Source organism: Micromonospora sp. NPDC049089 (genome assembly GCF_040648775.1).
Taxonomy (GTDB): domain Bacteria; phylum Actinomycetota; class Actinomycetes; order Mycobacteriales; family Micromonosporaceae; genus Micromonospora.
This window is the reverse complement of record NZ_JBEZEH010000013.1, coordinates 1-57671: the sequence shown is the minus strand read 5'-3', so window position 1 is coordinate 57671 and position 57671 is coordinate 1. Positions and strand designations below refer to the sequence as shown.

Annotated in this window: 50 protein-coding genes and 2 pseudogenes (1 of these 52 running past the window's edge); 28 read left to right on the top strand and 24 right to left on the bottom strand. The window is 66.9% G+C overall.

The features are described 5' to 3' along the window. The 3 genes from AB0B48_RS04615 to AB0B48_RS04605 form a co-directional block, all read right to left on the bottom strand. A protein-coding gene (locus AB0B48_RS04615) for a helix-turn-helix domain-containing protein (protein ID WP_357195844.1) crosses the window boundary here: on the bottom strand, positions 1 to 421 show its 5' portion. It extends 11 nt beyond the left edge of the window; only the first 421 of its 432 coding nucleotides appear in the window; the start codon lies at positions 419 to 421; its stop codon lies off the left edge, out of view. Between the two features lie 197 nt (positions 422 to 618). Further along, positions 619 to 906: a hypothetical protein gene (locus tag AB0B48_RS04610; RefSeq protein ID WP_357195841.1), complete on the bottom strand. Its 288-nt coding sequence runs from the start codon at positions 904 to 906 to the stop codon at positions 619 to 621. Continuing rightward, positions 903 to 1769: an oxidoreductase gene (locus tag AB0B48_RS04605; protein WP_357195839.1), complete on the bottom strand. Its 867-nt coding sequence runs from the start codon at positions 1767 to 1769 to the stop codon at positions 903 to 905. The genes AB0B48_RS04610 and AB0B48_RS04605 overlap by 4 nt, the downstream gene beginning before the upstream one ends. A 245-nt stretch (positions 1770 to 2014) precedes the next feature. Between AB0B48_RS04605 and AB0B48_RS04600 the strand changes: the two genes are divergently transcribed. Continuing rightward, the gene (locus AB0B48_RS04600) at positions 2015 to 2350 is read left to right on the top strand and encodes a GNAT family N-acetyltransferase (protein ID WP_357195836.1); all 336 of its coding nucleotides are present in this window, start codon (positions 2015 to 2017) and stop codon (positions 2348 to 2350) included. A gap of 116 nt (positions 2351 to 2466) precedes the next feature. Here the strand turns inward: AB0B48_RS04600 and AB0B48_RS04595 are convergent. Next, positions 2467 to 2745 (bottom strand): annotated as a pseudogene (locus tag AB0B48_RS04595) (hypothetical protein); the annotation flags it as partial. 197 nt (positions 2746 to 2942) lie between these two features. Here AB0B48_RS04595 and AB0B48_RS04590 point away from each other — a divergent pair. Beyond that, positions 2943 to 3176, top strand: a complete 234-nt coding sequence (locus AB0B48_RS04590; RefSeq protein ID WP_088990712.1) for a holin — start codon at positions 2943 to 2945, stop codon at positions 3174 to 3176. A 70-nt stretch (positions 3177 to 3246) separates the two neighbouring features. Here the strand turns inward: AB0B48_RS04590 and AB0B48_RS04585 are convergent, their stop codons facing one another. The 6 genes from AB0B48_RS04585 to AB0B48_RS04560 form a co-directional block, all read right to left on the bottom strand. After that, a complete protein-coding gene (locus AB0B48_RS04585; RefSeq protein WP_357195833.1) occupies positions 3247 to 3951 on the bottom strand; it encodes an HAD-IA family hydrolase in 705 nt (234 codons plus the stop codon). Between the two features lie 65 nt (positions 3952 to 4016). Continuing rightward, complete coding sequence (locus AB0B48_RS04580; protein ID WP_357195830.1) at positions 4017 to 4148, bottom strand: DUF6196 family protein; 132 nt, start codon at positions 4146 to 4148, stop codon at positions 4017 to 4019. Between the two features lie 37 nt (positions 4149 to 4185). Then, positions 4186 to 4791 (bottom strand): hypothetical protein, encoded by a 606-nt coding sequence (locus tag AB0B48_RS04575; protein WP_357195828.1) that lies wholly within the window; start codon positions 4789 to 4791, stop codon positions 4186 to 4188. Positions 4792 to 5073: 282 nt separating this feature from the next. Next, a complete protein-coding gene (locus AB0B48_RS04570; RefSeq protein WP_357195825.1) occupies positions 5074 to 7479 on the bottom strand; it encodes a tetratricopeptide repeat protein in 2406 nt (801 codons plus the stop codon). A 306-nt stretch (positions 7480 to 7785) separates the two neighbouring features. After that, entirely contained in the window at positions 7786 to 8424 is a 639-nt protein-coding gene (locus tag AB0B48_RS04565) for an HAD-IA family hydrolase (protein WP_357195822.1), read from the bottom strand. Further along, a complete protein-coding gene (locus AB0B48_RS04560) occupies positions 8424 to 9428 on the bottom strand; it encodes a nitronate monooxygenase (protein WP_357195819.1) in 1005 nt (334 codons plus the stop codon). The genes AB0B48_RS04565 and AB0B48_RS04560 overlap by 1 nt, the downstream gene beginning before the upstream one ends. Positions 9429 to 9574: 146 nt before the next feature. Here AB0B48_RS04560 and AB0B48_RS04555 point away from each other — a divergent pair, with 146 nt between their 5' ends. From AB0B48_RS04555 to AB0B48_RS04515, 9 genes and pseudogenes are all read left to right on the top strand, one after another. Beyond that, positions 9575 to 9862 carry a helix-turn-helix domain-containing protein gene (locus AB0B48_RS04555; protein ID WP_357195816.1) on the top strand — a complete coding sequence of 96 codons (288 nt, stop codon included), beginning with the start codon at positions 9575 to 9577 and terminating at the stop codon, positions 9860 to 9862. Positions 9863 to 9941: 79 nt separating this feature from the next. Further along, entirely contained in the window at positions 9942 to 10790 is an 849-nt protein-coding gene (locus AB0B48_RS04550; RefSeq protein WP_357195815.1) for a PhzF family phenazine biosynthesis isomerase, read from the top strand. Positions 10791 to 11154: 364 nt separating this feature from the next. Continuing rightward, a complete protein-coding gene (locus tag AB0B48_RS04545; RefSeq protein WP_357195812.1) occupies positions 11155 to 11937 on the top strand; it encodes an aminoglycoside adenylyltransferase domain-containing protein in 783 nt (260 codons plus the stop codon). 200 nt (positions 11938 to 12137) lie between these two features. Further along, complete coding sequence (locus AB0B48_RS04540) at positions 12138 to 12530, top strand: YbaB/EbfC family nucleoid-associated protein (protein WP_357195809.1); 393 nt, start codon at positions 12138 to 12140, stop codon at positions 12528 to 12530. Then, entirely contained in the window at positions 12530 to 12844 is a 315-nt protein-coding gene (locus AB0B48_RS04535) for a type VII secretion target (RefSeq protein ID WP_112585136.1), read from the top strand. Before AB0B48_RS04540 ends, AB0B48_RS04535 begins: the two co-directional genes overlap by 1 nt. A gap of 19 nt (positions 12845 to 12863) precedes the next feature. Further along, positions 12864 to 13589: a hypothetical protein gene (locus AB0B48_RS04530; RefSeq protein WP_357195805.1), complete on the top strand. Its 726-nt coding sequence runs from the start codon at positions 12864 to 12866 to the stop codon at positions 13587 to 13589. A 10-nt stretch (positions 13590 to 13599) separates the two neighbouring features. Beyond that, on the top strand, positions 13600 to 14226 hold the full coding sequence (locus AB0B48_RS04525) for an EndoU domain-containing protein (RefSeq protein ID WP_357195802.1): 627 nt from the start codon (positions 13600 to 13602) through the stop codon (positions 14224 to 14226). A 22-nt stretch (positions 14227 to 14248) separates the two neighbouring features. Continuing rightward, on the top strand, positions 14249 to 14506 hold the full coding sequence (locus AB0B48_RS04520; RefSeq protein WP_357195799.1) for a hypothetical protein: 258 nt from the start codon (positions 14249 to 14251) through the stop codon (positions 14504 to 14506). 182 nt (positions 14507 to 14688) lie between these two features. Next, positions 14689 to 14860: pseudogene (locus AB0B48_RS04515) on the top strand (DNA-binding protein). A 216-nt stretch (positions 14861 to 15076) separates the two neighbouring features. Here the strand turns inward: AB0B48_RS04515 and AB0B48_RS04510 are convergent. Further along, entirely contained in the window at positions 15077 to 15418 is a 342-nt protein-coding gene (locus AB0B48_RS04510) for a hypothetical protein (RefSeq protein ID WP_357195796.1), read from the bottom strand. 491 nt (positions 15419 to 15909) lie between these two features. After that, entirely contained in the window at positions 15910 to 16725 is an 816-nt protein-coding gene (locus AB0B48_RS04505) for an ATP-grasp domain-containing protein (protein ID WP_357195793.1), read from the bottom strand. 138 nt (positions 16726 to 16863) lie between these two features. On the opposite strand from AB0B48_RS04505, the gene AB0B48_RS04500 reads away from it, so the two are divergent. The 5 genes from AB0B48_RS04500 (at position 16864) to AB0B48_RS04480 (ending at position 24976) form a co-directional block, all read left to right on the top strand. Further along, positions 16864 to 17529, top strand: a complete 666-nt coding sequence (locus AB0B48_RS04500) for a hypothetical protein (RefSeq protein ID WP_357195790.1) — start codon at positions 16864 to 16866, stop codon at positions 17527 to 17529. Between the two features lie 503 nt (positions 17530 to 18032). Then, positions 18033 to 21611 (top strand): hypothetical protein, encoded by a 3579-nt coding sequence (locus AB0B48_RS04495; protein WP_357195787.1) that lies wholly within the window; start codon positions 18033 to 18035, stop codon positions 21609 to 21611. Between the two features lie 257 nt (positions 21612 to 21868). Further along, positions 21869 to 22804, top strand: coding sequence for a hypothetical protein (locus AB0B48_RS04490; protein ID WP_357195784.1), 936 nt, complete (start codon positions 21869 to 21871; stop codon positions 22802 to 22804). A 580-nt stretch (positions 22805 to 23384) separates the two neighbouring features. Further along, entirely contained in the window at positions 23385 to 23651 is a 267-nt protein-coding gene (locus AB0B48_RS04485) for a hypothetical protein (RefSeq protein ID WP_357195781.1), read from the top strand. Positions 23652 to 23848: 197 nt separating this feature from the next. Continuing rightward, entirely contained in the window at positions 23849 to 24976 is a 1128-nt protein-coding gene (locus AB0B48_RS04480; protein ID WP_357195778.1) for an EcsC family protein, read from the top strand. A 16-nt stretch (positions 24977 to 24992) separates the two neighbouring features. On the opposite strand, the gene AB0B48_RS04475 is transcribed toward AB0B48_RS04480, so the two are convergent. Further along, positions 24993 to 25130, bottom strand: a complete 138-nt coding sequence (locus tag AB0B48_RS04475) for a PEP-utilizing enzyme (protein ID WP_357195775.1) — start codon at positions 25128 to 25130, stop codon at positions 24993 to 24995. Positions 25131 to 25562: 432 nt separating this feature from the next. Next, the gene (locus AB0B48_RS04470) at positions 25563 to 26150 is read right to left on the bottom strand and encodes a hypothetical protein (protein WP_357195772.1); all 588 of its coding nucleotides are present in this window, start codon (positions 26148 to 26150) and stop codon (positions 25563 to 25565) included. A 760-nt stretch (positions 26151 to 26910) separates the two neighbouring features. On the opposite strand from AB0B48_RS04470, the gene AB0B48_RS04465 reads away from it, so the two are divergent. From AB0B48_RS04465 to AB0B48_RS04450, 4 genes are all read left to right on the top strand, one after another. Next, positions 26911 to 28134: a hypothetical protein gene (locus tag AB0B48_RS04465; protein ID WP_357195769.1), complete on the top strand. Its 1224-nt coding sequence runs from the start codon at positions 26911 to 26913 to the stop codon at positions 28132 to 28134. 185 nt (positions 28135 to 28319) lie between these two features. Further along, a complete protein-coding gene (locus AB0B48_RS04460) occupies positions 28320 to 29006 on the top strand; it encodes a hypothetical protein (RefSeq protein ID WP_357195766.1) in 687 nt (228 codons plus the stop codon). Between the two features lie 1091 nt (positions 29007 to 30097). Next, positions 30098 to 30835 carry a hypothetical protein gene (locus AB0B48_RS04455; protein ID WP_357195763.1) on the top strand — a complete coding sequence of 246 codons (738 nt, stop codon included), beginning with the start codon at positions 30098 to 30100 and terminating at the stop codon, positions 30833 to 30835. A gap of 165 nt (positions 30836 to 31000) precedes the next feature. Continuing rightward, positions 31001 to 31465 carry a barstar family protein gene (locus tag AB0B48_RS04450; protein ID WP_357195760.1) on the top strand — a complete coding sequence of 155 codons (465 nt, stop codon included), beginning with the start codon at positions 31001 to 31003 and terminating at the stop codon, positions 31463 to 31465. 159 nt (positions 31466 to 31624) lie between these two features. On the opposite strand, the gene AB0B48_RS04445 is transcribed toward AB0B48_RS04450, so the two are convergent. Together AB0B48_RS04445 and AB0B48_RS04440 are read right to left on the bottom strand one after the other, a co-directional pair. Beyond that, positions 31625 to 34186, bottom strand: coding sequence for a hypothetical protein (locus tag AB0B48_RS04445; RefSeq protein ID WP_357195757.1), 2562 nt, complete (start codon positions 34184 to 34186; stop codon positions 31625 to 31627). Positions 34187 to 34352: 166 nt separating this feature from the next. Beyond that, positions 34353 to 35771, bottom strand: coding sequence for a hypothetical protein (locus AB0B48_RS04440; RefSeq protein ID WP_357195754.1), 1419 nt, complete (start codon positions 35769 to 35771; stop codon positions 34353 to 34355). Positions 35772 to 36268: 497 nt separating this feature from the next. On the opposite strand from AB0B48_RS04440, the gene AB0B48_RS04435 reads away from it, so the two are divergent. Then, the gene (locus tag AB0B48_RS04435) at positions 36269 to 37300 is read left to right on the top strand and encodes a hypothetical protein (protein ID WP_357195751.1); all 1032 of its coding nucleotides are present in this window, start codon (positions 36269 to 36271) and stop codon (positions 37298 to 37300) included. An 888-nt stretch (positions 37301 to 38188) separates the two neighbouring features. Here the strand turns inward: AB0B48_RS04435 and AB0B48_RS04430 are convergent. Next, entirely contained in the window at positions 38189 to 38377 is a 189-nt protein-coding gene (locus tag AB0B48_RS04430; protein WP_357195748.1) for a hypothetical protein, read from the bottom strand. Between the two features lie 41 nt (positions 38378 to 38418). On the opposite strand from AB0B48_RS04430, the gene AB0B48_RS04425 reads away from it, so the two are divergent. After that, entirely contained in the window at positions 38419 to 38805 is a 387-nt protein-coding gene (locus tag AB0B48_RS04425) for a hypothetical protein (protein WP_357195746.1), read from the top strand. Here the strand turns inward: AB0B48_RS04425 and AB0B48_RS04420 are convergent. Together AB0B48_RS04420 and AB0B48_RS04415 are read right to left on the bottom strand one after the other, a co-directional pair. Further along, complete coding sequence (locus AB0B48_RS04420; protein WP_357195743.1) at positions 38800 to 39114, bottom strand: hypothetical protein; 315 nt, start codon at positions 39112 to 39114, stop codon at positions 38800 to 38802. The genes AB0B48_RS04425 and AB0B48_RS04420 overlap by 6 nt on opposite strands. Before the next feature lie 551 nt (positions 39115 to 39665). Beyond that, complete coding sequence (locus AB0B48_RS04415) at positions 39666 to 39830, bottom strand: hypothetical protein (protein ID WP_357195740.1); 165 nt, start codon at positions 39828 to 39830, stop codon at positions 39666 to 39668. Positions 39831 to 40227: 397 nt separating this feature from the next. Between AB0B48_RS04415 and AB0B48_RS04410 the strand changes: the two genes are divergently transcribed. The 4 genes from AB0B48_RS04410 (at position 40228) to AB0B48_RS04395 (ending at position 47116) form a co-directional block, all read left to right on the top strand. Continuing rightward, a complete protein-coding gene (locus AB0B48_RS04410) occupies positions 40228 to 40683 on the top strand; it encodes a hypothetical protein (RefSeq protein ID WP_357195737.1) in 456 nt (151 codons plus the stop codon). Positions 40684 to 41117: 434 nt separating this feature from the next. Then, positions 41118 to 43109, top strand: a complete 1992-nt coding sequence (locus AB0B48_RS04405; RefSeq protein ID WP_357195734.1) for a hypothetical protein — start codon at positions 41118 to 41120, stop codon at positions 43107 to 43109. 52 nt (positions 43110 to 43161) lie between these two features. Continuing rightward, the gene (locus tag AB0B48_RS04400) at positions 43162 to 45447 is read left to right on the top strand and encodes an NACHT domain-containing protein (RefSeq protein ID WP_357195732.1); all 2286 of its coding nucleotides are present in this window, start codon (positions 43162 to 43164) and stop codon (positions 45445 to 45447) included. 796 nt (positions 45448 to 46243) lie between these two features. Beyond that, the gene (locus AB0B48_RS04395) at positions 46244 to 47116 is read left to right on the top strand and encodes a hypothetical protein (RefSeq protein WP_357195729.1); all 873 of its coding nucleotides are present in this window, start codon (positions 46244 to 46246) and stop codon (positions 47114 to 47116) included. Positions 47117 to 48678: 1562 nt separating this feature from the next. On the opposite strand, the gene AB0B48_RS04390 is transcribed toward AB0B48_RS04395, so the two are convergent. The 4 genes from AB0B48_RS04390 to AB0B48_RS04375 all read right to left on the bottom strand — a co-directional run bounded on the left by AB0B48_RS04390 (position 48679) and on the right by AB0B48_RS04375 (position 52734). After that, positions 48679 to 49635: a hypothetical protein gene (locus tag AB0B48_RS04390; protein ID WP_357195726.1), complete on the bottom strand. Its 957-nt coding sequence runs from the start codon at positions 49633 to 49635 to the stop codon at positions 48679 to 48681. 419 nt (positions 49636 to 50054) lie between these two features. Beyond that, the gene (locus AB0B48_RS04385; RefSeq protein ID WP_357195723.1) at positions 50055 to 50300 is read right to left on the bottom strand and encodes a hypothetical protein; all 246 of its coding nucleotides are present in this window, start codon (positions 50298 to 50300) and stop codon (positions 50055 to 50057) included. 828 nt (positions 50301 to 51128) lie between these two features. Next, positions 51129 to 51272, bottom strand: a complete 144-nt coding sequence (locus AB0B48_RS04380) for a hypothetical protein (protein WP_357195720.1) — start codon at positions 51270 to 51272, stop codon at positions 51129 to 51131. 151 nt (positions 51273 to 51423) lie between these two features. After that, complete coding sequence (locus AB0B48_RS04375) at positions 51424 to 52734, bottom strand: DUF4041 domain-containing protein (protein WP_357195717.1); 1311 nt, start codon at positions 52732 to 52734, stop codon at positions 51424 to 51426. A gap of 657 nt (positions 52735 to 53391) precedes the next feature. Here AB0B48_RS04375 and AB0B48_RS04370 point away from each other — a divergent pair. After that, positions 53392 to 55125, top strand: a complete 1734-nt coding sequence (locus AB0B48_RS04370) for a tyrosine-type recombinase/integrase (RefSeq protein WP_357195715.1) — start codon at positions 53392 to 53394, stop codon at positions 55123 to 55125. A gap of 10 nt (positions 55126 to 55135) precedes the next feature. Here AB0B48_RS04370 and AB0B48_RS04365 read toward each other — a convergent pair whose 3' ends face one another. Beyond that, on the bottom strand, positions 55136 to 55756 hold the full coding sequence (locus AB0B48_RS04365; RefSeq protein WP_357195712.1) for a hypothetical protein: 621 nt from the start codon (positions 55754 to 55756) through the stop codon (positions 55136 to 55138). Positions 55757 to 56533: 777 nt separating this feature from the next. Here AB0B48_RS04365 and AB0B48_RS04360 point away from each other — a divergent pair. Next, positions 56534 to 57671, top strand: a 1138-nt coding sequence (locus AB0B48_RS04360) for a family 16 glycosylhydrolase (protein ID WP_357195708.1), incomplete at its 3' end; no start/stop codon positions are given.

Sequence of the window (57671 nt, the reverse complement as noted above, 5' to 3'; positions counted from 1 at the left end):
GAGTGGCGTGGTCGTACTCGGCGCGATTGGTGGCGACTTCGTCGATGTGCAGTTCGGCCCAGATCTTGAGGCCGCGCATCATCTGGTGCAGGGAGAGGCCCAGCTCGGTCAGCTCGTAGCTGACAGTGACGGGCACGGTCGGTGTCACGGTGCGGCTGACGAGACCGTCGCGTTCCAGGGAGCGCAGGGTCTGGGTAAGCATTTTCTGGCTGACGCCGGCCAGTAGGCGCGACAGCTCCGAGTAGCGCATGGGGGTGGGCTCACCGGTGCAGTCGGGGCCGCTGCCGAGTGCGGAGAGGATCAGCGTGACCCATTTGCCGGAGATGCGTTCCAACATCTTGTGGCTCGGGCAAGCGGCTAGGAAGGCGTTGTAATTGCTCTTGTTTTGGTTCCGCTGCTGGGCCGCTGTCGGCGTTGCCATCATGCCCTCCTCGAACCTCGGGGCATGTTACGTCCCCTTGTAGTGCCTGCTCTCTCCCGGGAAGTTGCGCTCTCATGGTGGACCAGGCATCGGTCAGGTGCCAGTGGGCTTGGTCACAGGACTACTCCGCCTCGCAGCTGTGTGCGGATGAGCGGGCCCCGCCGATGCGGTGCGCCACTCATCCGCACAGTCAGTGTTCAGGAGTGGGCTGCCGCCCATTGGTTGATGAGGTCGGTGGTCTGCGCGGCATTGCCATGCATTGCCAGGTTGTGTGCCGCGCTCTTGATGAGTACGGCGTCGACGCGGGGGGCGTGGATGGTCGCCGAGGACAGCCCGTCGACGCCGACGGCCACGCGCACGCTCATGGAGCTGTGGCGCGGGTCGCCCGCGTGGGCCGCGGCAGGCGAGGGAGCTGAGGCGTTTATCCCGGCGGCGAGGGCGATTGCGGTCGCGACGGTGGTTAGCCAGAGACGCATCTTCTTCATCGGCCAATCCGATCCAGTTCGGCGAGGTCCTCGGCGGACAGGGAAAGGCCCGCGCCCGCGACGTTGTCCCGCAGGTGGGCGACCTTCGAGGTGCCCGCGATCAGGAGAATGTTGGGCGATCTCTGCAGCAGCCAGGCAAGCGCGACGGACATGGGCGTGCTCTGCAGCCGCGCCGCCACCGCTGAGAGCGCCTCGGACTGCAGCGGTGAGAAGCCGCCCAGCGGAAAGAAGGGCACGTACGCGATGTTCTCGGCCGCGAGCCGGTCGATGAGCTTGTCATCGTAGCGGTGAGTGAGGTTGTACATGTTCTGCACGCCCACGATCGGCGCGATGGCCTGCGCCTCGGCGACCTGTTCGGCGGTGACGTTGCTGACGCCCAGGTGACGGATCAGGCCTTCCTGCTGCAGTTCGACGAGGGTGCCGAACGCCTCGGCCAGCGATCCGGGCTGGGGACCTTCGGCATTACCCATACGCATGTTCACCAGGTCGAGGGTCTCGACACCGAGGACCTCGAGGTCCTCGTGGACCTGCTTACGGAGGTCTTCGGGCCGCCGGGCGACGGGCCAACCGCCCTGAGTATCGCGGACAGCTCCGACCTTGGTGGCGATGAACAGCCCCTCCGGGTAGGGCTGCAGCGCCTCTCGGATCAGCTCGTTGGTCACTCGCGGTCCGTAGGCGCCGCTGGTGTCGATGTGGGTGATGCCGAGCTCGACCACCTCGCGCAGTACAGCCACAGCGCCGGCATGGTCGGCGGGGGGTCCCATGACCCAGGGGCCGGCCAGTTGCATGGCGCCGTAACCGAACCGGGTCACCGTCGAGTCCCCCAGCTTCCATCTACCTCCAGGCAGAGAAGCATTCGACATGTCATAGCTCCGTTCTCGTAAAGCCAGGTGATCCTGCTACCTGACCGGGTGCTTCTCCACGATGACAGGGTTGCTCTCTATCAGGAAGTAGGCACCTCAAGGTGCGTAAGTAACCTGCCCTAGCACTGATCGCGGCAGGGAGCGCGGCAGGCCAGGGTCGTGGATTGGTTCGAAAGCCAGTTGCACCTCTGGCCCCGCTGCCGCAGCGCCGAGACGCCGAGCGCGGTCTCGGTCACCCGACACCGGTGAGCGACGACATGGCGGACGCCCTCCTGCGCCGCCTGGCCCGCAATGACGGCATGGAGTTGTGGGTCGCCGGGGCTGGCGGACGGATCGTCAGTGCGGGGCGGTTGGAGCCGGTGCACGGGACCGACTTCGCCGGCATCTGGGGCGGCGCGACCCGTGAGGAGTGGCGTGGCCGTGGGATCTACCGCGCGTTGACCGCAGCGCGGGCCCGCTCAGCCCTCGACATGGGCAAGACACTCATGAACAGCGACTCGACCGAGTACTCATGCCCGATCCTCGAACGCTCCGGTCTGGTCAAGGTGTCGACGACGACGCCCTACAACTGGCAGCGGTGAGCGCCCTTCTCGCGGCCCCATCCGCACCCAAGCACAAAGCTACCGCCCCTCGTCGGAGTGCATTCTCCGCGAGGAGGCCGGGTCGGGCTTGCTGCAAGGTCAACGGCTTGGTGGCTCGGTTCGGCTGGCGCCGTTGCTGTATTTGGCTGCTGTGTTGCTGGCACGGCTTGGTCGGCCTCCCTGGTCCTTCCGAGGAACCGGCGGTGCAGCACGCAGGCCGGTGTCCAGGGCATGCCCTCGATAGCCTGAACGAGGTAGGACCCCAGGTAGAGAGCCAGCGACACGGGAGCATCCGCATACTCCGCTCGCATCTCGCTCTTCCGGGTCAGGCAGGGCCAGGGCAGGCCGCAGCCACCGCAGTTCCAGATAGGCATGACCGGGCCGTGGACGGTCATGCCTATCTGCCAGCAAGCAGACGGTGATCGCCCGTGTCTGCCTGCTGGTCGCGTATTCGACCTGCCAGATCGCGTTCTGGCCGCTGCCGGTGCCGTACCCGCTGGCGGCCCGGGCAGCGCGGCAAGCACTAACCGCCTCTGACCAGGCATTCTTGACATATGGACCGTCCGTTGAACGTACCCCTGGAGGTATCAACATGTTCACCACAAAGTTCTGGAAGGCCACCGCCGAGCGGGCGGTGAAGAGCGCCGCGCAGGGTCTGCTGCTCTACTGGGGCGCTGACGTCGTGTTCAACGCCTGGCAGGCGGACTGGGCAGCGGCCGGCGGGATCGCGTCCGGTGCGGCGGTGCTGTCGGTGCTCACCTCACTGGTGAGTGCGAAGGTGTCGGGAGAGGGCGACTCGCCCAGCCTCGTCGGCGCCGAGCAGTAGCCTCATCCGGCTGCCAACGGTGCGTCCCCGCTGGCTTCGGTCGGCGGGGGCGTCTCACTCTCTGAGGTGGTCACCCGGACCAACCGTCAGGCGTCGAAGCGGAAGACAGCACGGTCGACTCGCACAGCAGGGTCGGCAGGTCGCCAAGGCTGGCGAACGCACGTCCGCCCCAGCTCGGGTCGGTGTCGTTGTGCTCAGTCGTACGAAGCACGGTCATGCCGACCGCTGCCGCGCCGGCCAGTTCGCCGTCCGCGCCGTCACCGACGAAGACGCACTCAGCCGGCGCGACGCCCAGGCGCTCAGCGGCGATGCGGTAGATCGCCGGGTCGGGCTTGGCAAGCCCGACTTCGCACGAGAAGACCGCGACGTCGAAGCGGCGGGCGAGCGGGCTCTGCGGCCATGCCTCGGCGGTCTCGGAGGTGGCGTTGCTGATGAGGGCCAGTGGATGCCCGCCGTCGCGCAGCACGTCGAGCACGTCCAGGGTGGCGGTCGAGACAGCGCCCAACACCCGGCGCGCGAGGGCACGGCGATGTTCACCGGCCCGTTCCACCTGTTCGTCGGTTGGCGTGCCGCCGAGGCGTCCGGCAAGAATGCGGACGGTCTCCTCCACGTCCCACCGGACCAGCCGGTCACGCCAGGTGGCGTGATAGGCGGCGACCAGCGCGGCCGGCGCCACCCCGACCACGAGCGCCATCTCGCCAACGACCCGGTCACGCTCGTCATCGGCACCGTGCACCAGGGTATGGAAGAGGTCGAAGATCACCGGCCGAGACATTTCAGCATCCTACTGAGGCCGTCACCGCCGTCGACCGCCTGCGATCCCGGGTTACGGCCTCTGAATCATGGAACTGAGGGGTAGATGCCACCGCGCTCGCTGTTGTGACCACAGATGACGAACACGCCCGTGCCCAGCCGGCGCCAGCCAACGCAGTCGCCCTCGACACATCGCCGCCGACCAGCCCAATGGCTCACCTGATCTGCGAACTGGCACTGCTGCGGCCCTCAGGTTCTAGAGGCTCGGCGGTCGAGCTGCGACCAGTTCGATGTCCGGGTCGTGATCAACCGGCGAAGGGCCCGCGACGATCAGGGTGGCTCGGAGCCACGGCTGTTCTCGCAGCATGAAGGGCAGTTCCTCCCGCAGCCAACTCGCCACGTGTTCTCGCTGTTCGGAAGAGTCGCCGTCGCGATCGACCAACAGGCGCTCCTGTTCATCAAGATCGCCTTGTAGGTATATCGAGGCGTCCAGCCACGGGGCCACTTCCTCCCGGATGATGCCGGTGCCCTCGACCCAGACGAAGTCGACGTCGGCGGGGACGGTGATCGATCCGGCTCGATCGTGACTGATCCAGGCGTCGGGACGGAAGTCCACCGGTTCCCCCCGGTGCAGGGGTCGCAGGATGTTCTCGGTGAGTACCGCGCCCCAGTCGAAATAGGCGTGGTTCCAGGCCACGTCGTCGGTGTGCACGGTGGCCGAGTTGGGTTCCGCCTGACGCAGCCTCCCAGCCAGGGTCGTCTTGCCTGCACCACCCCGGCCGTCGATGGCGATCACGCGCGGACGCCCGCTGACGTCAGGTGACGCGTCGCGTAACTGCCGGACGGCGTCGAACACGGTCACAACCTGCCAGCCAACGGCTTCGACCTCACCAGGATGTAAGCGCATCGACAGCACGTACCCCCAACGCCTGCCGGTGATGCGACTCGCCGCCGGCCATCCCGATGCTCCTATTGAGGTCAAGTGCCGCCCGCTCCCGTCCGCCGCCGATCCTGCTCGTCGCGATAGCCGGTAGCACGACGACTCTGGTGGCATCGCTCGTGGTGTTGGTTGTCGTAGCGCGGGAGCCCCGCCCCACATCGTCTGACGTCCACGGACGTCCACCACGGTTGCGACGCTTGTCATTCAGTCAGTCATTGAGACGTCGCTCCCGCGACCACCGTTCGGGGTGGGCCTGGTGGTTCCGTCCAGAAGCTCGATCAGTCTGCGGCGGGTGTCGGTGGTGTCGGGATGGTCGGGGCCCAGCACCCGTTCGCGAACCGGCAGCAGCGCGGCGAATTGCGCACGGGCGCCCTCGGCGTCGCCCGCTTTCCCCGTCCAAGAGGCAAGTTCGTGCCGGCTGCCCAGCGTGTCCGGGTGTTTTGGACCTTGAACGTGTTCGCGGACGGGGACGAGCGCGGCGAACATATCTCTTGCGGCGGCGGCGTCGCCGGCGGCACCGATCCAGAGGGCGAGACCATGGCGGGTGGCCAGGGTGTTGGGATGTTCCGGGCCCAGGACGTGCTCGCGGATGGGCAGCAGCGCGGCAAATTGATCGCGAGCAGCGGCGGCATCGCCCGCGTATCCGATCCAGCGCGCCAGGTGATGTTGGGCGTGCAGGCAATCCGGGTGCTCCGCACCGAGTGTCCGGCGGAAACTGTCGGCGACGCCGATGAGCAGGTCGCGGGCCGCCTTGGCGTCGCCCGACCAGCCGGTCCACTGGGCCAGCCGATGCCGGGTGGCCAGCGTGTCCGGGTGTTCGTCGCCCAGTACAAGTTCCCGGACCGGTAGCAGCGCGGCGAACTGATCGCGGGCAGCGGCTGCGTCGCCGGCCCAGCCAGTCCATTGGGCGAGCCCCTGCCACGACGCGAGGGTGGCCGGATGTTCTGGGCCGAGGATGCGCCTCTGGACGGGCAGCAGTGCCGCGTACTGATCACGGGCCGCCACGATGTCGCCGGTCTCTCCGGTCCAGCGGGCCAGCTGGTTGCGGGTGTCGAGGGTGTCCGGGTGGTCGGCGCCCAGCGCCCGTTCCTGAGCGGACAGCAGCGCGGCGAACTGATCGCGGGCGGCCACCGGATCGCCGGCGAATCCGGTTGTGTACGCCAGGCGGTACCGGATGGTGAGGGTGTCGGGATGGTGTGCGCCCTGCTCCCGTTCCCGGATCGACCGCAGGGCGCTCAGGTGGTCGAGGGCTACGGCGTACAGCCCGGTGGCATTGAGGTGACGGGCGGCGTCTTCGGCAATGCGAGCGGCACGGATGATCAGGTCGGTGTCGGTGGTGCGGGCTGCCTGGTTCAGCAGGTGGATGGCATGCGGGGCAGCGGCCTGCCACTGTGGCCACTGCCCGGAATCGTCCGGGTCGCCGTCGGCGAATCCGGCCAGCAGTGTGACCGCCAGGCTCAACTGAGCCACCGGATCAGCGGCGGCGCGGATGAGCGGATGAATGCGCAGGCTCGCCGCGTCCTGCTCGCCATCCTCGACTGTGATCAGGCCAAGTGTGGCCAGGGCGCGCAGCGACTCCTGCGTATCGCGGGGATTCAACGGTGATCCCAGCAGCCCGGTCGGAATCGGCGCGTCGGCGAAGGTTGCGAGGAGCCACATCAGCGACCGGGCTTCAGGCAGGCCACGACTGTCGAGCATGTCCAGCGACATTTCCCAGGTACGGCTGACGGCCTCGCCGATGGTGGACCCGCCGAGCTGATCGATCGCGGCCTGATAGGCCGCGAAGGTGGTCGCGATGCCGGGTAGCCGCAATTGCTGTGCGTCGGCCAGGGCTCGGCCGGCCAGACCGAGAGCCAGCGGCAGGCCGCCGAGACGCTGCGACAGCGCGACGGCCTCCCGTACGCCACCCGCGCGCTTCCCGGCATGTTCGAGCAGTACAGCCGCACCGTCGGTGGCGGACAGCATCGGGATCGGGTGCATTCGGCACCAGGTGGAGTTCCACACCTCGGGGTCGCCGTCGCGAGTTGTAATCAGTACAAAGCCCCGACTATTCGGTACCGGCCGGACCCACCCCCGAGCGGACGTGACCGGCTCACCGTCCAGTCCCAGCAACCGGATGTCGTCGGCGTTGTCGATGACCAGCAGCCAGCGTCCGGGCACGGCGGACAGGAGCCTCCAGAGCAGATCCGGAGCGCCGGTGAGCCCGGACCAGGCTCGCTGAATGTCGTGATCGGAGGCGCCGAGATCGGCGACGAGCTGCCGCATGCCGGTCTGCAGGGCGGTGGCGTTCGCCGCCGAGACCCACCAGACCTTTCCCTTACGATCGGCGAATCGCCTGGCCACCAGCTGAGCCACAGTGCTCTTGCCCGCACCGCCCATGCCGTGCAGCACCCGTACCCGCGCCGCCGGCTGGTACCACCCGCGATTGAGCCTGGCGAGCTCGCCGACCAGTTCGTCACGGCCCCGCGTGAATGCGGCCGGCTCCGGCACGGCAAGCGAGATCATCCCTGGTGTTCCCAGGGGTGCCACGGTCGACGCTACGCCGCGGGCCGGCTGCTGTCGGCGCAGCGCCAAGGCGCCGAGAACAACCTGGGCCATCCCGAACGCCAACCCAGCTACCGCGATGAACCCACCGGTCCAACCCGCCTGCCCGTTGGCCTGAGCCCGGGTTGTGGTGAAGAGCCAGTACCCGCCCGTCGCCAGAAAGACCGCACCACTGACGAGAAAGATCCACCGCATCCATCGACGGGCTCGTGTCACGCGTGGATGGTAGCGGGCAGGCTGCCTGCGGTTCGGCACAGCGCGAGGACCCTTCTGTCGCTGGGCCAACGACTTCCATAACCAGCGACAGCCGGTCTGACGTAGCCGCCTGGACCTGCCCGAGGACCACCAGATCGATCTGTCCGGTCGCCTCGTTCATGGTCGAGGCCCGTTCAGCCAGTCCGCGAGGAGGGGGATCGTGTCCCCGAGGGTGTCGACACGGTGGTGAGCGCCGGTCAGTTCGTCGGCAGGGTGTGTGGTGCGGACGGCGACGACCGTCATGCCAGCGAGCCGGGCTGCTTCGATTCCGGCGGGAGCGTCCTCGATCACAAGGCAGTTCGCTGCTGGGGTGTCGAGAAGATGCGCCGCGCGCAGATAGCCCTCGGGGCTCGGCTTGCCGCGCCGGACCTGGCTGCTGTCGACCAGGACGGGAGGATCCGGCAGGCCGCCAGCGCGCAGCCGCCGCTTCACGGTCGGAGTTCGACCCGACGTGACCACACCCCACGGGTAACCATCGAGCAGGCTCAACACGGCGGCGGCGTCGGGGTAGACGGGGAAGGCGTCGCCTTCGGCGGCCATGATTTCTCGAACGAGCCGGTACTCGGCGTCAACGTCGAGGTGCGGGGCCACCACCGCGATGGTGTCGACGGGCCGGCGGCCGTGGGTATGGGACCAGACCAGGTCCGGGTCGAGGTGGCGCAGCGTCGCCCATCGACTCCAGATCCGCCGGTATGCCGGATAGGAGTCGACCAGCACGCCGTCGACATCGAACAACACCGCAGATGGAATGGACATCACGTCGCCTGGCTCTGCAGCAGGTCGACGGTGGCGGCGGCCTGACCGGCGATGTCGTGAAGCAGGCGGGCAGCGGGCAGGACGTCGTGGACGAGGCTCACGGACTGGCCCGTGTACAGGGCCATGGCTGACAGGTCGCCGGTCATCCCGGGCAACGGAATCAGGTCCTCGTATCGAGGTCGGCTCTTGCCAGACGCGTCGATGGCGACGACATCATCCTCGCCGGGCCGCAGTGGGGCGGGCGGCGAGCCGGCCGCCTGCCAACGCTGAAGGGTCGTGTTGCGTAGCGCGCGGTGCGTGGCGTTCGGCCATCCGCCGTCGAAGCAGAGGGTGTGTACGGTGTCCGCTCCGGTGGCCGCGATCAGGCGCTGCCGGTACACCTCGTGGGTGGCGGCTTCGGCAGCGGCCAGGAAGCGGGTGCCCAACATGGCGCCCTGGGCGCCGAGCGCGAGCACCGCCGCGACGCCACGCCCGTCCGCGATTCCTCCCGCAGCCACCACCCGCACCGGCCCGACCGCGTCGACGATCGCCGGCACCAGGGACATCGTGGTCGTACCGCCGCGGACGTGACCGCCCGCCTCCCAGCCTTGGGCCACGACGACGTCCACCCCCGCCGTCACAGCCTGCACGGCCTCGGCGATGTCGCCGATCGTGTGCAGGTGCAGCGCGCCGGCCCGGTGAATCCGGCCGTGCACCGGCGACGGGTCGCCCCAGAAGGTGGAAATGATCCCCAGCTTCTCCTCCAGGCACACGGTGAGCAGATCGTCCACCGGGAAGTCGAGAACCAGGTTTGCCCCGAACGGCCGGGTGGTGAGCTCCCGGGTACGCCGGATGCTCCGCCGTGCCTGATCGGGGGTCTGCCACGTCAACGCCAGCATGCCAAGACCACCTGCCTCGGACACCGCCGCCGCCAGTTCCGGTACCGCCGCGGAACCCACTGGCGCCTGAATGATTGGCAGATCGATGCCCAACCGGTCACACAAGGCAGTGCGCAATCGCCTCACGAAGCAGCCCCGATCGCTTCGGAAATCGAATCAGTACATCGGACGGTACTGTATCGAATATCGAAGCATCAAGAGGGGCGGCGCAGGCGATGACGGCACCCAGGCCGGGCAAGCCGGTACGCGGATCGAGTACCGGACGACCCCTCATGGCCGCCCTCGACCTGTTCGGGCGTCGCTGGAACCTGCGCATCATCTGGGAGTTGCAGCATGGGCCGGTCGGCTTCCGCGCGCTCCAGCAGCGCTGCGACAACATGTCATCCAGCGTTCTGCGGCAGCGGCTGACCGAACTGATCGACGCCCACCTCGTCGCTCAGCAGGCGGACACGGCCTATGCGCTCACCGACCTCGGCCGCGGCGCCTACCAGGCATTGCGCCCGCTCGTTCGCTGGTCCGACGCATGGGCCTCGACGTTGAGCGTGGACGACAAGGCCTGAACCCGCGAAACGCCTGCCCTGGCGCTTCGGAAGCGAAATCGCTACCGTGCTTCTGAATCCGAAGCATCGGAGTCTGGTCATGGCTCGCATCCCACCAGTGGCGGTGGTGAACGCCTGCACCCGCTACGGGGAAGGCGGTAGCCCCACCACAGTCGTGATCGACGATGCCATGCTCATCGACGACGAACGGCACGCGATCGCCCTGAGGGCCGGCACCTCCCACACCGCGTTCATCGACACCACCACAGCGGACGCACCCAGGGTGCGGTTCTTCACCAGCACCGGGGAGCTCCCGAACTGCGGGCACGGCACCATCGCCGCGCAGGCCGTCCTGCTGGACCGCAGCGGCGCCACGGAGCACCACGGCCGCCAGCGCAGCGGAGGACGCACCTTCGCCACGACCGCCGTCCGGCGCCATGACGGCATTGAGGTCTGGTTCGACCAGGGCGTCATCGCCTTGTCGGACCATGCCGACGCGACTGGCGGTGGCATCATCGCGGCCCTCGGCCTGCAACGGGCAGACATCGCCGCCGACCTACGGGTCGCCTCGCCCGGCATGCCACGACTCCTCGTTGCCGTCCGGGATCGCCGCACACTGCTGTCCATGCAGCCCGACTTCGATCGGCTGGCAACCGAGTGTCGGCTACTTGGGTATCTCGGCTGCTTCACCTACGCGCTGCCCCCGAGCGCAAGAACGGGCGCAGCCCGGATGTTCGCCCCAGCGATCGGCGTCGACGAGGACATCGCGAACGCCAACAGTGTCGGCTGCCTCGTCGCTCATTTGCTCGACACATACGGCAACAGCGCGATCGAAATCCACCAGGGCGACACGCACCAGAGCCCATCGTCGGTCTTCGCCAGCGCGACACACACCGCAGACGGCATCGTCGCGAGAATCGGCGGACTGGTTGACCTCGGCGCGCCGTAGCACCACCGTCCATCTATGCGCACCAGCCGCCTTCACCCACGTCGACCTCCCTGACGGCTCCAGTTGGGCGCTGACAATCTTCACCGTCGACGAGGTCCGCCCCCTGCTGGCGACCTGGAAGGAGACCGGTGAAGGCGGCAGTTACTTCTGGGGCATTGACCAGCTGATCGTGCCGGAACCGGGCGTACCAAACAGAACACGGCTATCCGAGCACTCGTTCGCAGCGGGGAGATAGTCAGCGCCGGTGTCCGATGCGAGGATCTGGACTGAAGTTGCCCGCGCGTACCCACGGCGCGGATCGTGTCAGCGGCTGCCTGTGTTTACCCGGTGGCGTGGCCGGCGGGCGGCAGCGCAGGATGACCGGGTGGCACCAGCGGAGACAGTCCTGTCCGATCTTCGTGATGCGTGGAGTCCTGCGCTGGCCGGCAGGCTTCTGGGCCTTTACCTGCACGGCTCGCTGGTAGTCGGCGACTTCGCTCCGGACCGCAGTGACCTTGATCTACTCGCAGTGCTCGACGCCGACCCGGACGAGAACCTCCTCGACTTGCTCGCCAGACTGCACGCGAACCTTGACCGGCGACACCCGCAGTGGGCCGGCAGGATCGAGGTGGAGTACATGTCACTGGCTGCCGCGCGCGACGCGGCGCACGGCCGCGTCGGCCGCGACCATGTCATTGCCCGGGTCAGCCCCGGTGAATCGCTGCACCTGCTACCCGCCACCACCCACCGCGTCGTGACCTGGGCTGCGGTCCGCGACCACGGCCGCAGACTGCTGGGACCCCCAGCCGACACACTGCTACCCGCCGTCGACCCCGACCTCGTCCGCTCGGCTCTGCTGGACCACGTCCGCGACTGGCCGACCTGGGTGACCCACATGACCACCCCCGGAGCCCAGGCCTACGCGGTGCTCACCCTCTGCCGCGCCTTCCAACGCCTCCAGAACGACAGGCAACTGTCCAAACGGCAAGCCGCCGACGAGACCGTCAGCGCCCGCCCCCGGTGGGCACACCTCATCATCTGGGCACGCGACTGGTGGTACAACTCCGGCCAAGACACCGATCACGGCAGCGCCATCGACGTCCCGGCATTCGTGAACGAACTCAGCGCCACCATCCTGGCCTCGGAACGGGCCCCACACACCGGCTGACGGTCGCCGACGGAACCGTCGACCCAGTTCCTTGACCGCCGCCAGGTCGAGCAGGTCCAAAAGAGACGATCATCAGCATCCACATCGCTGAGATCCAAATCGATCAGATCACGCCGCATTCGCTCGGCAACCTGGTGTGGCGGGCCGTGGCTACACTGACGCCTCTAAATCCCCTGCTCGGCAACGGAAACGGAGGCGCGATGGCTAATCCGCTGTTGGACGCCGAGGATGCGCGGGAACGCCTGGAGGCATGGCAGGCCAATGCCGTGCGTCGGGCCGCCAACACGCAGGCCGCCGCTGCCGGCTTGCGCGCGCTGCGGGTCGCGGCCACCGACGCCCACGGGATCGTCGAGGTCACCGTCGACTCCACGGGGGCGATGGCCGACGTCCGGCTCTCCGCGCGGGTGCAGCGCATGAGCCTGGAGCAGACGCAGCAGGCGATCATGGGCGCCTATCGCAACGCGCGGGTCAAGCTCGCCGAGGCCGCCGCCGAGGTCGTGCGGGAGACGGTCGGCGCCGACTCGGCGACCGGCCGGGCCCTGCTGGCCGGATTCCGGACCGCCGACACCGAGGACGAAGAGGGGCGTTACTGATGCACGGGGGATTCGAGGTCGACGTCGAGGCGCTGCGCGCGCACGCCACGGCCATGTTGGCCATCCACGACCGCTTCGCCGCCGTCAAGGCCGCGAGCGGCACCATCTTCCAGGCCGACGATGCCTACGGGCAGCTCTGCCAGTTCTTACCGCCCATCCTGGAAGGACGCCACCGGGACCAGGACAAGGGCGTAGACATGCTCGCCGAGAACATCGCGCTGCTCGCCGCGGGAATCAAGAAAACCGCCGACGCCTACGAGCGGACCGAGGAGTCGACCACCGACGGCTTCAACTCCTTCCACTCCGCGACCTGAGCCGGCCCGGCGCCCTCTCATGACCAACCCACTGGTCGCCACGACCTCCGACATCCCCTCGACCAGCGCCGCGCACCGCGACGGCTGGACCGGCCTGCCGCTTGCCGACGACTACATGGGCATCAAGGACGCCATCGACTCCGGCAGCTGGATCGACGGCTCAATCGCGGGCTTGGGCGCCGCTCTCGACGGGGCGGCCATCGCCATCGACCCGTTCAGCACGCTCCTGTCGATGGGCATCGAGTGGGCCATCGAGCAGGTCGAGCCACTGAAGCAGGCACTCGACTGGCTCGCCGGTGATCCCCAGACCATCGAGACGCACGCCATGACCTGGGACAACATGGCAAATGAGCTGTTCTCCATCGCCGAGGACCTCAAGGCGCGGCTGGTCGGCGACCTCGACGGATGGCAGGGCACCGCCGCCGACGCCTACCGCGACATCCTGACCATCAACATCGACGTCGCCGGGATCTTCGCAGGCACGGCCGCCGGCATGGGTGCCGCGACCCGTGGCGCGGGAACCGTGGTGCAGATAGTGCGCGAGGTCGTGCGGGCCTTCATCGCCGACTGCATCGCCAAGGTCGTGGTGTGGCTGGCCGAGGTGGTCTTCTCTCTCGGCTTCGCCACACCGCTGGTCGCCTCCCAGCTCGCGGTCGCCGTCGTCCGCTGGACCGGCCGCATCTTCGGCTGGCTGATGGGCCTGATCGCCAGCCTCTCCGCCCTTCGCGCACTCCTCGACGTCTAGGCGGCCCTTGATGCGACAACTCATGGCGGCTCTGCGGACCACCGCCGTCCTGGTGGTCCTGTTCGCTGTGGCGGCTCTCCACAAGCACCCCTCAGGCCCCACCCCACCGCACGGCGGTGGCGGCGATGGCCCCAACCGTCCCAAGTTCAACCCGGGAATGATGCCCAAGCGCGTGGGACCAGCCCAGCAGCACGGCATCAAGCGCGCCGGGGAGGGCCGCCCGAAGGACGCCGACACATCCGAGCCCGAGGTACCCAAGAGGACCAACCCCTGGGACGACCCCGAGTTCGCCGACGCCAGGTACGACATGAAACGCTTCGGTGAGATGGGCGACGGGGCGATGGACAAGATCTGGGACGGCGACGGCATGGGCAGTGGCAACCACAAGCCCTCGTCCACCGAGCCCGGCAAGACGCTCTTCCCGCCCGGCACCACCAAGGAGCAGGTCGAGGGCTGGTTCAAGAGCATCGCCGCCAACCCCGACAGCCGCCCTCAGCAACGTTCCCACGGCGACGGCTGGCTCGTCACCGGCACCCGCGACGGCATCACCTTCGGCGTTACCCTGGACAAGGACGGCAGCATCTCCGGCGGCTTCCCGCTCAGCGGCGAGGGCGTCACCACCAACCCGAAGGCCTAGCCACCGAACCCACGGGAGACCCATGGAAGTCAACGATTTCTACCGGCGCAGCCACCAGATCACCGACCAGCTCGCACCCAGGATCAGCCCGAAGTACCGGCCGATCGTCCTGACCGCCGCCAGCGCCGGGGCCTGGGACCTGGCGATCCCGGAGCTCGTCGGCGCCCTGTCGGAGGAGGACGTCGTGATCACCACGGCGGAGAAGGACGCGCTGCGGGAGCTCATGGAGTTCCGCCGGGAGCCTCTGACCTACCTGGAGCAGATCCGGACCTCGGACTGACGGCCGAAGCGTAGAGCAGGCCCCTCGAACCCTGCACCGTGTCGACCAGCGGGCGTCCCAGACCATTTCGCGCGCCTCATCGATGCCTGCTGGCACCTCGGACGGCCCATGGGCACCGACACCGCCGCAAGTCAGCAACGCGAGAGCAGACGCATCGGTCGAGAAGTACGTGCCCACGAAGCCTGGCTCACCGGGGCCGCCGCACGAACCACGACCTCCGCCCCCGCTGGTACTCCCCCGCCGAGGTCGCCGTCCTGCTCGTCTTCGACATCTCCAAGGTCAAGATGAAGATCGCTACCGGCGAGCTGCGCTCTATCAAGGACGGCAAGTACGCGCCGCGTCCTCCCGAAGTAGGCCGACGACTACATCCGCGAGCAGGTCAAGCGGCAGGAGGCCGCCTGATGCCCGGACGCACCCTGGCCAACGGCGAAGGCCCGATCTTCCCCTACCGCAACGGCTTCGCCGCGTACGTCTGAGTCACCAAGCCGGACGGCAGGCGCACCCGGAAGTACGTCTCCGGCAAGACCCGCGAAGCAGTCATCCGAGGTCGTACGGCGTGCTGGTGCTCCTTCAGCTCTCGCTAGCGTTGACGGCTGGCAGGTCGAGGTAGGCCAGCAGCCGCAGGACTCCGGCAAGGTGTTGCAGGTCGTGCCAGAGCACCGGCACGTCGTCTGCCGGACGGCGCAGCAGTGCCTGTAGCTCTGCCACGTCGTCACTGCATTGCCCGACGTTGATCCCCGATTCCGGAACGTCTCTCAGCTCGAACGCGGTCTCCAGGTCGACGTTCCAGTAGAGATCGACACCGACGCCCGAAAGATCGATCTCCGCGCCGAACCGCTCCTCCACCATGTCCAGCAGCACGCCGCACACCCGGCGGAGGTCTTGGGCCCTCAACACGTCCGTCACGTTCACCGCCCCTCCCGGCAGCGCCACACACCCCGGCTGCTGTACAGGCAGCAAAAAGGCCACCTCCCGAACCCGGGAAGCGGCCTCTGAACTGCCAGAACTGAGAGTGGGCGATGCTGGTATCGAACCAGCGACCTCTTCGGTGTGAACCAGGACGCTGCATCCCCTCTGAGCTGCGGCAACGTAGAGCCGCAGGCAGGGGTGGGTGCAGTTGAGCGCCGTTCGACGCCGTTGGGCGCAGTTCAAGGCCGTTCAGGGCACCCCGCTGCTCCCAACCTGCTCCCCCAACCGGGCCCGCACCGGGCCGCCGACCGCCGACCGACCGTGAAATGCCGGCCCAGTACCCATGCTTGGCGCCAGCGCTGGCTCCCGCAGCCACATCGGTCGATGGGGAAGCACGTCCACGATCGCCGCGCCTTGTCAGCGGCATGAACGGATGTTCAGACACACAGTGCTGCCGTTCAGCGGGCCTAGACAAGCAGGGCCGTGATCATCGTTTAAGGTTCGATGGTGGTTGGTCGGTCGCTCACCTGCCCGTCGCCCAGTTCCATGACACGCCATACGCCGTCCGCGCGCAGAGCGAGGTCGACGGTGACGAAGGGCAGGCCGAGCCCGGCGATCATCGGTGCGACCGGGGCCAGGTCGATCCCGGCCGGCGCGGGATCGTGCGGGCTGTCGGGATGCGGTCCGATCAGGACGCACGCGCCGTCGACCCACCACGTACGTACTTCGGCGGAGGTGAACCGCTCGAAGCGCCGCAGTACGAAACCGCCCAAGAAGTCGTCGTCGCGCAGCTCTAGAAACCGGCTGGCCACGTTCCACGCAGCCGCGCCGTCCTCCAAGTCGGGGATGAACGCCGCCTCATTCCAGTAGTGCTTCATCGACTTGCTGTAGTCACGCAGCACCGCCGGTCCCGCGCCCAGTTCGACCCGCGCGCGGTCGAAGTCCGCCCGGTCCGAGCCCGTGATCCACGCCGAAGGCGGGGTGACCGCAGCCAGAGCGGCATACCAGCCGGGCAGCTCGTGTGCCCGCCGGTAGTGCTCAGCGGCGGTCCTCAACACCACACCGCGTTCGGCGAGCAGCTCGGCGAACGCGGCGTACCGCTCGCTCCGCAGCATCCAGCCGCGGTACACGGCCATACCGCTGCCCGAGACCGATGCGACCGCCCGTCGCGCATCTCCGCCCCGTGCCAACGCGTCGTGGTCGACCACCGCAACATCGATCCCGGCAGCACGGGCGGCCTGTGCCTCCGCCGCGAAGTGCTCGTCTGGGTGGCGCGGCCGTAGAGGGTTCGCGGGAACCAGAAGGATCACGCTCACATCCTGCCCCACGCGGCCGTTCGACCTCGAACTGTTATCCCGGCCGCCGCCCGAAACACGCAGGTCAGTACGTTTGGCCGAACTCGGGGACGCACGACGACGAATGTCCTACCTGCGTTGTACCTTGCCAGCATGGCGAAAGCAGGCGATTGGGTGGGCGACCTCGGCCACCTCATGCTCGCGGATACGGCGCTGAGCGAGTTGCTGATCGACATGCTCCGAATGCTCGACTACGGCCACCTATCTTCGATGCCGAAGCCACCAGACTCTGGGCTCACCACGAAGCAAGCGGCGAAGCAGGTACTCAAGTTTCAGGAGAGGTACCCGCGCCTAGTGCCCGACCGCGCCGGCGAGTGGTTGCTCGAAGTGCTCACCGCCGCCGATGAGCGCAATGAACTGACCCATGCAGTCGCGTTGAACCGCTGCATCAGTTGCGGGACCGCCACTCTCTTCCAGCATCCACGGACGGGAAGGTACATCGATCGGAGCGACGAGGCAGTACAGGCGCTCACAGAGAGGCTGCTGGACTTGCGCGAGGCTGGCGACGAGATCGCGGCACAAATCGCCAAGCTTGTGAACGACAACATCATCCTTGGGGCGATGCTGCTGGCGGACGACACCGGCGAGACGATCGTGCCCGAAACGGTCCACCCGCACATCGTCAACCACACCTGTGGCGACTGCACCGGGGACGGCCGCGCCACGGCGTCGGTCGTTCTCCAAGTGGGTGGCGTCGAGGTTAAGCCGACGGGGTTGACCAAGGTCCTCCTTGAAAATCGTAGAGCGGGCGAAGGGTAAGACACGTGAGGATCGCAAACGCTTCGGCGGGATTGCGCACGCATTGCGCTCAAGGCCGGCCAGTGCGATGACCTGTGCTTTCATACGGGCCCAGGTCCCATCGGCCGCCCAGCGGGTGAAGCGTTGATGGGCGGCCTTCCATGGCCCGCGGGGTCGGGGTGATGGCGTTGGCGTTCGGTGTCTCCGCAATCTACGTCCGGTTCCCATGTCGGCCCGTCCCCGACCGTGTCCGTAGTCGCGCCGCTCGACTGGCTCCGTATTGCCGGTGTTCCTGAACGGGTGAAAAGACGTGTGTTCGGCGGAGGCGAGGGCTATCCTTCCGCCCCGGAGATGGTCGGCGGTTTCCGGTGCAGGACAGGGGGGCAACCGTGGGCAAGGGCAAGAAGGGCGCGCGCCCACCGTTGGATCTGCGTCGGCGGTTAGCGGCGCGCGACCAGGCCAGTCTCCTCAGTCTGCTAACTGCGGCGGGGGCCAGTCCGGCAGTGCGTCACCGGTGGCCGTCGGTGGCGCTGCTGCTGAACATGACCTTGCGCAGCGCCCGTACCGGAGGCCGCCCGGTCAGTGGGCACGAGCTGCCGGCATTGCTGCGCGATTGTCTCCGAGACGAGCCGATGGTCCGCGGTCAGGAGGACTTCCTTCCCCAGGATCCGCGTGAGGTGGTGCTTGCTCGTGCCGGTCATACGCTGGTGCGCCTGTTCCCCGGCTCGGTGGAGCGCCCGGTCGCGGATATCGCACGGTGGGCGCTGGTCGCCGAGGCGGTCGACCGGGTACTGATTCCCCGCTTGGGTTTCGGCGTGAACCACTACGTCGAGTTGGCGTTGCGCTATACCGATCACGTGATCGGTATGCTGGCGCCATCGTGGCCTGCGGGCGACGACCTCGCCGAACGGGTGACAGCCGTTGAGCTGGAGGCGGCCGCCACGTTGATGGACACGCCGATTCCGCCGCGGTTGGGGCTGACACCTGAGATGCGGGCAGCTGCCTCGTGGGCGACAGCCGCCTCGCCCCGCGTGCTGCCGTTCGACCTCAACGACCGGCAAAGCATCTTCGGCCGCCACCTCGCCGTCGATTTGCCGCAGACGGGCGGGGCACCGGCTCGCACCTTCTGGCTTCCGCCAGCCTGGCTGCCCGAGGCCACCGGTTATGGGGTGGTCGAGCTCAGTACCTACGCACACGACGACATCGACGCCAACATGCGGTTTGCCCAGGTGGCCGCTGACCAGGTGCGCCGCGCGTTGCACCCGTTCTCCGACGCTGTTTACGGGGCTCCGGATCTGTCTGACGGCCCGTGCGTGTCCCCGAAAGACGCGGTGCAGTGGATCGCACGCTGCGGTGACAACCGCGCGATCGCGGTTCAGCTGTTCACCTCGTTGAGCGGACGCTCCCCGCGGGTGCCGGGCGCGCCTGCAGCGGTACGCGCCGCCAGGACCGCGCGACGCTACCCAGACCGGCTGGTCAGCATCGAGCTCGCCGTCGGTACTGCCCGGCTGGAGGCCGGCTTGGAGATCGTGCCGCTATTGGTCTTCGCCTCGCCCGGGCACATCGCCGTGCGGCAGCTGCCAGAGGCGGCGAGCATGTCGCTCGATGATCTGCTCTGGGCCGCGTCAACGATGGACAACGATACGGACTTGTTTCTGTTCTGCCGGGAAATGGCCAGCCCACGGCGTCCGCAGCTGCACGTGTTCGAGGCCGTCAACATCTGGCAGTCATGGCAGGCGAACGGTAAATCCCTGCATCCCGGCGCTGTCGCGCCCACGCTGATCTCGGTGGCGCCGCACCAAGCGGACGAGGAATGGTTGCGCAGCGCTGGCCGGGCGGCGCTCGAACAGACCCTGACGGTGCTCGACCTGCCCCCGGTGCGGGACTGGGCAAGTGTTGCGGGCTCTGGTGATGGCCCGTTTCAGGTTTACGGCTGGTCGACGGCTGCCCTCTGCCATCAGGCGTGGGGGCCGGTCACCGACGAGCGTTTTCTGGAACCGGTCGGGTGGACTCTGCATACCGGCCCGGTTCCGGTGGCGTTGCGCTGCCTGCAGCCGGACTGGAAGGGTAACGCCCGCGATTTGCTGCACGATCTCGCCGGAGCGTTCGCGTTCGCGATTGGTCACATCGCCGATACCTGGGCGCAGGCACACGCCGGGTCCGGTGTCACCGGATACGTCATCGATCTTGAGCCGACGGAGGCCGGCGAGCCCGCCGGGGACACCCTGGCGGTCGCCTCAGTCGGACGTGGCGATGGTGCAGCGCCCGATGTGGTTACCGCACGGCTGGTGGTTGACTGGGCGACGTTCGGCGACCTCGCTGCCGCCGACAGCGGCGCAGGCCGTGACATGATGGCGGCGGCGATGCGTCAGGTCATGATCGGCGCCGGGCTCAGCCTCAGCGTGGGTGACGCTGTTGCCCGGGCGTGGCAGGCCATCGCCCCCACCATCCAGGTGGACATCAACGAAGACACGAGCGCTGCGGCGCAGCTGCTTGCTTCGCCCTGGCCGATCGATGAGGCGCTGGTTTCCGCCGCGGACCGGGTGGTTGCCGCAGCGGTACGCGCGGCCGGCGTTCAACCCGGCATCTACCACGGGGCCGAAGCCAAGAAACTCGACCGTGACGTCCTGGCCCCGGCCGCGCTCACAGCGCTCACGCGCCTGCTGGCCCGCTACGACGTCAATGAGGTCGTGGCGGTGGGTATGCGGCAGCTCGACCGGGCCGTCGCGGACAAACGCCGCAGAGCTGCGGACATCCAGCGGGCCCGGCGCATGACGCTAACCTGGGACCCCATCGCCCACGCCGAAGACATCGACCGGACCCATCTGACGCTGCGCCGCTGCAGCGAAACCGTCGTTGAGGCAGCCCTCCGTACCGAGCCGAGCGGATCAGCGCCGGTGGACAAGCTGGCCTACATGGAGATCATCGCGGCCGCACACGCCTACCTGCAAGCGACCAACCGCAGCGAACTCGTGCACCACCAGCTCAACCCCACCGCGCTGACAATCAGCGAATCGTTCGCGATTCGGACCGCGATAGACTCCGCCGCCACCGGTGCTGGCACCAGCTCGACCTACCGCTTTGACGCCGACGCCTACCGGCACGCCCGCCTGACCGATCTTCTCGGGCCCGCTAAGCGCGACGCCGACGACGACACCGCCACTGCGGAAGCCGCCGTACTGACCACCATCGACGACGCCATGCTGCGCGCCTACGGCACCAGCGGCACCGACCTGCTCACTACCCTGCTGGCGCTGACGCAATGGCCGGTGACCACCGAAGGCGACCACATCGCCCGCGCCGATACCGGCAGCGTGATCCAGCACGTGCTGGACACCACCGTGCTCGGCGAGCAGCCCGACGGACCGGACCGCATCCGCGCCGCCGTCGACCTGCTCACCAGCAGCACCACCACCATGAACGCCACCGACTGGAAACCATGGCACGCCCGCAGCCGTCAGCACCGCCTGCTCACCCAGCCGCTCGTAGCCGGCTCCGACGGGGCCCTGACGATCTCTCCGCACCTGTGTTACGCCGTGTTCGCCGTCTACGGCAACTACCTCTCGCAGGGAGTGCTGCCGTGGACCCAGCCACCACCGCGACCGCCCGTCGATAAGGCTCTGGACAAATACCGCGACCGGCGTAACCGCCAACTCGAACACGATGTCGCTGCCCTACTTACCGACGCCGGTTACATCGTGAGGGAACGCATCAAGCCCAGCGACCCGCAGCGACTCGGCGTCCCGGAACTGAGCACCGAGATCGACGCGGTGGCAGGCAGGCCCGGCTCGTACACCCTGTGGCTGCTCGAAGCCAAGGACTCTGCCGACACCGTCGTCACCCCGGAGGTGCGCAGGCACCTCGACACCTTCTACACCGGCCACCGCAAAAGCCCGGCCTACGCCGCGCAGCTCGACCGTAAACTCGCCGACCTGCAACCGCATGCAGCGCAGGTGGCCGTGGCCCTGGGCCTACCGCCCGCCGAACCCGGCTCCTCGTATGAGGTCAAAGCCATGTTCGTCACCCGCCGCCCGGTACCGGCCTCCTTTGTCGGCTCCGGCTACCGCTTCACCACCCTGACGACACTGCTGAACGACCTCTAGAGAGACTGACCAGCGTGGGGCAGATCGCGCTGGTCACGCACCACGAACCGACCGGCTAGAAACTGCCTGGTGCCCCACAGGCAGCGGCAATGAGGGCGTCCCTGCATCGCACCACTTCGTCACCATATCAATCCGGCCGGCGTTTTTCCGGACCCGATGTCCAGTGCTCGCTCCTTTCTCATCCGAGGTACACTAATGGCCAAAGTGTGGCTAGATGATGAAGGATTAGAATGCCGCGGTCAGACGAGCATAATTTCGTGACTGAGACCTTTATCGACGTTGCGCGCGACCTATCTCGATCAGAGTTGTATGGCTACGGAGAAGCGGATCGCGGCACGTTTGATTTTGCCTGTTGTCTGACCGCCAATCACGCCCGTCAGGTCATTGGGCAAACACTTACACACCATGCGGCAGGAATCGACAAAGACCTAGCCTCCCTTCTTCTTGAGTCAACAACGGATGTGCCTGTCTACCTGTATTCGTACGATGCGCGTAATGAGGGGCGCATTCAAGAGTTCCTCCACAGGGCGCGCCGGAGTCTCCCCGACCGCGTAGGCTTGCTGCGGCTCTTCCGCTACCCGGCGTTCGACGCCGATATCGACAGCGAAAGAACCGCAGTCGCCAGGGCGATACGGAATCAAGTCCTTGATGATCTCGTCATGAACATACTGTTCGGACGACTCCAGGCCGCAGACGTCTCGCTGTTCCTGCAAGGGACCAGCATAAGCGGGCTTCTGCTTGCGGCACTTGAACACATTGCCCTCAACGGCTTCTTCAACTTTCCGGAACTTGGACGGTCTCTTGGCGCCAACCCAACCACCCTGAGGCCGCGCGTACAGACACTTCTCACTGCGGGCTTGCTTGTACAAATGCCAGGGAATTCCATGTTTTCAGCGACACCACGTGCTGGCATCTTTTTGCGTATATGCTCACTTCTTGCTCGGGATCGGGGAGCCTCAACCGAGCTTGCCTACATCTTGGACCGACTCGATCTCGGCAACCACAGAACGCATCCATCTATAATCCCGGCCGAAAGCGAACTGCTGAGGGTTCCATATAGTGCGGACGGAAAGCGGCTCAGGCTGCTGAATGAGATTCGAAATGCTCGGGAAAGGTTCGGAGCAGATCTAACGTCCTTCGGCTTTCAACTTGCCGACCCGCATGCCGAGCCGGGGCGATGGATAGGGAGATAAAGCATCTTCCTGGCTGCGTTGGCAGGCCGTCGCGGACTACCACCTTTCACACTCATCTCGGCAGTTCCGAATACTGAGCAACGGTGAAGAGGACTACGTTGCGTGGTGGCACGCCGCCTATCCCCGGGACGATCAGCGGCATGAGCGCAAACGTGAAAAAGGTGTGCGGGATCGGGGGTTGCGCCCGCGGAGCGGCGAGGTCACTAGCCTTTCGATCTGCTGCCGCCTAGCAGCAACGCCGACGGCAAGGTGCGTGGGTGGTTGGCGCGGGTCGGCCGTCGAATCCGTTCAGCCGGGCGCTGGTGCCCGGCTGAACGGGTGGCAGGTCGACACGCCCGGATGATGGGCTCACCCAGTTAGGCGTCAACCGCATGATCATGGAGCGTTTGACCTTGGCCCACGGCCGATCGAGGATCGGTCCCTCCGGCTGCTTACCGACGAAGAACGCCGCGATGTCACCTACCACCGTCCGGGCCCGGCTTGGTGACCTGCCGTTCAACTGGTTCGACTGACCTGCCCGTTAACACTTCGCGGCAGATGCGGACGCCGCCTCCTGGCCGGTCTCGGTGAGACTGTATTGGTGAATGAGGTGACGCTGTCCGTACCTGGCTACGACTCCCAGCGAGGTGTTATCGCACCGGCTGAAGGAGGATCCATCGTCGTTGAAGTCCGCGACGGCACCGTCGAGATCTTCGGCGACTCGGCCGGGCTGCGGGATCTCGCCCGGTGGTGTCTGGCGCTGTCCGATCCGACCGCTCCGCCCGGAGCGCATGTCCACCTCGACCCTGGCGTCATGCCGATGTCCCTGGAATCCAGTCCGCTGATGCTCGCTCGCGAGCGCGGGTGACCGCATTCAGTAACCCAGGGTCGGCGGCAAATCCACGCACGTGATCATGTCAAGGGTCATGGATCGCGACGCTGTGTGTGGGACAAAGCTGGGTCGGTTCATAGCCCTGCACCACTTGGTTAACGCCGATCGGGCCAACGCCAATTCGGCCGCCTACCTGATCATTCGCGGCGGTTCAGGCCACTAACCTGGGCAACATGGCAGAACCCTCGGAGTACGAGCTCGCGGCGTGGCGTGACATTCAGCGGTTCAAGGGCAGGCCCCTGTCGGCCGCGTTGCGCAGCGCCGGCGAGGGCGTGTCCAACGGCGCCGCGGCACTCGGTCGGCGTGCGGCGACGTACCTGGAAAACCACCCGGGAGCTCAATCAGTCGTGTCGCGGGGGCGCGGCATTGCTGCCAAGGGTGCGAGCGCCATCGGCACTGGGGCTCGCAAAACCGCCGGCGTCCTCCCCACCAGCGCGACGGACTGGAGTGGCAGTGCTCTGGGCGCGATGCAGCGAACGGTGGCGAAGATTTCGCGAGCCGGGCTCTCGCCCAAGCGGGTGGTGGAGCTCCACCAGAAGCGCGGGCACGACGTCACCAAGCTCTCCGACCTACGGCGTCTCGACCTCGAGCAGATCCACGCGGTCCGCGGGCGAGCTTTAAGCTGGTACTACCCGGCTACTGCCGCAGTCTCGGGGATGGGTGCGGGGCTGGTGATCTCGGGAGGCGAGCTGGCTACCGCGGTCTCCGGCGGCGCGGCGGCGGCGCCGTCGGGAGGTGCCATCGTCGGCGCTCTCGCCGGCGACGCCGCCATCGTCATCGGACTCGCATCGCGCGCAGTCGGCCATGTCTCGCTGCTGTACGGCTACGACCCAGAAGAGCCGGCCGAGAAGCTCTTCGTGCTGTCCGTCGTCAACGCCGGGACGGCCGCGTCCGTCGGCGCGAAGAACGCTGCCTTCGCCGACATCTCGCGCCTCACCCAGGCACTTGTCCGCGGTAAGACGTGGAAGGCTCTGAACGATTCGGTCGTCGCCCGGATCGCCGGACGGTTCGCGGAAGCGGTCGGCCACACCCTCACCAAGAAGGGTCTCGGCAAGGTCGTTCCGGTAGCCGGAATCCTGGTCGGCGGCACCCTCAACTGGACCACCCTGGAGGGAATCGTCGACACCGCCGAAATGGCGTACCGGCGCCGGTTCCTGCTGGAAAAGTACCCTCAGCTTCTGGACGAGGAGCCAATCGAAGTCTTCGTTGTTGAGGACACGGACGACCCGAACGACGTAGTCGACGACGGGTTCAGCGTGCTCGGCGAACTTGCCGTAGAGGGCGGACCCGACCTGCGCTGAATCCGGTGCTGGCCGCCTACGGCAGGAACTCGACGACGCCGTCGGTGCCGTGCAAGCGAATGCGCTGGCCGTGACGGATCGGGCGGTTGGACCGCTCGACGCCGATGACGGCCGGCAGGTCGTACTCCCGGGCAATGACAGCGCGATGGGTCATCAGCCCGCCAACCTCGGAGACCAAGCCAAGCGTTCCTCATGGCCGAGACCGGTGGCATCCGCTCATCGGCCATGAGCGGAATCCGCCCTACCGCCTCTACGAGGACGCCAACGCTGACGCCTTCGGGCCCGCCGAAGAGATCTCCAGCTTAGAGGGCCAGCTCAGGACGTTGCGTGTGGGATCGGTGTCTCGAGAGACGAAACTTCGGCGGACTCCGGCAATCTCACCCGCAACGCTTCACCGCACGACCTGCGGTACTGCGCCGCCACCTACCTCAAAGTTATCCAGAACTCCTGGGCCACTCCTCCGCCGCCATGACCGACGTCTACACCTCCGTCATCGTCGAACTCGACGTCTAACACGCCAAAGCTGAAGCCGCCGCCATGCTGCTCTACCGTCACCGGCAACAGCCAGCCACATAAGCGTCGTCTGCTAGCCGCCCTCGCTACAATCGGGAGCTTCCTGCCGCGTCCCGGGAATCTCCCGCAGCGCGAAGGCGGGATCGATCTGAATCGGTGGCCTGTCCCCCTCGTCGAGCGGAACGGGCGCCCGTACCGCCCCGAACTGAATGCTGTCCACCGTCGTGATACGCCACCAGCCGACGGTGTCAAGGAACCGCATGCTCATCGGCCGGTCGTGCGCCGGGGCCTTCGGTTGGCTGGTGTAGTCGTCGTACAAAACCCGCACTGTCAGTATCGAGCACGGCGGGGCGTTGAGATTGCCGCCGTAGAGGACGTGCGGGGTCGGCTTCACGCTCACCTGGGCCATCTCGAAATGGATGCGCATGATCGGCACAGGCGACCGGTTGTAGATTACGAAAGTGGGATATGTGTTCACCTCATCAGGCGCTCGGTCCGCGTACCAAAAGGACACCCGGGCGGCGTACCGCTGCTCGTACCGCTCATTCTCAATCTTGGCTAGCCCCAATTGCGCCTGGTTGATCTTCAATTGCGACCGGTTGATCTCTTGCTGATCTCGAAGCGTCCAGAAGGCGATTCCGAGAGCCAGCAGGGTGAGCACCGACGAGACGACAGCCAGCCACGTCTGCACCCGACCGCTGACGGCTGAAGGCGGCGCCACCGAGCGACGCGGACGGCGGCGCGCCGCGACAGCTCGAACTCGCGGCGCTCCTCGGGGCACAGGGCTCTCCTTCCATCGAGACCCTTCATCTTGACCCGAACCTGCAAGAATTGCCTCCGCCGACCAATCACCACAGGGTGACCTGACGTCCGTTCGTTGTTTGACCAACGCCACCTGCTCACGGTCACCCTCGCTCGATCTTTGCCCCACCAATATTCCCGTCGCGCCCCGACCAGTCCGTACCACAACCAGTCGACCAGCCGTGCCTCGACTGGGACGGCCAGCCAACGGCGCCGCTCACGCCGCCCGGTCTGCTGCCGGCCAGCGGCGACGGCGTCGCGCCCGAACGGCGGGACCAGCGGCTGCCTCAAACTCGCTTAGTACCATCGTGAACTGCTTCGGCTTCTCGAGGACCTGCTCGGGCACGACGAAGGCAGCGGCGTCACCGCTCCGAGCGGTAGGGGCGGAGCGTCGCCGCTCACGCCGATCGGTAGGCGGTCAGTGAGCAAACAGCCCCCACCGCCCGCAGCAACCGGTCACGGTCGTCATCCGAGCGGCGAGCCCGACGAGACAGGCGATAGCGCTGTTGAGGTCAGAGCGGTCAGCACGATGGCCATCCTCGATGGAAGCTACCCTTGGTAGCTAGCGTGTAACCCGTTGCTCCGTCGGCTGCGAGCAGGACCACCGCTTAGGGGGACCCGTGAACCGACCAGTCTGGGAACACCTCGACCCGCTCGCCTTCAACGACGGTGTGTTCTACGTGCCGGCCGCGGTCGAGTTGCAGCCGCGACTCACGCTCTGGGGGCACCCCGACCAACCCGATCTGCGCGAGCGGCTGGCCAACGACCGCCCCCACGGCATCGGTGGTAAGAAACTGCTTTGCCTGCTTTGCATGCGCTACCAGTCCCAAAGAGGGCTGCCCCGCACGCCGGTATGGCTGACCTTCGTAGAAGGCCGGCACGGCCCGGTATTCCGACACGAGGACGGCCGTTCCCCGCACCCGGAACACCAGCCCGAGACCGACACCCACAAGGCGCTCAAAGAGCGCAAGGCCCGCACATGGGAGTCCGCCGGCGGCACGGTGGAGGTTGAAGTGTGGCGGCCACGCGCCCGCCGCCGACCGGACGTCCTGGCCATCGGCCCGGTCCTAACGGTCGCCGGGGAGATCCAGCACTCTAAGGAAACCCCTCGGACTATCCGGGCCCGACAACGAGCGCTCCGCAGGGCCGGAGACCGGGTGGTGTGGACCACCGACCGCGGCGCCGACGACATCGCGTTCCTGCACCCGGTGCCACACCTGTCCGTACCGGCCCTCGACGACCACCGCATGTACCTGTCCGAGACCCGCCTGGAGGTCGGCGCGGGTGCCATCCCGTTCCAGCCGCACGGGGGGGGCGGGGCGCACCGGGGGCCGGCCCCCCCCGGGGGCCCGTCCACCCGCAAGACCATGCCGTGCGGCCGGTTGCACCTGTACCCGACGCTCAACCCGTACAGCTACAGCCGGCAAAAGGCCGCCACAACCGCCATATTTCCCTGTGGCCCTCGCCTTCACCTCGACCACCTACTCGAAGGCATCTTGCATGGGGCTTGGCTGCCCTACCGGCACCGCGACCGCGTTAGCTGGATCCCTGCCGATGCTCACAGCACGGTCGCCGGCGAACGGGGCGGGACCGTCGAGCTCGCCGAAACCGCAAGCGACCCCCGGCGCGACGAGACGGCAAGACGCGCCTGCGAACGGCGATACGGTCCCGACGCCACGCAGGCCGAAACGTCCGAGGCGAGAACCCTGCCCTTCTGCTGCGGTAACAAGCCGCCCGGACGAGCCGGTCAGCCGCTGGTCCTCGCCTGCCAGCTCTGCAGCAACTCCCCTACCTACTGGCGCCGAGAGGAACTCGACGGGACGCAGTCCAGCGCCCACCAATGATCTGGCCCTCAGACCCGGACGCCCGAGGCCAACCTACCTGACCTCGACCTCGAGGAGGTGTCGGTACTGCTGGCCACGCTGTCAGTTGCAATCACCGTCGGCGGCAGATCCGGGCGGGGGTTCTCGGGCACGGTAGCGGGACCTACGCTGTCGTCGCCGGTCTGGCTGAGGCACTTGGGGTTGCGGTGAGTTTTGACCTGTACGTCTGGCACGAGGACCAACCAGTCACTACGGCCGAGGCGCGAGCAAAGCTGGAGCGTTGGGGAGACGGCGGACAAGAAGTGTTCGCCGCGCATCCCGCCGTAGGGCGGTTCTATGACGCACTGCTCGATCGCTTCCCGCCGCTGGAGAGTCTCGGCGATGATGACGTCGACCGGCTCGGAGTGTGGAGCATGACTCCCGAGCGTTCCGACGCGATTCTGACCGTCTCGTGCGTCTGGTCGCGAGCGAACGAGGTCGGTACCGCCGTCCTGACTCTCGCCGCCGAGCACGGCCTGATCTGCTACGAACCGGGCTACCACGTCGTGAACCCCAACGCGCCGGGCCACGCAGCCCTCTTTTCGCTCTCGTCGGAGAGTCTGCCGACGATGCCCGACCCCGACGCGGGCCGATTGGAATGGATCATCGGCCAGGTCGGCGAGAACGACGGCTACGTGATTCTCGAACGCGCCGATGGGTGGTTCGTCCAGGTGGGCTACGGCGACGCTGCCGGAGCACCCGCCGGGACATACGCACTCGAGTATCAGGAAGGTTCCATCGACCGGCACTTCCGCTGCCAGACCACCGACCGCGAAGCAGCCCTGCGGCTCCTGCAGGAATTCCGAGCCGGCCACGAAAGGTGGAAACGCCGTCACCTGTGGGAACCACTCTGACCAGTCCCCCAACTGCCCATCCAACCGTCGCAGGTGTCCGGACGCGTACGCACGGCAGAGTCTCACCGCACCGAGGCGCGACCGACGGCATCCGAAGGTACGTCTGCTACGAGCCTGATCATGCGCACTGTTCTCGGCATGAGCGGAGCCGCTCCACCGCCTCCGCCGGGGTGCCGACGCTGACGCCTTCGGGTCCACCGAAGAGGTCTCCAGCCTGAAAGGCCTGCTCAGGACGTTGCCCGTGGGATCGGTGTCTCGAATGACGGAACTGCGGCGGACTCCGACATGTTCACAGGCAACGCTCCACATCGGTCTGCAGCACGCCTACAGACGTCGCCTTAGGCGAACCGAGACACCGGCCGGCGCCAGCCATCCCGGTGGCAGCAACGCCCGACCACTTCGCTCCTCGCTGGGAGGTCACACCGCCCCCCTTGACCGCATCACCACAGGCCAGAGACCTCGTCCCCGTCCGGCGTCGGTGAGCACTTCGGTCCCAGTGACCTCTTCGCCAGCCTGCACCCAATCTGCTCCCAGTCGCAAGGCCGGGCCAGCCAACGGCTCCTTACCGCTTTGAGCTGCGCACAGTCCCCTACCAGGCGACATAGAGCGCGGTCAGCTCCTGCGCAGAACCGCTGAGCACTCCGCGGGAAGCAGGACGCCGCACCCACTCTGACCTGCAAAAACGCGAAGCCGCAGGCAGGGGTGGGTGCAGTTACGTGCCGCCCGGTGCCGTTCGGTGCGGTTGAGGGCCGTTCAGTGCACCCTGTTGCTCCCAAGCTACTCCCCGATCCAGGGCTCACGCGGTTGTTGCGGCCAGGCTGAGACGGACCGTCCTGCAGGTCGCTCGTTAGAAATCGTGGCCCGCTTGCCGGAGCCGCACTGGGTAACGCCGACGCCCCGGCCAGCGACCGTTAGGCTCGGTCGCTCCCGCCCCGCTCCCACGGCCCGGTCGTCAACCGGACGTGCTCAGGAATGCCGCGCCTTATCAGCGGCAGAAGAGTGAACGTCGACGCGAGCAGACCGCTGCCGTACCGACCTGTGCTCGGGAGAAGCGGGAGTGGCGTCGGGGATCGGCGTTTACCATTCGGGGCGTGCCGACTTACGAGGAACTGACGGAGCTGAGTCGTCTGCCGGACCCGTCTACCCTGCTGTTCAGCGCACGGTCGGGCGCGCCAGCGCAGGGCCAGCCGGGCCGCCGCGAAGCGGTCGAGCACTGGTCGTTCCTCGCGGGCCGTGACGGCTACACCGTCACGCCGCTGGACACGCGTTCCGCGCATGGCAGTGCAACGTACTGCGGTGACGTGGATATCGACGGGCTGGTCTACCAGGTGCACCGAGGGCCACGCCGCCGGATCGTGCAGGCGTGGATGGACAGTGAGGGCGCCTGGCAGGGCAGGTTCGTGCTCGACGACGCGATCTGGGCGGTACCCGTACCGCCGGAGCCGGAGCCGATCGACTGCCCGTGGTGCGCGGGCGGCCCGCCGGACACGCTCCGGTTGGCTGGTTCGGGGCCGGTCGACGGCATCTTCTCGGTCTGGGTGGCCGAGCACGCTGATGGCACCGGGCGCGGGATCGTCATCCAGCACGACCCCCATGAGGATGAGCCCGACACCGTGTGCTTCGAGCCCGCCCACAGTGTGGTGGAGGCTGGCCTCCGCGGGTGGGCGCTGTCCGACGACGAGCTGGCCCTGCAGTTCACCGAGGTTGCTGCCAGCGAGTTGGAGATCCCCGACGTCGATGGTTGGCTGCGGTTCCGGCTCGCGGTGAAGCCGGCGGCGCGGCGCAAGCTGCGGGCCGGGCTGGAGAAGATACTCCAGCTGTCCAGTTGACGGCCCCGCACGCCTATGGGTGCGTCCTTCGCGGCAGATCCGGTCCTACGGTCGAGGCCTGCCCGTCGTGCAGTGCTGCCTCCCGGGCGCACTGAAGACCATGGGAGACACGGCGTGCGCGAGGCCGCTGAGCTCGTGGAACTACGTCGAACGTGGTGGGGCTGAATGATAAGCAACTGGTGGAACGGCTCCACAGATCAGCTCGCGGTCTGCTCGCGCAGTTCCCTGGTCGAGCTGGCGGCGGTGCTACCGGCAACGGGCAGGTTCGTCGTTGCCCGGCTTGATGGAACGAGGATGACGGATGCGGACCACGCCTTCTACGAGTTCTCCGATGCGCTGCTCTTTCCCGGCTACTTCGGCTGGAACTGGGACGCGTTGTCCGACTGTCTCCGTGATCTGAACTGGTTGCCCGCGGACGGGTATCTGATCGTTGTCGAGAACGCGCCCCGGTTGCTGTCGAGCAGTGCCGAGGATCGGCACACGCTGTTCCGGATCCTGTCGCAGGCCGTTCATTACTGGGCGAGCCCGTTCGGCCAGCCAGAGTTCAAGGTGCTGCTGCTGTGCGAGCGCGACGACGAGGCGGCGCTGTTGCGGCAGGAGATCGCCGGCGCAGTCCATAACATGCGGTGAGATCGTCGATACTCGTGACGCCGCCTGCCATCCGCTCATCGGCATGAGCGCACGGGCCGACCTGCAAGCCCGCGGCCGAGCGGCGGATAGGGTCTGCCGCCGTCTGACAACGCGGGCCGGCGTCGGCCTCTCACTGGGACCGGCGGCCCCACGATCGCCTTACTCGGGTGGTCCCGCCGCAACATCGATGCCGGCGTTGGCGAGCAGGGTCAGCGCTTCCGGGAAGGGGCTGTTGAGCGGGCCATGGTGGATGCGCACGCGGCTGGCAAATTCGTTGTCCCGGGCGATGCGGGTGGCGTCGCCGAGCACATTGAGTCGGTAATGCCACCATTGCACCGCTCCGTTGCGCTGCTCGACCCGCATTAGGTCATCAGCGGCCCGAGCGGCGATAGCCCATCTGCCGTTGGCGCTGGTGGCCCAAACGGCGGCGACGTCGGCACCGTCAATGGCGTCGAGGGCTTCGGCCGCCGCAGGGAACGGGTTGGTGAAGGTGCCGCCGACGTGGAGTGCGGTGTCGGCGTGCCGGCTTACCCGCCAGGCCGGCCGGCGATCCTCCAGTACGTCGATGGCGGTGGCGATCGGGTCGTCATCGACGATCATCGCCACAGTGCGCATGACGTCGTCTGGGTCAATGGGGAAGCCGCGGCTGTTGCTGATGGCCTCCGCGTGGTCGGCCACGAGAATGGCGTCGGCGGCGACCACGAGGTGAGCGGCTCGGTGAGCGGCTGCCTCGTAGCGTAGGTACTCGGCGGGGCGGCCCGTCGTGGGTAGGTGATCCCGGATGAGGTAGAGAGCGACGGCAGCCACGCTCGCGACGTTGGCCTCGATGACCGGTGGTATATCGTCCAGGTCGAGCGTCTCCACCACCCCGGTGAGCACGCTGATCCATCCGTGTTCGCCGTACGGCGTCTCCCAGGCGCCCAGCTCGACGCCGACGAGCACGAGCGTCCCGACAGCCAGACGGTCGACCGCGGGCAGGTGGGCGAGGTCGTTGCGAACGGTACGGGTTAGGGCGTGGCCGATGCGGCGCAGCTCGCGCAGCGCTCGCTCGTCGGTGTCGTCGTCTGGGTCGCTCTCGCCGTGCGCGCTGCCCGGGCTTTCGGCCTCGGCGTTCTCCCCGGTTGAGGGGTCGATGTCGTCGTTAACGGTATTCGCGTCGTCTTCGTTGAGTCCGGCGGCGCGTTCGTCGCTGAGCAAGTCGGTTGGCTGGAGCAGGTCGCTGCCGTAGGTCATGGTGGCGGCGGAGAGGGCCGCGAACCCGCCGAGGGAGAAGTGGAACATGGCCGCCCCGAGCCGGCTCTTCGCGTCGTCGCTGTAGCGCAGCCAGTCCTCGGGATCGGTGTCGAGCTTCGGCGTGCCGGCTGAGGTCTCCGACTCGCTGGCGGGGCCGCCGGTTCCACCCACTGCGGGCAGGGCGATGCTGGCGCGCGCGGCGGCGAGTTGGCGGACCCCGTGGAGCCAGCGTTCGGCCAGGCGCGCGTCGGCGAGGAGCTCGATCGGTCCCTGGGCCCTTCCGCGTGGCTCGTCGCCCAGGCGGAGCATCGTGCGTGCGGGATCGGTAACGAACACCAGATTCCCGTCGCGCGTGACGCCGTGCTCGGTCCACACCGTCCGCACCCGGGATCCGCCGGGCAGGTCGACGCCGGCGATGAAGTGGTGGACAGCGCCTTCGGGAACGGCGCCGACGTCGGCCCAGGTGTCGAAGTCGGTGTGTGCGGAGGCCACGACCCGTACCGGGCAGGGCGTGGGGCGGGCGAACGTGACGTGCAATCCGTCAGCGGCGCGGGTCGCCGCGAGAAGCGTGGCCGCGGTGGCCTTGTTGACGTAGTTGGTCGCGCTGATCCGCACGGCGGGCACCTCGTCGAGGCGGATCGGCACGCCGCCGGGAAACAGCGATGCGGAGGGCTGGGCGAGGACACCGAGCTCGACGTTGCCGCCGTCGGCGACGGACTTGAGCAGGGCCGCCGAGGACAGGTTGGGGCTGCCGGTGAGCGTCCAGCGGGCGCCGTCGTCGCCGATGGCTTCGACGAGCTTGCCGTGGCGGTAGGAGCGGTGTCGGTCCTCCACCACCTCGAGGTCGATGCCGAGACCGTCGATCACGCGGGCTATCGCCTCGGGTTGCACGACGGTCCGGTGACCGGACTGCACGGCCAGCGTGACGCGTGCCGGGGTCAGCCGCAGCAGCAGCTCCTGGATAGCCTCGGCGCGCTCGTCGTGGAACGGCGCGTACAGCCGCAGGCACTCCACGGGCGTGGCCGGCAGCTGGTCGATGATGGGAGCCTCGGAGGTGTGCACCAGACGGTGACCAGTGTCGACGACCTGGCCGTCGTTGAACGCCTCGAGGGCGGTGGCGATGCGACCCATCGCGTCAGCGGCGGGCGGGCTGATCGCGCACAGCCGCGCGACGCCGCGCAGCCATTCGGCCGCGTCGAGGACCAGCCGCGGGCATCTGTCCCGATCTGCGGCGGCGATCGTCCAGGTCTCGGCATTAAGGTGCCAGCCGCCGACCGAAAGGTTGCCCGAGCCGACGGCCACCAGCGCCCGCGCGGCCCCCACGATGACGGTGAGCTTGGGGTGGAAGGCGCTCCCGGTAGGGGTGGCGGCGAGCCCGTGTATGTAACGGGTGCCGGCGTTTCGCGCGGCGCGCGGATCCGGATTGGACATGCGTAGATCGCCGACGACCGTGACGCGGGCGCCGGTCGACTGGGTGACGCCGAGCACGGCACGCTCGAAGAAGCCGAGGTCCGCGTTGAAGGTACAGAACAGGGCCTCCCGGGCCTGCCGGCCGGCTTGTTTCTCCTCGGCGAAGATGTACGGCAGAGGCGACGGCACTGTGACAACGTCGCCGGCGTTCTGGTAGTCGCCGACGACGACGTCGGCGGGCTGGTCAAGCAATGAGGTCTCCCCGGACACCGATCTCCCATACCCCGTCGGTGCGGGCGAGCAGGCCCATGCCGGCGAGGATGCCGGCCAGTTGGTCCCACCGCAGAGAGGCGGAACCCGCGGTCTCGTCGGAGTCGCGGAACAGCAGGTCATCGCGTAGATGCACCCGAGTGGGAATCTTGAGAACGCCCTTTCGGGGATCGAGGCGGGCCTTGGCCAGCGCGAGTCGCTGGGACCGGTCGACCATCGTGTCGGTGAGCCATCGGGCAAAGTCGCGTAGCGGCCTGTCGTGCCATCGGTCAAGCTGGTCGGCCAACCACCGCGGCGCCAGCTCCTCGTAGCGATCCTGCGCCACGTGTCCCTCGAAGCCGTGCAGCTGCCGACCGACCAGCTCACGCCCACGGCGAGCGCCGAGGGCCAGCACGCTGAGGTCGCGCACGGGAATGTTCAGGCCCATCAGCCCCCGATCGTGCTCGGCGGGCACCGGCTGTCCCGCGCTATCCATGGTTGGTGGCAGCCCATCCCGGAACGCTCCCACGGTGCTGTCGGGTAGCAGGTCCGCGAGATGCGCGGCCAGCTCCGCGCGGGGCGTGATCCCTTGGATGCCGTTGACAAGCCACGCCCAGAGGCTCCGCCACGCCGTGACGGAGTAGTTGCGCAGGATGAGGCCCCGCCACTCGTCGGACAGCTCCAATGCGGACAACACCGGGTCGCTCATCGCCTCTGACTCGAATGCCAGAAACCGGGACACGTCCCGGGTTACCCGGCGGACCTCCGTCAGCTGAATGACGCGCGCGATCATGCGCAGTGTCTGCCGGCGGACACCGGCCCGCGTCGCGGGCGTCTCGGCCTCCGGGACGGCGAATAGTCGGGCGAGCCAAGCGCCGTCGGCGCTAGTGGCCGAATGGCAGACGCACAACGACTCGTAGGCGTCGAGCGTCGCGTCGTCGAGCGTCCGCCTGCTGACCAGGTCGAGCACTTCGCCGAGCCCTTGAGCGACAGCGCCGGTATCCATCTGGTCACCGGGACCGATGTCGTCGGCTCTGGTCACGATTCGGAGCAGAACCTCGGAGCCCCGGTACGCCGGCCAAAAACCCCAATTCGGCTTGGCGTAGACACCCGGCGCGGCCAATTCCGCCACATCCACACCGCCGTCGGACGCCCGCCTCAGGATCTCGTCATATCCGTGTGGTCGGGACAGCGCCTCGTGCGCCGAGCCAGCGCCGCGGTAGTGACGCGCCGACACCGCCCCAACGACGACCTCAGCCCGGCGCAACAGACTCTGTGCCGCGCCGCGGGCCAGGCCCCGCCTCTGCGCCTCCGCGGAGATCAGGCCGTGAAGCGCGTAGTAGCGGGCGTTGAGAGTAACCGTCGTGACCCCGGGGACAAGCCGATCTACAACGTTCATGGTGAACCGCTCCACCGACAGCGGAAACCGGCCCGCGTAAGTCCTTGATCCAGAAGACGACCACGCAGGACCAGTCACCACGGCCGCCAGTCTGCCGCCGGCCCCGACTTGGCGCAAGCACGGACGAGCGTCGAGGTGAGAGCCAGGGTGACGACCGAGCTCGTGAACACGATGACCAGAAACGCAAGACCCACGTCGACGGTGACTCCTTCGGTTTCGCCGAAGAGGTCTCAGCCTGAAGGGACTGGTCAGGGCGGTGTCCGTCGGATCGGTGTCTCAGATGGCGGAACCGCTGCAGACTCCAGCAAGCTCACCCGCAACGCTTCACATAGACCACGCCGACAGTCGGGCGAGGGTAGCCCGCTTGGCGGAACGAGATGCATTGTTTCCGACTCCGGCAAGTCCGACTCTCATGACTATCTGGCGGGACACCTGGTCCCGGCGCCGCTTGCCGGCTAGCGCTCGCGGCCGGCACCGCAGGCGGCGGGTGCGGCAGAGTTACCTTGAGTTCTGTGTCGACCTTCCCGATGGCCTCGCGCAGGTGTGTACTCGCGATTGCGGCGCTTCTGCTGGCGAGCGGAACTGGCACCGCGGCATGGCGGATGGCCGCGAACGAGTCTGTTCCCGCACCACGGATCCAGCATCCTGGAACGATCGCGATCGCCGCGGTGACGGCCAGCGCACAAGACCCGATCTCCGTTCACGTCGAGTTTGACGGGTCGGTCGGGGTACGGCACACGAGGATGACGATCCTGCTCAACCAGGAGCGAGATCCGCACGCGGAGCCCGCCCCACCTCCACGCCTACTCGTCTTCCTGTGCGGAAGTATCGCGGAGGCCGTTGACTTTCAGAACAAGAACGGCCAAGAGGTGCTGTGGCATCGGACGCTGCTTGACGGCATCCACGCCAGCATCCTGGGGAGCCTCTCGGAATGCGTCTACAGCCCGGTAGTCCTCGACGGAACCGTGCCCTTCCGACAGGAGATCCTGACCGGCGAAACAGCGGCGCACACCAGCAACACTGCTGCCTCGAAAGTAATCTACGCGCTGCCCGCAGTCGTCCCCTGGCCCCGCGTCCTCTCCGTGAATGGCCTCCTACTGTCGCAGTTACCCAAGGGCTCCGAGGCCGAGGTTCAATTGATTAACCCGCCACCGGACCTGCAGCCAACCTTCGCCAGCCCGGAACTACCCGACTCCGGTGTCCTTCGGTGGGGTGCCGCGCTTGACTCCTTCGCCGACGCGCGCAACGCGTATCGCCTCAGCGGTGACCTTGTCGACCGACATGCAGCGGCCCAGCAGGACTTGTTCCTAGCCGGTGCCCTCGCCGGAGTCGCCGGTGGTGCTCTCGTCTGGTTTCTCGAACTGACACTCGGCGCGCTGCCGCGCTCTACGTCCGACGCTCGGGGCGCTGGCGCCAGGCCGCGGGCAAGGCGATCAGTCCGGCAGAGCTGGCGGCCATCGAGTTCCACGCTAGCCGCCGGCCAAATGCGTTGGAAGAAGCGAGGCGCTGACGCGTCCCGTGCTCGCGCCCGACGGGGCCGCTGACGCCAGTGGAGAATGTTGCAGCCGCACAGGTCCCCGTCAATCATCGTCATGGTGCCTTCAGAGTTCGGGCGATCAGCCCATAGCCGTCCTGCCTGCCGCCACTACACCTCGCCAGACCGTCGGCACACCCCTCGCCGCCGATGGGCGGCAGAAGAGAGGCTAAGCGATGCACCGCCTGCCGTTGCCGCCACTCAAAAGTGTCGTCGGTGCTGCTGCACTGTAGACGCTAGACCCGCGGGCATCGGGAGGACGCCTGATGAACGTCATCGTCCCTGCAACGGTTGGAGCTCTCGCGTCGTTGGCCGTCGCGATGTTGTCGGCATACCTCGCTGCTCGCCAACAGCGACGCAGTGCCCTAGACGTCGAGCACCGGCTGCTTCGTGAGTCGTGCTTGAACCCGTCGCGCTTCCATCTGGTCGAGAACCATTTCCGTCTGGTCGACATGGTAGAGCGCGTCGAGGGAGCGGGCGGGCGGTTCGCTAAGGTGGACGTGGTGTCCGCACCGGAGGAGATTTCCAGCAAGAGTGCAAGCTGGTTCACTGGTGAAGGCGCACGCCTGACCCACAGCGGTATATTTAAGCGCATGTCTTTTCGTGCACGCGGCGAGAGTTCGGGACAAGGTGCCCTACCTACGCTTGACCGCGTCGGTGGACACCATGCTCGCGGAGCTGCTGCAGGTTCAGGTCGGATTCCTCAAGGACCGAGGGATCCCTTACGTGTTGCAGAACAGCATCGGTCACGACCTTTGGCACCGAGAGGATCAACGCCTGCGGAGCTACCGAGAAATTCTGCGACCTGCTCGTCGCTCCGAGCACCAGGGTTTGGTTCGACCCTCTAATCCGGGTTCACCTTGAGACTGGGCGGGGTGAGAAGCTCTATCGCATCCGCCTACTCCTCGACGCCATCGAGCAGGTGGCGCGCTTTCTCGACGACTGCGTGAGTGGTGGCGGATCCGTCACGAGCCGAGCCAATACAGAACGGGTAGCCCGGGCCAGCTATCAACGGATCGAGCCGCCAGCGCCAGCCACAGATCAGCCCGAAATTGATCCAAACCCAACCGCCAACACGCTCGCCCATGAACGGTCCCCCAATCGCATCGCAGGACGGTAGCAACCGGGGTGCCGTACGCCGACCTCAAGGGCAAGCGGATCGCGCGCTGGTTCTGGGTGCCGGCCGCAGACGCCGAAGAGGTCACGTACGACGAGCAGCAAATCGACGGCCAGGTCGCCGACGAGGAGACGCGCACACACCGGCGGGCCTTCAACCGGCTGTGCGGCTACCTGGAGGAGTCCGACGTCCGCTCGACGAGTACGGTCCGGGACACCGGCGAGCCGGTCTTCGTCACCTTGGCCAACCCGCCGGCACCGCAGCTGTTCACCCCGCCGCCGATCGTGGTCCCCCAGGGGTGTGTGCCCGGGCGGACGGCTGCGAGAAGTGCGAGAAGAAGGTGCGCTTCTACCCGGGCGGCTGGGGCTGCGACGACCACAAGCCCTGACCGTTCATAGGTCGTCGAGTTCCTCAATGAAGTAGCCCTTTCCGACCGCGACCGTGTCACCCTTCTCGACGGGCAGCTCCCGGTCGAGGAACAGCTCGACCACCGGCTCGCCAGTTGTGCCCACCGGCACCTGGGCGACGTCCGCTCCGTTCCGCCGCACTCGATTGACTCGAGCCCGCCCCACGACGGAGGCACTGGTGGTGTGCAGCACCCAGGGGTAGAGCACCATCCACGTCCGGCACCGGTACATCAGCCCGTAGACCGGATGCCGCTCGACGGCGAGCACTGTGGCGCCGTCGTAGATAGTGTCGTCAGGCACGGCAGGCGGAGTCTCTGCAGTCGCGAAAGGGTCGGTCATCCGGCCATTCTGCGACCACGCCGCCCCCAGGGCGAGGTAGCAGCTACGGCTCCCCGAAGCGGCCCTCTTCCTCGTCGAGCAGCAGCGGCACGTCGTATACCAACATGTCCGGTCGGGCCCGCGCACCGTACCCGGTGCTGCCACCGGCCGTGCTCGAACGCGACGTCGGCGTCGATCTCCGCCGCCACCGTCGGTTCCACCTGCACCTACCGCAGCGGCTCCGTCCGCCCCAGCGGCTGACCGGCGGGCGCCGGTGCTCGGCTTTGCCGTGCTGGTGCGCCTGGTGGCCATGTCGGTCCTTCCCGAGAGGGGTCGCTCACCCCTCGGCCGATCCAGCGATTCGGACATTCCTGCTATACTGGTATCAGCACCGAGAGGTGCTCCTGATCATCCCGGTCGCGCGCGGGTTCGAATCCCGTCAGCTCCACAACATGGGGCTGTAGCTCAGTGGTAGAGCAGCGGGTTGTCTTGCCGAGGCCGGAGCGGATTCCCGCTCCGGCCTCGGTCGTTCGTCATGCGCGCAGCGCGCGAACCTCGTTCAGCAACTCGGTCAGGGTCCGCGCGGTCGCGGAACGCTCCGACGAGCCGCGGCCGAGGACGAGTACGGCGCGCTCTTCGCCGAGTCGGTGAAGTACGTGGCCAGCGAGGCTTACGAGCAGATCACGGGTGATGACCATGCCTTCTACGAAGCGATGAAGGCCCGCCAGCGCGAGCAGGCCGCCCAGATCGACGGGTTCGGCCCGCTTCAGCGTGGTCGTGGGAACGCATCAGGCCGCCGATGGCGCACAGCATCGTTATGGGGCTGGCTGGCGTACCTGCGTCTCCTCGCCGGAGCGCGGCAGGAAACTCGACTGGGCCAAGCCTGGTGGGGGACCGCCCACCGGCCGCCTCCGTGCCAGTCTCCGATGCGCCGCCCGAGCTGGCGGAGCAGATGCGACGCCTCGTCCTACAACGCCGCCTGCGTATCGCTTCGCAGCGCGGGACCGAGCCGTAGTCGACGCTCATCCGCCTCGCCGTCCGGTCGTGCTGCTGGGAGCAAGACGCTAGAGCGAGCGACCCGCTACGTTCGCCGTCATGGATGTTGCAGACATCATCACGATTATCATCGCGGCCCTCGCTCTGCTCGTCTCTGGCTGGAGCGTGAGGTACGCCCGAACATCCGCCCACTCCGCCGACAAGTCGGCGGTTGCCGCGGAGCGGTCTGCGGATGCCGCAGAGCGACAGGCATCGGCCGCCGAGGCAGCACTGCCACCGCCACCGCCAGACGTCGCCTGGGTTACCCAACGAGCGGGCAAGAGCCGCTGTTTGCTGAGGAACATCGGCACCAAGTCGGCAACCGGAGTTCGCTGGGTCAAGACCGGCGGACCCGCCGAAGGGTTCATCCGCTTCCCGGAGGAAGTTCCCCGGGTCCTGTCGGGAGGTGAGGTCGAGTTCACCGTCATTCGCGCGTACGGCGGAGCTGTGCCGGCCGAGATGCTGCTCGCCTGGGACGGGCAGGATGAGCCTGTCGCTGTACCCATCCCGTCATAGCCTCCTGGGGGTGGCCATGCTGCTGGCTCCGACACTGGTGGCCCTGCCCGACCCAGTCGAGGTACGCCTGGGCGCCCTAGTTTCGGAACGGATGTCCGCCGCCCGCCAGCCACCCGGGTCGGCGACCGCCTTGCGGCTGGCGGAGAGCACGGTCCGCCCATCGCCGGCCGCAGCGACCGCCCCGCCACCACGTCGTCGGAGTGCGGACGTCACTCAGCTGCTCGATCACCGGGATCAGCCTTCTTGAACCGCCCCGGATCTTCTAGAGACACAGGGCTGGCGCTCGTCCCCATTCGGGAGACAGGCAAGACGGAGCAATGACTCCTCCGGACGAGCCGACAGGTCCGAGGACGTGACCCATTCGGGTGCTTGTGACCGCTCGCGACGGTTCGTACCCTGGCCGTCTCACTCCTGATAGGACTTCGCTTGTGCCGATGCGGCGACCCGCCACCGACGAGGCCGTGCTGACGGTCATCGGGATCGTCGCCAAGACACTCTTCGCCTATTTCGGACCGCTCGGCACGCTCGTCGGCGAGACCACCGGCGAGGTCCTCAAGCTCTTCCAGCAGTCCGACCCGCCCGGGCGGAAGCTGAAACGTCAGCTCGAGGAGATCGCCGACAACATCACGACCAGCGCGTTGCAGCCGCACGAATACTCGACGATCCCGGACAGTGACCTGGCCGGTGCGGTCACCGCCGTCGGCATCACCCTGGAGAGGGTGCCGATCGGCAAGACAGCGATCGAGAAGAGCCGGCTTTCCGCGGAGGCTCTCTACAAGTTCTATCGGGCCGAAGATCCGGGGCGGCCGGACGATCTCGGCGAGGCCGCACCGGCCTACCAAGAGGTTCTGCGGGCGGTGTGCGTGCAACTCATCGACGTACTGCGGCACTCCGACGCGGCCCAGGGCATCGCGATCAGCGTGCTCTTCGAACAGCTGCGTACGCTAACCGCCGAGTTCGACCGGCCGATCAACCTGGCCGCGAACATGGCCGCCGTCGGCGACGAGCAATACCGGCCGTTCTACCGATCACGGGCCGGCCTCGTGCTGGCCTGGATGCGGTTGGTCGAATCACCCTTGGCGACAGCGAATGTCCGCCGGATCAGCCTTCCCCGCGCCTACGTGGAGCTGAACGCGCGCGTCGACGGCCAGGTACTGCCGCTGCGCCAAGCTCTTGCGCGCCGCCGGCGAATTCTGCTCACCGGTCCGCCAGGAATCGGCAAGACCACGACCCTGCGCAAGCTACTGCTCGACGTGCTCCCTGCGAGCCGGCCGGACGTGATCGAGGGCTGGGGTCTAACCGTGCCGTTCCTGCTCGATCTGCACGAGCAGCCAGCCGTCCCGCCGGTCGACAAGGCGCCCGAACTCATGAACCCGTCGATGACCGCAGGCCCGCACAACTGGCCGGGGCAGCTCGCCGCAGCCGGGCGAGCCACGATCCTGGTTGACTGCCTTGAGCCGCTGCTCTGTAAGGCATCCGACGCCGCGTTTCATCATGACGCGCTCGCCGGCTTGATCGCCTCGGCCGCGGACTCCATCGTCATCCTCGCCGCTCGCGAAGGCACCTTCGACCCCGCCTGGCCAGCTGGTCATGGTTTCACGACGGTCTACCTCGAGCCGCTCACCGCCAGCCAGGCCGGCGAGGTCGCCCAGCAGTGGTTCGCCGCGGTCGCAGCGGAAGTGCCCGACGACCAGGTCGCTATGGTCGAACGGCGCGCCGCCGAGTTCGCCACGGGTGTTGCGGCCCTTCCCAGTATCGCCGAGTTGATGTGCACACCACTGATCGTCGCACTCGCCTGCGAAGAGTTCCTGTCCTGCGGACACCGCCTGCCCGACGACCTCGCCCGGCTTATGAGCGGAGTGCTCGCTCGCCTTGCCGAGCGGGACGCTCGCTCCTGCCCGGAGCCGCAACCCAGCCCCGACGAGGTGCGTCGCGCCCACCAGGAGATCGCCCGGTGGGCTGCCCTCAACGGTGATCCGTTTCCTCGCGACCTGCTCACGTCCTACATGGCTGCCAATGCGCCAGGCAGTCAACCCAGCGCCGATGACGTGATCAACTATCACTCGATTCTGCGCCCGGACGGCGCCCGGCTCCGGTTCGTCGCCCCCGCTCTGCGCGACCAGCTCGCCGGCGCAGTCCTGGCCGCCGACTTCTCAATTCCCTACCTGCTAACGGAGGCTCGACGGATCGAGCGCTCCGGGATGGTCGGTGCTGCCATCGCCTATCTGGATCCGGCCCTCGCCGGAGGGCTGGTCGCCGACCTTCTCGGCGAAGCTAACGCGATGCGCGGGCAGAGGCCAGAGCGCCGAGCGCTGATTCGAGCTGCGGCTTTGGGGGCGGCTGCAGTGCCCGGCATCGATCCCAAGCTGCGTCGCAGAGCGATGGCGGCGGATGCGCGCTTCGGGCGTCGGCGCCCGAACCCGTGAAACACCGGTACGGACGGCAAGATGATGGAGCATCGGGAGGAGGATCCGCAGCATGAGAAGCGATGAGATCGCCTGGCCGCTGAGCGCGAGCATCGTCCGGCGGGCACTGATCGTGTGGCTGGGCATTCCTCACCCCGCCGACGGCTCCTCTCGTGACCTGATCATGGCCGAGGAGCCGAGCGCCTTGATCGTGCGACGGGTGATGCGTCGATTGGAGGAAATTCAGGAGCAGGTAGCAGGCCGGCTCGTCGAATACATTGATTGGTCGCCCCGACCGGGTCAACCCGCCGACGAGGAACGCGCCCGGATCGCCGGTGCGGTGAACAGCCAAATCAACCTTGCCGCCCTGACTCAGGATGATCTTCGTGGCACCGGATATGACCCGGTTGCGGTGGCCGGTCTAATCCGGGCCCGGACCGCGAGCGACCGGCAGCTCACGCGTCATCTGTCGCCGAGTGGGCAGGCACTGTACGAAAGCATGGTCAACGCCTCCGCAGCGATCTTCGTCGCAGTCGCCCGTGCAGCGGCGCCCGGTGCCAGAAACGTCATCAAGGCCCTCGCTGAGGACGACTACATCAGGGACCGTGTCAGGAATGCACTGGTCCACTTGCCGTCGCGCTTCCACAACGATCCGGAAGACACCGAGCAGCTCTACCGCACGCATCTGGCCGACTCTCTCGATCGCGTCGAACTTGTTGGCTTCCCCCTAGCGAGGCGCATCGGCCAGGAACAGCTCACCGCCACTTTCATCCGGCCGGACGTGCGCCTGCACTCCACGCCCGTACCGGTGGACTGGGCCCTGGCCGACCAGCCCCGGCTGTTCCTGCACGGTCCAGCCGGCTCCGGCAAAACCAGCATCCTCAAGTGGCTGGCAGTCGCTGTCGCCCGCCGCCACGGTGACGGTCTCCTCGCCGGTCTCGCCGACACGCTCCCCCTGTATATCCAGGTGCGTCAGCTCGTCCCGGGCCGCCTGAGCACAGAGCTGTCCGAGCTCGCCTTCTCGCAGCCGACGGCCGCGCTCATCGCAGGCCGGCTTCGGACGCGAGCCGCGACCGGCTCCCTTCTGCTGCTCGTCGACGGTCTCGACGAGACTCGCCCCGCCGACCGGGCACCCATCCTGAACTGGCTCGGCGAACTTGTCCGGCGGTACCCCGAATGCCGGTATGTCGTCACGTCCCGCAACGATGTCGCCGAGGAACTACTGCCGCCACGGTTCACTCCGGCCCGGGTGCTGCCGCTAGAGCGCGACGGCATCATGCGGCTAGTCCGCCAATGGCTGGGTGCCCTGACAGACGGAGATCCTCCGGCGGCGACGAAGCAGGCCCGCCGCCTGATCGACTTGATCGACGACGACGGCCGCCTCGGCGAATTGGCGTCCAGCCCACTCATGTGCGCGCTGATCACCGTCCTCTATACACAACGAGGCAACTCCGCACTCCGCGGCCCGAGCATTCACGAGCCGCTGGCGGAGATGCTGGCGATGCGACGAGACAACGAGCGCGCCATCGGCGACAGCGGCCGCTGGACATACCGAACTGTCCGGCAGCTGCTGATGGCGCTCGCGACCGCCATGGTATTCCGAGGCAGCGACGAGCTCGCTGAGCCGGAAGTCCTCGACATACTCGAACGCGAGTTTGCCGACAGGCCGGAAATTCATGACACGCCGGCGGTCGCCTACGAACACCTGCGCACCCGGGTCGGGTTGCTCACCGAACCAGTTCCAGGACGGCTCGGCTTCGTACATCGCACGTTCCGTGACTACCTGTCCGCCCGTGAGGTCCTCGACGAGAAGCTGTTCGACAAGGCGGTCGACCACGCACACGACCCGTCATGGCGCGAGGTGCTCATCACTGTCGCAGCACTCGCCGACCACGGCGACGCCGACCGGTTCGCAACGCTGCTACTCCGGCGTTACCGCAATGAACCAGCCCGGCGCGTTCTGCTCGGCCCGGTCACACAGAATTGTCTGGCAAGCATGCACTGGCTCAGCCCCGAAATCCGCCACGAAGCAGACATTGCCTGGCAAGAGCTATTGCCTGGCGGAGGCTCACAAGTCTTCATCGTAGAGATCCCGCGCCAGGAGGGCTGGGAGCCGCTGGCCCGATGGCTGCGGATAGAGTCGTCAACCAGGTTCGACGAGCCAGTGTCGGTCACACCCGACGAGGGCGACATAATTCATCGCCTACTGATCACCGGTCGGCCCGGCCTGCGCCTCGGCCAAGTCGTGGAGACCATGACCGAATGGGCTCGGATGAATCGCCACAGCGTGATTGTCCGCGACGCTGCGGGCACTGAGATCGTCATTCACCCCAGCCAAATGCGATCGAGGTTCGTTTGAGCGGCACCTCGCCCCGCATCGTCTCAGCGGTTCGTTAAACGCTGCGGCAGCGGCCGACTGACGGCGGGAGCCAGAATCCGGTGACGGTGCCGTCGGCTGTGCAGAGAAATCGACCATCGCGCTGCACGCGAGTTGGTGAGCGCGACACCAATCAGCCGTGGGACATGGCCCGCCTCGGACAAAGTTATCTCGTACGCCAATAGCCGGCGCTCGGGTGCCACTGAACGTCGGTACGTTCACCGTGCCGAAGGTCAGGGTCCGAAGGACTACCACTCCGAGCCACCCGAGGCGAAGGATCGCGGAAGGCAACGACCCTGCCCTTCTGTCCAAACGTGAGCCGCCGCACGCCGGCCAAGGGCGCCGCGCGGCGTCTCAGTGATCGACGCCATGTGCCGGCATGTCGGACCGAGCAGATACGGTCCGCATCCAGCCAGCCAGACCCCGCCAGGAGTCGACCTTGATCGAAACTGAAGAGCGCGTCCGCAGGTCGCCCTACGGCCGCTCCGTTGACTGCGGCTGTCCACCATCTCTAGCCCCATGAGTGCTTCCAGTAGGCAAGGACGACAGCCAGAACCAGCCAGGTAGGTGCAGCGGAGCCTGGCCCCTTCGAATGTTCTCCGGACTCGTGGGCCAGCCCGGCCCGACTTGCGGTACGCGGCATCGAATCGGATTCTCGACACTTTGCATGTGGATCTTGCATTGCTACTTGCACCGATCAAGCCACGCCAGGTCACAATGATCTATGCCAAGTCGTCGCACCCCTTTTGCCAAGTTCATGGCATGGGGAGGCCTGGTCGTGGCCCTGTTCGCCAGCCAATTGCTCGCGCAAAAGGCTTCCGCCGCATCTCCGGCCGCGAGCGCGGCTCCGGCATCCGCCGCTCCAGCCGTCCCCACAGCTGACCCACTGGACGCCGAGAAGAAGCGGCTCGAGATCAAGAAGCTCCAGCAGGAAACCGACTCCCTCAGCGGGCTGCGCAGCCTCGGGCCGCTCCTCTCAGTCATCGTGGCGGCGGCTGTCGGTCTTTTCGCGTCGATCCGGTATTTCGATGAGAGGCGACGGGAAAGGCGTATTCGCATCGAGGAAAACATCGACCGCTCTCTCGAGCGACTTCTGGAATTTCCGGTTGAAGGCAAGGGCTTCAACGTCCGCACGATCAATACTCTGCAGTCACTCGAACGGTGGATTTCGCTGAGCACAAATCCCACCTACTTCCAGGATCGGGCAATCGACGCCATTGTCGAGGCGGTCATGCACGACCTCGACTGGTCTAACCGGCGACACGCGGGCTTCGACCGATTGTGCCTGGAGCATTGGCCGGGGTACCGTGAGCGGCTGCAAGCCAACCCTCAGGACCATCTCTTTCTGCTCCAGCATTACGAAAGCGCCCTAAAGTTCCTCTGCGACAGAGACCCGCAGACCTTTTCCACGATCGCTCTGGTCGGCGGCAATTTTCAATCTAACCGCAGAGCACAACGGGACGACTTCCTGCTATTCGAGCGGTTGGCGTCGGGCTATCAGTATCACTTTAGTTTGATTGGAAACCCTGAAATGCGCGAGGCGATGGTCGACCGATTCAACGCCGCCTGCCGCAACCCCGACCTTGCTCGTCAACTCCTGGTCGACGATCGCGGTCCGGCACGCGCAGCTTTGCCAGTCCCGTCGAGCTGATTGGCCACCATATTTGGCCGGTTGAAGCACACGACATGAGCCCGCGAGCCGGTACGGTCGCTGTGGCGGTAGGACACTAGGGGGCAGGCGCCATGGCCGCGGATGGATATCTACCCACGGCGACGCTGATCGTTGAGGTCAACGAGAAGGTCGTCCAGAGCTGGGAGTTCGAGCTTGGGCCCGACGCGCCGCTGGGGGACGATGATCTCCGAGACGCCTTGGTGAGCGCCTTCCTCCCCGGGGAAAATCCCGCTGACTACCATCTGCTCCGCAGCGGGACGGCAGCCAAGCCGGTGTTCACACTTCGAAGAGTTCCACCGACGCCATTCTTGAACCCGCGCCCTGGCCCCCGATCGCAGCTCTGAAGGTCTCGCTGATGGAGTGGATCAGAAATCCCCGAGCGGGAGGAGCAGCAAGCCGCGGCCGCGAGGGTTCCGGGTCGACTCCCCCCACAGTCGGCTCGGCCCCTAGCGGTCCCAGGAGTCCGACGCCACCATGGATAGTTGAGCCCCGCACACCGACAGCGCCACCACGCCGCGGCCTGACTGTCGTCCCGCCTGCGACACCCGTCGATTCATGGTCAGGGCAGCTCTTCTATGTCAACGACCGCATCCTAGTTGATCTCTTTTCCAGGATGGTTGCGAACGCAGAGGTGTGTCTTGTCGTGCAATCACTGCCAGAGATGGAACCGCTAAAGTCCTGGCTGCCCGAGCGGCGCGTACCACAGGACATCAACCCGGCACTGGCGGCCATTTGCCTGATCCGGGCGGCGCAGCGACATGTCGCCATACCGGCACTGGACACGTCTGTGCGGATCGGTCAGCCAGCGAGTGCTGGCGGCGTGGCAACAAGCCTAGAACCCGACGGAGATGACCTACTTCTGCGGGTCTACGACAGGAACGCTGACGCTCGCGCGGGGATACGCTTGCTCGGCGGAGTGCGTCAGGGCTGGCAGCCGGCCGACCTGCGTGGCCGGGAAGTGCTCGGGGTGGGGATCATCCGAAGAGCTCGTTCTCGTCAACTCGACGCGGCGGGAGTAGCTTTCATCAACGGCAGCGCGGGGTGAACGCTCGGCCCACTGGGTTGGGCGCCGCGCATGGCCCAAGCCGATGCTGCCATCGGTTTGACCATTTCGGGTCCGCCGAAGAGGTCTCCGAGCAGGAAGCGCTGGTCAGCGCGCTGGTGGTGGGATTCGAGTCTCAGCCCTCGAAACCACATCGACGCCAGCACGGCAAAGGCCAAAGCCATGCGTCGATACGGTAGGACTGCTCTTGACAGGCGTCAGCGAGTCCCCGACGGCAGCCGGCACCAGCCGACCCTGACCACTTCGGTATCCACCAGGACGCTGCACCAACTCCGACCTGGGCGAATGTAAAGCCGCAGATAGGGGTGGGTGCAGTTGGGGGATGTTGGACGCCGTTGGATGCAGTTCAAGGACGTTCAGTGCACGCTGTTGCTCCCAGCCTGCTCCCCCGGTCTTGGGTCCGCACCGGAGCAGCGTCGGATCGTCGGCTATCCATCAACGCCCGCATGGAGGCCTTCGTGGGCTTGGTGAGGAACCCTCAGCCCGCGTCGACGATTTCGACCGCGGGTGCGAAGTGGCGGACCGCCGCCTCAATGCTTGGGCGGTGCAGTCGCCAGAGGGTCGCCGGCCGGCTGTCGGCAAGGACGGCCGGCGGCACGTGCGGGACGAGCGCCTGGTTCATCCGCCGCAGTCCGCGCGAGCGCGCCGAGCCCGGCAGCGGCGGCAAGCCGGGGCGCCGCTGCAGCCCGACGTACGGGACCGTGGTCGGGCCGGCCTGTTGCGTCCACAGCACGACAGCCTCGATGTCGGACCAGGGCACCACCGCGGTGTGTGAGGACGGCCAGGGTGGCGTTTGACCCAACGTGATCCCGGCCGCGTCGATGCGTAGCGCCACACGGCGGCTCAGCACGGTGACGAGCCGCAGCAGCAGGTACGCGCCGCCAAACACGATGGCACTCAAGCCGGGCAGAAGTTCGTCGCGGAGAAGCGCGACGCCAACGGCTACGAAGACCGCGCTGGTAGGTATGAGCAGCAGGTCGCGGCGGGTGAAGCCGAACCGCTCCTCGTACACCTCGCCCGGCGCGATCGTGCTGCCCTCGGAGGCCATGTCGCGAGACATCGGCGCCGTGGGTCGCTGAGTGACGGTGACGTAGGCGAAGGCTCCCAGCCAGCCGGCGAGCGCGAAGCTGACCACGCCGTCCCAGGGGAACGGCAGTCCGGTGAGGATCAGCCGGTACAGCAGCAGGTAGGCAACGATCGTCACCGCGAGAGCGGCACCAAGTGCCCACCAGCGATGCCGCGGACGGACCACCACGTGCCACCAGAGCAGCACCAGTGTGCCGCCCGGAGCCAGCACCGCCGGACGCATCCACCGCGCCGGATCGCTGCCCTTCACCGCGCCGAGCACGACAACGACGCCAAGCATGAGGACCGTCGCAAGGGGCGGCCCCAGAATCGCCCAGCGAAGGCGCAGAGAACTCGTATTGTCCGGCACGCAGGAACAGTACGGGAGGAAGATCGTCCACCACCCTAGGCCGCGCACCAGCGCGCGTCTTCACCAGGCAACCCTGACACCACGACCGTTGTCAGCGCCTAATGCCACCAAGATCAAGTGCCTTCCCCACCGACGCGTCCGCACGGAACCCGGACCGACTCAGTGGGACGCTGCGTAGGACGCATCCGGACCTAACGGCGCCCGGACACGGCAAGGAACAGGGACAATCGGCCGCTCGAGACTTTGCGGGCTGAGCCAGCGGGCATCGGGTCGGTGTGCTTTGAGGACCAGATCGACGCTTGAGTACGAAGTAGCGGAGACTGTCAAGGTGTCCCACGTCCGTTACAACTAGACGTGGACGTCGTTCTTGACTACGAATGGTACGGGGCCGGCTGGCTGCCGACCCCGTACCGATATCGCTACGCCTGATCGTCTTTCCTTCCAAAGACGGCGATCAGGTGCAGCAGGTGGGCGATGGCCTTGGCGGCGACGGCAAGGCCATCGCGCCCCATCGCTTGCAGCAGTTCAGCTGCAAGCTCAGCCGCGATGGCCGCTTCCGTCATTCCCCTTCGGGCCGGACTGGGCGGCGCTGGCTGCGACGCTCGGTCGGCGGGACGTTGCTCTTCGGGGACCTCATCTGGCCCCTCCTTGTTCTTCTCGGTCACCGGTGCACCGAGAAGAACGTGAGTGTCCCGTGCTTGATGAATAACGGGCGGATCGAGCGTGAGTGACGACTCAGCGTGTAGCTGCGAGGGTGTGATGTCCGCCTCGGAGGCCTAGCGCCTCGTCGCACAGGATGTCCGACGCCTTGGAGACTGGTCGTGTATTCCGCGACGACGCAAAATCATCACCTAAGTGGACATTCCGTTGCCCTTGAGTTATGCAAGTTGCAGAAAGCATTTGAGAAGGAGATTTTCCTTTGCCTGCATGTCGGGATCCCGTCAGGGAGATAACCGAGAGTAGTCAGACACATGTGACATCGTGATCATTGTCGAGTTCGAGCGGGCCTCAACAGCAAGGGATCTGCTGTGAGCCTGCGGCACCACCGCATGAGGTGGGCCTCGCCGTCTTCGTCGCCCGTGTAGTGCGGGAGATTCATCGCAGTCCCCTTGTTCGCGTTTCGCCAGTCGGTCGTGTCCGACCGGGCGCATGCCGTCACTCGCCCTACTAAGTAGACAGTCACCGATGAGAATGTGCGAATGGGAAAGCCGCGATGAGATTCCCATGCCCCTAAAGACATTATGGCCAGATCCGTGCATATGGGATGCGGTTTGCGATGTGTGCCCAGCTCAGCCGTAGTAGCGGCCGAGGTCACGGGTGAGGGCGCTGCCGGTTGGCGTGTCGGGGCAGATTCTTGACGAAGACGACCCCGGGCACGAGGGGCCGGGCCAGGTAACGCCGGCGGTACTCGCGGACCGCCTCCTCATCGAGCGTCGCTGGCGTTCAGCGCGAAGAAGGCGGCCAGGCGTTGCCCCGGCGGCCGCACGATCGCCTTACTCGGGTGGTCCCGCCACGACATCGATGCCGGCGAGCAGGGTCAGCGCTTCAGGGAAGGGGCTGTTGAGCGGGCCATGGTGGATGCGCACGCGGCTGGCAAATTCGTTGTCCCGGGCGATGCGGGTGGCGTCGCCGAGCACAGTGACCCGGTAATGCCACCATTGCACCGCTCCGTCGCGCCGGCCACTTCGACGTCTACTGGAAGGTCAACCACTCCGGAGCGCGACCGCGTTGCTGCGACCCTAACCGAACAAAGCCGGCTGAGCTCTTCGTGGCGCTCGAAGGCCTGTCCTAACGGGTCCGTTCCTTAACTTGGGTCAGACTCTGCCGGTACTCGAGTGCCTCGGGGACTTCGTCGTACTGCAGCAGGCTGCCGGTCAGCTCCAGTAGGCACTCCTTGGCCTCCTGTGGGGTGGCGTAGAAGAACTCTCGTCGCTGGTTGATGAGGTTGACCCTTCGGTCGGCTAGGCGCGTGTGCATTTTGGCTTCGATGCCGACGGCGTCCTCGGAGAAGAAGAGTGCGTGGACGTCGAAGTTGAAGGGGACGGAGGCGTCGCTGAGTTCCCGGACTCGGTCCAACGGGTCGAGGCGGCGGGTCATGCCGATCTTGACTACCTTCTCGCCGAAGGCTCCCAGGTTTGAAATGACGTACACGTAGCCAGCGCGGACGTTTGCCGCTCGGTAGTCCACGTCTTCGATGGCAGTGTCGATCTGCAACAGCCGCTCCTGCATCTGGGCGGCCCCGTCGACGTCGCCCTTAGCTTGCAGAGCGGCGAGGGCGTTGGCGTAGTGCTGACGTTCCTTGTCGAGACGGGCACGCTCGCGGTCGATTTCCTGCTGAACCCGTCGCTCCTCGCGCAGCCGCGCCTTCTCCTCGCGCTCGCGCTCCTTCTCCTCGGCGACCTTGGCTTGGTAGTCAGCCGTGAGCTCCAACTCGCGGATCCGTAGCCGGTGGTAGTCCCCCGAGATGTGGATGTGCATCGTCTTGCCCAGCTTCGCGATCGTCGCGGCGACCTTGCCCAAGCGCTCGACAGCCGAGTCAAGCTTGTACGGTTTCAGGCCCCGTACCAAGTTGTCCGCTTCGGCGTTGTAAGCCCGCAGCAGCAGCTTGGAGAAGTCCCGGACCATCACCCGCCCTTCGGCAACCGAACCGTTCACCGTCCAGCCAGTCGCGGCGAGGACCGCACCGCCTTCCCGCTTAGCCATGCTCTTGATCTGGCCCTGTAGCCCAGCCAGCGCGCCCTGGTAGGCGACCGCATCTGACAGGGGGTGCCGGTAGTCGTAGACGCCAGCCTCCTGCAGCAGCGCCGTCTCCTCGGTCACCACGACCTGCTGACTAAGGTCCCGCAGCTGGCGCTCCAGGTCAGCCTTCTGCGCCTGGGCTGTCGCGGTCTGTTCAGTGATCTCTCGCGTCAGCCGCTCCCTGTACTGCTCCAGCTCTACCGCGGGCAGTACTCCGAGGCGGTTCATCTCTGCTCGGACCCGCTCCAGCTCCGCCCTCAGGAGGGTCACCTCGGCAGCCAGCTCGCGTGCTTTGGTCCGCGCACCGAACAGCGGAATCTCGGCATCATCGCCGCGTTGCGGCGGGACGGTCCGTGGCACGGAGGCAGCCACCACGGGAATAGCAGGCGCTGGCTGGCCCACGGACGCGGCGATCGGTGCGTCGGCGATCCATAGCTGCCACCCCGGCGGCGGAGGTCCCCATGCCGGATCCGGCTTCCACTCAGGACCGGGCGCCCAGCCCTGCGGCGGCGTCGGCCAATTCGGTGGAGCGTTGAAGCGGTATCCCACAGCATTATCCCCCCGCATCAGCACTGGACCGCCGACGCTAGCCCGAGCCACTACGCCCCAACATCGATCACTCAGCCAGCAGAGTCCCGCCAACAAGAATCACTAAGTGCCCGACCGACCAATTAAAGTCAGATACCCGACTCGGACAGGATGCACGGCACCTGCCGCTGACTTTCATCACACACTGTCAGTGTTTGGTTTTGAATTATCCACAGGGAGCAGCTGGCTTTCGGCATTCGTTGACGCCCTGCCTCGCAGAAGGCCCTCGCTTGACGTTGACCTCCAATAACAGTCAGGCAGCCTCTCTTCTTGGTCATTGGGCGGCCACTCTGAATGACGACCTCGGAGCATGTACCCGGTCCGGTGCCGCCGGCCGCTTCGGGCGGCGACGGCCCGGACAACCATTGGACTCGTGAGCGAATCAGCGCCCTGGGCGCAGTCACCGATCTGACGACCACTGCGCGAATCATGGGATTGTCTCGTTCGGCCGCGTTCAACCTGGCCAAGTTCGACCAGTTCCCCGTCCCGGTCCTCCGATTCGGCAGTAGCTACCGGGTGCCGGTTGCGGCCATCCTCCACGCCCTGCATCTACTGCCCAACCACCACGGCCAACCGCCGGAGCACGAGCCAACCCCAGGCGGAGAGGCCATTCAGGGCCACCCCCGACCGAACCCGCAGCCACCTACCGCCGCACTGTCGACCCGAGGGACACACCTGAACAGGGCGAGAGGTCCCGTCTTCAAACGCTGTTGCTGCCGCGACGGCGAGGGTCGCAAGCTCGGCAATCGCTGCCCCCTCATCCGGCGCGCGAGCGGCGCGTGGAATCCCACCCACGGCCGGTGGGCCTACCAACTCGAACTGCCCACCCACCCCGGCCAGGCGCGCCGGCAACTACGCCGCAGCACCTTCGACACCCGCGACGCCGCCACCGGCGACCGCGACCACGCCAAGGCTCTGCTCGCCCTTGCCAGTGACGAGCCGGCCGTCGCCGCCGAGATCGCCGACATGCTCCTCGCCGTTACCGCCGGCGCACCCCTGCCGGACCGCGACACCATCGCCCGACGGGTCCGCGCCGGACTGCCCGCCACCGTCACAACCACCGTTGGCGAATACCTGCACTCGTGGCTGGCATGCCGCCGCAGCCTCAGCAGCGTCCAACCCAACACCCTGCTCGCCTACGAATCGCACATCCGCGTCCACCTAATCCCGCACCTCGGCACCATCGCCCTGGTCAAACTACGGGTCGAGCACGTCGAAGCCATGTTCGCCGCCATCGCCGACCGCAGCACCGCCATCGAGATCGCCCGCCAGAGCGACGACGCCGCCGTTCGTGCCAGCGTCCGCGGCCTGCGCACCAGCAAACCGGCCAGCATGCACCGCATCCGCGCCACCCTGCGCAAGGCGCTCAACGACGCCATCCGCCGTGGCAACAACCGGCTCATCGACTTCAACCCCGCCGCCCACATCGAGCTGCCCTCCGCGGTGCGTCCCAAAGCCCGGGTGTGGACCGCCAAAGCTGTTCAGCGGTGGCGCGACACCGGTGAGCGGCCCAGCCCGGTGATGGTGTGGACCCCGCAGCAGGCCGGCGCGTTCCTGGACCACGCTGAGGAGCACGACGTCGCCCTCTACCCCCTGTTCGCGCTCATCCTGCACCGCGGGCTACGCCGCGGCGAGGCCGTCGGACTCACCGACACCGCCGTCGACCTCGACAACTCGATGATCAGCGTCACCCAACAAATGGCCACCCACGGCTACACACCCGTGATCAAGAAGGTCAAGTCCGAGTCGGGCAACCGGATCATGGCCATGGCCAGCATCACCCGCGTCGTCCTGCGCGCCCACCACGCCCGCCGCGCCCAATGGAAACTCGTCGCCGGCCACACCTGGCCCAACACGGGGCTGTTCTTCGTCCAACCCGACGGGCAGCCCTGGCACCCCAACGCCGTCACCGACCGCTTCGAGGTCCTGGTCCGCGACGCCGACCTACCCCCGATACGACTGCACGACCTGCGGCACTGCGCTGCCACCTACCTCAAAGCCGCCGGTGCCGACGTCAAAGACATCCAGGAACTCCTCGGCCACTCCTCCGCGGCCATGACCGACGTCTACACCTCAGTCATCGCCGAACTCGACGTCGAACGTGCCAAAGCCGAAGCCGCCGCTGAGCTGCTTTCCCGTCACCGACGACAGCCAGTCACATAGGCGTCGTTTGCTAACCGCCCTCGCCACAGTCGGGGGCTTCCTGCCGCGTCCCAGGAATCTCGTGAAGCGCGAAGGCGGGATCGATTTGGGTCGGTGGCCTGTCCCCCTCGTCGAGCGCAACGGGCGCCCGGACCGCGCCGAGCTGGATGTTGTCCACCGTCGTGATACCCCACCAGTGGACGGTGTCGAGGAACCGCATGCCGATCGGACGGTCGTGCGTCGGGGCCTTCGGCTGGCCGGTGTGGTCGTCGTACACCACCTGGACGGTCAGAATCGAGCACGGCGGGGCGTTGAGGTCGCCGCCGTACAGGACGCTCGGGGTTGGCTTGACGCTCGGCGCGGCCATCTCGAAGTGGATGCGCATGATCGGCACCGGTGACCGGTTGTAGATCACGAAAGTGGGATACGTGTTCGCCCCATCACCAGGTGCCCGGTCCGCATACCAAAAGGACACCCTGGCGGCGTAACGCTGCTCGTACCGCTCATTTTCGATCTCGACCAAACCCAGTTGCGCCTGGTTGATCTCCAATTGCGACCGGTTGATCTCTTGCTGGTCTCGAAGCGTCCAGAAGGCGACTCCGAGGGCCAGCAGCGTGAACACCGACGAGACGACGGACAGCAACGTCTGCACCCGGCCGCTGATGGTCGGAGGCTGCGCGACCGAGCGGCGCGGACGGCGGCGAGCCGCGACAGCTCAAACTCGCGGCGCTCCTCGGGGCACAGGGACCTCCTCCGTCGAGATCCTCTATCTTGACTCGAACCTGCAAGGATTGCCTCCGCCTGCCAATCACTCGTCAGCGCGCTGGCGTCGGCGCGGTTGCTGTCATGCCTGCTGTCGACAGTCGTCTCGCAGGCGAGCCGCAGCGACCGCCGTCGGAAGTTGCAGTCTTAAGGTGTCGGCTGCTGCCGACTGGTTTCGTCAAGCAATAGTGAGCAGGTTGGCTCCGTCGTCGCTCGACGCAAGCGCCGCAGCAACCCCAATCACCGAGGCCCGTGACGCGACGCCGACATGTTAGCCATCCGGCGCCCGATCGAGCACGCCATTCATACGCGGCCGACGGCTTGCCCACGCCGGAACACTGCACCGGCTCGCAACCGCCGCGGCCACCCACCAGGCGTGTCACCTCGACCCGCACCATCCCGAGTAATCGGCAGCTATCTCTCAGGCCTCCTGCCGGCTGGCAATGCATCGGCAACACGGCGTTCATCAACCATTGACAGTAATAGATCTGTGTGGTTAGCGTGAGAGCGCTCTCACGCGTTGATGGCTCGCAATGCTGTCCAGGAAGAGCACTCTCGGTCGCCCCGGGCGGGAGTGTCCTTGGCCCACTCGCCGTGTCCGGCCGCGGGGTCGCCCCGGGCATGGCGTCGGTCCGTCATCCCCAATGGAAAGGCGAGGCTCCCCGACATGAAGATCAGGAACGCAGGTTTCGCGGACCGAACGCTGTCACGCAGCCGCCGGCGCCTCATGGTCCTCCTCACCGCGGCCGTCACTGCGCTGGTCGGCAGCGTGGTCATCCAGCAGCAGCCCGCACAGGCCGCGTGGAACCTCGTGTGGGCCGACGAGTTCAACGGGTCCGGCGCGCCCAGCAGCGCCAACTGGAACTACAACGTCGGCAACGGCCTCAACCCCGGCCTCAATACTTTCGACGGCTGGGGCAACGGCGAGTGGGAGTGGTACCGCCCCGAGAACTGCACGCAGTCCGGCGGCAACCTGGTGATGCGCGCCAACTGGCTCACGACGCCCATCACGGTCAACGGCCGCAACTTCTACCAGACGTCGTGCCGCATGACGACGGACACGAAGAGGTCCTTCCAGTACGGCCGCATCGAGGCGCGCATGGCGCTCCCGACCGCCGCCGGCTCGTGGCCGGCTTTCTGGATGCTCGGTGACTCGTGCGACGAGACATCCACGAGCGCTTACAACCCAGCGCAGACCTACTACGACCGCCTGCCCACCAACTGGGCCAGTTGCGGCGAGGTCGACATCATGGAACACGCGAACGCGAACGCGACCGTGACGAACAACATCTTCTGGGATCTCCGAACGGGCGTGTTCCCGTGGACAGCGGGTCAGAACGCCAACTACGTCGCGAACCCCGCCGTCAACAACGCCGCAGCCTTCCACGTCTATGCGATCGAGTGGACGGCCGCGCAGATCCGCTGGTACATCGACGGCGTGCAAACGCACGTGATCGACACGACACCGGCGACCTTGGAGGAGTTCCGCAAGCCGTTCCACGTCATCTTCAACCTGGCGCTGGGCGGCACGTACCCCGGACAGAACCCCGTGCAGAGCCAGTTCCCGCTCACCGCATCGATCGACTACGTGCGCTACTACCAGGACGGCGGGGGCACAACGCCGCCTCCTACCGGCGGACCCGCGACGCAGATCAACGGGCCGGGCGGCAAATGCGTGGACGTGAGCGGAAACGACACGGGCGGCAATGGCGGGTCCGTCGCCGAACTCGGCGCGGCCGCCGAGCCCCTGCGTGACCTGCGCTCCCGGTACGGCAACTTCTTCGTCACCGGCAACCACGAGTACT

Bases quoted from the DNA above. Each gene is read 5' to 3' on its own strand.
- AB0B48_RS04525 (WP_357195802.1), top strand. From the start codon at position 13,600: ATGCGACAACTCATGGCGGCTCTGCGGACCACCGCCGTCCTGGTGGTC.
- AB0B48_RS04610 (WP_357195841.1), bottom strand. From the start codon at position 906: ATGAAGAAGATGCGTCTCTGGCTAACCACCGTCGCGACCGCAATCGCC.
- AB0B48_RS04520 (WP_357195799.1), top strand. From the start codon at position 14,249: ATGGAAGTCAACGATTTCTACCGGCGCAGCCACCAGATCACCGACCAG.
- AB0B48_RS04565 (WP_357195822.1), bottom strand. From the start codon at position 8,424: ATGTCCATTCCATCTGCGGTGTTGTTCGATGTCGACGGCGTGCTGGTC.
- AB0B48_RS04550 (WP_357195815.1), top strand. From the start codon at position 9,942: ATGGCTCGCATCCCACCAGTGGCGGTGGTGAACGCCTGCACCCGCTAC.
- AB0B48_RS04555 (WP_357195816.1), top strand. From the start codon at position 9,575: ATGGCCGCCCTCGACCTGTTCGGGCGTCGCTGGAACCTGCGCATCATC.
- AB0B48_RS04475 (WP_357195775.1), bottom strand. From the start codon at position 25,130: ATGACCCATCGCGCTGTCATTGCCCGGGAGTACGACCTGCCGGCCGTC.
- AB0B48_RS04500 (WP_357195790.1), top strand. From the start codon at position 16,864: ATGGCGAAAGCAGGCGATTGGGTGGGCGACCTCGGCCACCTCATGCTC.
- AB0B48_RS04535 (WP_112585136.1), top strand. From the start codon at position 12,530: ATGCACGGGGGATTCGAGGTCGACGTCGAGGCGCTGCGCGCGCACGCC.
- AB0B48_RS04530 (WP_357195805.1), top strand. From the start codon at position 12,864: ATGACCAACCCACTGGTCGCCACGACCTCCGACATCCCCTCGACCAGC.
- AB0B48_RS04605 (WP_357195839.1), bottom strand. From the start codon at position 1,769: ATGTCGAATGCTTCTCTGCCTGGAGGTAGATGGAAGCTGGGGGACTCG.
- AB0B48_RS04585 (WP_357195833.1), bottom strand. From the start codon at position 3,951: ATGTCTCGGCCGGTGATCTTCGACCTCTTCCATACCCTGGTGCACGGT.
- AB0B48_RS04590 (WP_088990712.1), top strand. From the start codon at position 2,943: ATGTTCACCACAAAGTTCTGGAAGGCCACCGCCGAGCGGGCGGTGAAG.
- AB0B48_RS04480 (WP_357195778.1), top strand. From the start codon at position 23,849: ATGGCAGAACCCTCGGAGTACGAGCTCGCGGCGTGGCGTGACATTCAG.
- AB0B48_RS04400 (WP_357195732.1), top strand. From the start codon at position 43,162: ATGAGAAGCGATGAGATCGCCTGGCCGCTGAGCGCGAGCATCGTCCGG.
- AB0B48_RS04410 (WP_357195737.1), top strand. From the start codon at position 40,228: ATGGATGTTGCAGACATCATCACGATTATCATCGCGGCCCTCGCTCTG.
- AB0B48_RS04405 (WP_357195734.1), top strand. From the start codon at position 41,118: ATGCGGCGACCCGCCACCGACGAGGCCGTGCTGACGGTCATCGGGATC.
- AB0B48_RS04450 (WP_357195760.1), top strand. From the start codon at position 31,001: ATGATAAGCAACTGGTGGAACGGCTCCACAGATCAGCTCGCGGTCTGC.
- AB0B48_RS04430 (WP_357195748.1), bottom strand. From the start codon at position 38,377: ATGGGCGAGCGTGTTGGCGGTTGGGTTTGGATCAATTTCGGGCTGATC.
- AB0B48_RS04415 (WP_357195740.1), bottom strand. From the start codon at position 39,830: ATGGTCATCACCCGTGATCTGCTCGTAAGCCTCGCTGGCCACGTACTT.
- AB0B48_RS04540 (WP_357195809.1), top strand. From the start codon at position 12,138: ATGGCTAATCCGCTGTTGGACGCCGAGGATGCGCGGGAACGCCTGGAG.
- AB0B48_RS04370 (WP_357195715.1), top strand. From the start codon at position 53,392: ATGGGATTGTCTCGTTCGGCCGCGTTCAACCTGGCCAAGTTCGACCAG.